Origin of the sequence: Haloferax sp. S2CR25, assembly GCF_031624535.1 — an archaeon.
GTDB lineage: Archaea > Halobacteriota > Halobacteria > Halobacteriales > Haloferacaceae > Haloferax > Haloferax massiliensis.
Window position 1 is genome coordinate 1 of record NZ_JAMQOO010000012.1, and the last position, 55284, is coordinate 55284.

At 68.3% G+C, this 55284-nt stretch carries 55 protein-coding genes (1 of these 55 only partly in view); 26 read left to right on the forward strand and 29 right to left on the reverse strand.

All coding sequences use genetic code 11. The features are described 5' to 3' along the window. Nucleotides 1-418 precede the first annotated feature (418 nt). Complete coding sequence (locus NDI65_RS19205; RefSeq protein WP_089777048.1) at nt 419-733, reverse strand: non-histone chromosomal MC1 family protein; 315 nt, start codon at nt 731-733, stop codon at nt 419-421. 237 nt (nt 734-970) lie between these two features. Here NDI65_RS19205 and NDI65_RS19210 point away from each other — a divergent pair, with 237 nt between their 5' ends. The 3 genes from NDI65_RS19210 (at nt 971) to NDI65_RS19220 (ending at nt 3729) form a co-directional block, all read left to right on the forward strand. Next, a complete protein-coding gene (locus tag NDI65_RS19210; RefSeq protein WP_004044784.1) occupies nt 971-1168 on the forward strand; it encodes a hypothetical protein in 198 nt (65 codons plus the stop codon). Nucleotides 1169-1228: 60 nt separating this feature from the next. Then, nucleotides 1229-2284, forward strand: coding sequence for a quinone-dependent dihydroorotate dehydrogenase (locus NDI65_RS19215; RefSeq protein WP_089777049.1), 1056 nt, complete (start codon nt 1229-1231; stop codon nt 2282-2284). A gap of 98 nt (nt 2285-2382) precedes the next feature. Next, complete coding sequence (locus NDI65_RS19220; RefSeq protein WP_226908683.1) at nt 2383-3729, forward strand: DUF6498-containing protein; 1347 nt, start codon at nt 2383-2385, stop codon at nt 3727-3729. 66 nt (nt 3730-3795) lie between these two features. Here NDI65_RS19220 and NDI65_RS19225 read toward each other — a convergent pair whose 3' ends face one another. The 4 genes from NDI65_RS19225 to NDI65_RS19240 all read right to left on the reverse strand — a co-directional run bounded on the left by NDI65_RS19225 (nt 3796) and on the right by NDI65_RS19240 (nt 11371). Then, complete coding sequence (locus tag NDI65_RS19225) at nt 3796-6408, reverse strand: valine--tRNA ligase (RefSeq protein ID WP_089777050.1); 2613 nt, start codon at nt 6406-6408, stop codon at nt 3796-3798. 90 nt (nt 6409-6498) lie between these two features. Then, the gene (locus tag NDI65_RS19230; RefSeq protein ID WP_089777051.1) at nt 6499-7704 is read right to left on the reverse strand and encodes a PLP-dependent aspartate aminotransferase family protein; all 1206 of its coding nucleotides are present in this window, start codon (nt 7702-7704) and stop codon (nt 6499-6501) included. A gap of 455 nt (nt 7705-8159) precedes the next feature. Further along, entirely contained in the window at nt 8160-9872 is a 1713-nt protein-coding gene (pheT, locus tag NDI65_RS19235) for a phenylalanine--tRNA ligase subunit beta (protein WP_089777052.1), read from the reverse strand. Beyond that, entirely contained in the window at nt 9872-11371 is a 1500-nt protein-coding gene (locus NDI65_RS19240) for a phenylalanine--tRNA ligase subunit alpha (RefSeq protein WP_310894117.1), read from the reverse strand. The genes pheT and NDI65_RS19240 overlap by 1 nt, the downstream gene beginning before the upstream one ends. A 319-nt stretch (nt 11372-11690) precedes the next feature. Between NDI65_RS19240 and NDI65_RS19245 the strand changes: the two genes are divergently transcribed. Beyond that, nucleotides 11691-11981: a hypothetical protein gene (locus NDI65_RS19245; protein ID WP_089777053.1), complete on the forward strand. Its 291-nt coding sequence runs from the start codon at nt 11691-11693 to the stop codon at nt 11979-11981. Nucleotides 11982-11998: 17 nt separating this feature from the next. Here NDI65_RS19245 and NDI65_RS19250 read toward each other — a convergent pair whose 3' ends face one another. Further along, nucleotides 11999-13207, reverse strand: coding sequence for an FAD-dependent oxidoreductase (locus NDI65_RS19250; protein WP_310894118.1), 1209 nt, complete (start codon nt 13205-13207; stop codon nt 11999-12001). A gap of 91 nt (nt 13208-13298) precedes the next feature. Here NDI65_RS19250 and NDI65_RS19255 point away from each other — a divergent pair, with 91 nt between their 5' ends. After that, a complete protein-coding gene (locus NDI65_RS19255; protein WP_310894119.1) occupies nt 13299-14327 on the forward strand; it encodes an ornithine cyclodeaminase family protein in 1029 nt (342 codons plus the stop codon). Nucleotides 14328-14363: 36 nt separating this feature from the next. On the opposite strand, the gene NDI65_RS19260 is transcribed toward NDI65_RS19255, so the two are convergent. The 3 genes from NDI65_RS19260 to NDI65_RS19270 form a co-directional block, all read right to left on the reverse strand. Continuing rightward, nucleotides 14364-15953 (reverse strand): tryptophan--tRNA ligase, encoded by a 1590-nt coding sequence (locus NDI65_RS19260; RefSeq protein WP_089777056.1) that lies wholly within the window; start codon nt 15951-15953, stop codon nt 14364-14366. Further along, complete coding sequence (gene endA / locus NDI65_RS19265; RefSeq protein WP_310894120.1) at nt 15950-16969, reverse strand: tRNA-intron lyase; 1020 nt, start codon at nt 16967-16969, stop codon at nt 15950-15952. The genes NDI65_RS19260 and endA overlap by 4 nt, the downstream gene beginning before the upstream one ends. Before the next feature lie 173 nt (nt 16970-17142). Then, on the reverse strand, nt 17143-17874 hold the full coding sequence (locus NDI65_RS19270) for an Sjogren's syndrome/scleroderma autoantigen 1 family protein (RefSeq protein ID WP_089777058.1): 732 nt from the start codon (nt 17872-17874) through the stop codon (nt 17143-17145). A 115-nt stretch (nt 17875-17989) separates the two neighbouring features. On the opposite strand from NDI65_RS19270, the gene NDI65_RS19275 reads away from it, so the two are divergent. Next, a complete protein-coding gene (locus NDI65_RS19275) occupies nt 17990-18640 on the forward strand; it encodes an HAD family phosphatase (RefSeq protein WP_089777059.1) in 651 nt (216 codons plus the stop codon). 50 nt (nt 18641-18690) lie between these two features. Here the strand turns inward: NDI65_RS19275 and NDI65_RS19280 are convergent, their stop codons facing one another. After that, the gene (locus tag NDI65_RS19280) at nt 18691-21030 is read right to left on the reverse strand and encodes a DEAD/DEAH box helicase (protein ID WP_089777060.1); all 2340 of its coding nucleotides are present in this window, start codon (nt 21028-21030) and stop codon (nt 18691-18693) included. Between the two features lie 651 nt (nt 21031-21681). Between NDI65_RS19280 and lipA the strand changes: the two genes are divergently transcribed. From lipA to lpdA, 5 genes are all read left to right on the forward strand, one after another. Further along, nucleotides 21682-22617, forward strand: coding sequence for a lipoyl synthase (gene lipA, locus NDI65_RS19285; RefSeq protein WP_089777061.1), 936 nt, complete (start codon nt 21682-21684; stop codon nt 22615-22617). Between the two features lie 319 nt (nt 22618-22936). Continuing rightward, complete coding sequence (gene pdhA, locus NDI65_RS19290; RefSeq protein ID WP_089777062.1) at nt 22937-24043, forward strand: pyruvate dehydrogenase (acetyl-transferring) E1 component subunit alpha; 1107 nt, start codon at nt 22937-22939, stop codon at nt 24041-24043. Further along, a complete protein-coding gene (locus tag NDI65_RS19295) occupies nt 24040-25023 on the forward strand; it encodes an alpha-ketoacid dehydrogenase subunit beta (RefSeq protein ID WP_089777063.1) in 984 nt (327 codons plus the stop codon). Before pdhA ends, NDI65_RS19295 begins: the two co-directional genes overlap by 4 nt. A gap of 3 nt (nt 25024-25026) precedes the next feature. After that, the gene (locus tag NDI65_RS19300; protein ID WP_089777064.1) at nt 25027-26616 is read left to right on the forward strand and encodes a dihydrolipoamide acetyltransferase family protein; all 1590 of its coding nucleotides are present in this window, start codon (nt 25027-25029) and stop codon (nt 26614-26616) included. Then, nucleotides 26616-28043 carry a dihydrolipoyl dehydrogenase gene (gene lpdA, locus NDI65_RS19305; RefSeq protein ID WP_089777065.1) on the forward strand — a complete coding sequence of 476 codons (1428 nt, stop codon included), beginning with the start codon at nt 26616-26618 and terminating at the stop codon, nt 28041-28043. The genes NDI65_RS19300 and lpdA overlap by 1 nt, the downstream gene beginning before the upstream one ends. A 32-nt stretch (nt 28044-28075) precedes the next feature. On the opposite strand, the gene NDI65_RS19310 is transcribed toward lpdA, so the two are convergent. The 4 genes from NDI65_RS19310 to serB all read right to left on the reverse strand — a co-directional run bounded on the left by NDI65_RS19310 (nt 28076) and on the right by serB (nt 29789). Then, the gene (locus tag NDI65_RS19310) at nt 28076-28288 is read right to left on the reverse strand and encodes a helix-turn-helix transcriptional regulator (RefSeq protein WP_089777066.1); all 213 of its coding nucleotides are present in this window, start codon (nt 28286-28288) and stop codon (nt 28076-28078) included. Continuing rightward, nucleotides 28285-28701 (reverse strand): DUF2178 domain-containing protein, encoded by a 417-nt coding sequence (locus NDI65_RS19315; RefSeq protein WP_089777067.1) that lies wholly within the window; start codon nt 28699-28701, stop codon nt 28285-28287. Before NDI65_RS19315 ends, NDI65_RS19310 begins: the two co-directional genes overlap by 4 nt. A gap of 197 nt (nt 28702-28898) precedes the next feature. After that, entirely contained in the window at nt 28899-29090 is a 192-nt protein-coding gene (locus NDI65_RS19320) for a hypothetical protein (protein ID WP_089777068.1), read from the reverse strand. 51 nt (nt 29091-29141) lie between these two features. Beyond that, entirely contained in the window at nt 29142-29789 is a 648-nt protein-coding gene (gene serB / locus NDI65_RS19325) for a phosphoserine phosphatase SerB (protein ID WP_089777069.1), read from the reverse strand. 144 nt (nt 29790-29933) lie between these two features. Here serB and NDI65_RS19330 point away from each other — a divergent pair, with 144 nt between their 5' ends. Further along, nucleotides 29934-30371: a hypothetical protein gene (locus tag NDI65_RS19330; protein WP_089777070.1), complete on the forward strand. Its 438-nt coding sequence runs from the start codon at nt 29934-29936 to the stop codon at nt 30369-30371. 33 nt (nt 30372-30404) lie between these two features. On the opposite strand, the gene NDI65_RS19335 is transcribed toward NDI65_RS19330, so the two are convergent. Then, nucleotides 30405-31070, reverse strand: coding sequence for a hypothetical protein (locus NDI65_RS19335; RefSeq protein WP_089777071.1), 666 nt, complete (start codon nt 31068-31070; stop codon nt 30405-30407). 139 nt (nt 31071-31209) lie between these two features. On the opposite strand from NDI65_RS19335, the gene serA reads away from it, so the two are divergent. Then, a complete protein-coding gene (gene serA, locus NDI65_RS19340; RefSeq protein WP_089777072.1) occupies nt 31210-32787 on the forward strand; it encodes a phosphoglycerate dehydrogenase in 1578 nt (525 codons plus the stop codon). Between the two features lie 50 nt (nt 32788-32837). Here serA and NDI65_RS19345 read toward each other — a convergent pair whose 3' ends face one another. From NDI65_RS19345 to NDI65_RS19370, 6 genes are all read right to left on the reverse strand, one after another. Beyond that, nucleotides 32838-33440, reverse strand: coding sequence for a hypothetical protein (locus tag NDI65_RS19345; RefSeq protein WP_310894121.1), 603 nt, complete (start codon nt 33438-33440; stop codon nt 32838-32840). A gap of 111 nt (nt 33441-33551) precedes the next feature. Beyond that, nucleotides 33552-34811, reverse strand: a complete 1260-nt coding sequence (thrC, locus tag NDI65_RS19350; RefSeq protein WP_089777074.1) for a threonine synthase — start codon at nt 34809-34811, stop codon at nt 33552-33554. A gap of 96 nt (nt 34812-34907) precedes the next feature. Beyond that, the gene (locus NDI65_RS19355; protein ID WP_004044838.1) at nt 34908-35279 is read right to left on the reverse strand and encodes a helix-turn-helix domain-containing protein; all 372 of its coding nucleotides are present in this window, start codon (nt 35277-35279) and stop codon (nt 34908-34910) included. 79 nt (nt 35280-35358) lie between these two features. Then, nucleotides 35359-35598 (reverse strand): hypothetical protein, encoded by a 240-nt coding sequence (locus tag NDI65_RS19360; RefSeq protein ID WP_089777075.1) that lies wholly within the window; start codon nt 35596-35598, stop codon nt 35359-35361. A 106-nt stretch (nt 35599-35704) separates the two neighbouring features. Further along, nucleotides 35705-36397, reverse strand: a complete 693-nt coding sequence (locus NDI65_RS19365; RefSeq protein ID WP_089777076.1) for a DUF5828 family protein — start codon at nt 36395-36397, stop codon at nt 35705-35707. 73 nt (nt 36398-36470) lie between these two features. Continuing rightward, nucleotides 36471-36680, reverse strand: a complete 210-nt coding sequence (locus NDI65_RS19370; protein WP_089777077.1) for a hypothetical protein — start codon at nt 36678-36680, stop codon at nt 36471-36473. A gap of 88 nt (nt 36681-36768) precedes the next feature. Between NDI65_RS19370 and NDI65_RS19375 the strand changes: the two genes are divergently transcribed. After that, nucleotides 36769-37149 carry a cupin domain-containing protein gene (locus tag NDI65_RS19375; protein ID WP_089777078.1) on the forward strand — a complete coding sequence of 127 codons (381 nt, stop codon included), beginning with the start codon at nt 36769-36771 and terminating at the stop codon, nt 37147-37149. Next, complete coding sequence (locus NDI65_RS19380) at nt 37146-37799, forward strand: hypothetical protein (protein ID WP_089777079.1); 654 nt, start codon at nt 37146-37148, stop codon at nt 37797-37799. The genes NDI65_RS19375 and NDI65_RS19380 overlap by 4 nt, the downstream gene beginning before the upstream one ends. A 56-nt stretch (nt 37800-37855) precedes the next feature. Here NDI65_RS19380 and NDI65_RS19385 read toward each other — a convergent pair whose 3' ends face one another. The 3 genes from NDI65_RS19385 to NDI65_RS19395 all read right to left on the reverse strand — a co-directional run bounded on the left by NDI65_RS19385 (nt 37856) and on the right by NDI65_RS19395 (nt 41078). Beyond that, nucleotides 37856-39679 carry a carbon starvation protein A gene (locus NDI65_RS19385; RefSeq protein ID WP_089777080.1) on the reverse strand — a complete coding sequence of 608 codons (1824 nt, stop codon included), beginning with the start codon at nt 39677-39679 and terminating at the stop codon, nt 37856-37858. A 135-nt stretch (nt 39680-39814) separates the two neighbouring features. Further along, nucleotides 39815-40780, reverse strand: coding sequence for a TRC40/GET3/ArsA family transport-energizing ATPase (locus NDI65_RS19390; RefSeq protein ID WP_310894122.1), 966 nt, complete (start codon nt 40778-40780; stop codon nt 39815-39817). 1 nt (nt 40781) lies between these two features. Further along, nucleotides 40782-41078: a hypothetical protein gene (locus tag NDI65_RS19395; RefSeq protein WP_004968702.1), complete on the reverse strand. Its 297-nt coding sequence runs from the start codon at nt 41076-41078 to the stop codon at nt 40782-40784. 101 nt (nt 41079-41179) lie between these two features. On the opposite strand from NDI65_RS19395, the gene NDI65_RS19400 reads away from it, so the two are divergent. The 7 genes from NDI65_RS19400 to NDI65_RS19430 all read left to right on the forward strand — a co-directional run bounded on the left by NDI65_RS19400 (nt 41180) and on the right by NDI65_RS19430 (nt 48760). Further along, nucleotides 41180-42487: a GTP-binding protein gene (locus tag NDI65_RS19400; protein WP_089777082.1), complete on the forward strand. Its 1308-nt coding sequence runs from the start codon at nt 41180-41182 to the stop codon at nt 42485-42487. Further along, nucleotides 42484-42714: a hypothetical protein gene (locus tag NDI65_RS19405; RefSeq protein ID WP_089777083.1), complete on the forward strand. Its 231-nt coding sequence runs from the start codon at nt 42484-42486 to the stop codon at nt 42712-42714. Before NDI65_RS19400 ends, NDI65_RS19405 begins: the two co-directional genes overlap by 4 nt. 108 nt (nt 42715-42822) lie before the next feature. Beyond that, nucleotides 42823-43503, forward strand: coding sequence for a uracil phosphoribosyltransferase (gene upp, locus NDI65_RS19410; protein WP_089777084.1), 681 nt, complete (start codon nt 42823-42825; stop codon nt 43501-43503). 149 nt (nt 43504-43652) lie between these two features. After that, the gene (locus NDI65_RS19415) at nt 43653-43856 is read left to right on the forward strand and encodes a hypothetical protein (protein ID WP_089777085.1); all 204 of its coding nucleotides are present in this window, start codon (nt 43653-43655) and stop codon (nt 43854-43856) included. 446 nt (nt 43857-44302) lie between these two features. Further along, the gene (locus NDI65_RS19420; protein WP_089777086.1) at nt 44303-45337 is read left to right on the forward strand and encodes a TAXI family TRAP transporter solute-binding subunit; all 1035 of its coding nucleotides are present in this window, start codon (nt 44303-44305) and stop codon (nt 45335-45337) included. A gap of 51 nt (nt 45338-45388) precedes the next feature. Next, complete coding sequence (locus tag NDI65_RS19425; RefSeq protein ID WP_089777087.1) at nt 45389-45874, forward strand: DUF1850 domain-containing protein; 486 nt, start codon at nt 45389-45391, stop codon at nt 45872-45874. 6 nt (nt 45875-45880) lie between these two features. Further along, complete coding sequence (locus NDI65_RS19430) at nt 45881-48760, forward strand: TRAP transporter fused permease subunit (protein WP_089777088.1); 2880 nt, start codon at nt 45881-45883, stop codon at nt 48758-48760. Nucleotides 48761-48820: 60 nt separating this feature from the next. On the opposite strand, the gene NDI65_RS19435 is transcribed toward NDI65_RS19430, so the two are convergent. The 3 genes from NDI65_RS19435 to NDI65_RS19445 all read right to left on the reverse strand — a co-directional run bounded on the left by NDI65_RS19435 (nt 48821) and on the right by NDI65_RS19445 (nt 51559). Next, nucleotides 48821-49957, reverse strand: coding sequence for an FAD-dependent oxidoreductase (locus NDI65_RS19435; RefSeq protein ID WP_089777089.1), 1137 nt, complete (start codon nt 49955-49957; stop codon nt 48821-48823). A 162-nt stretch (nt 49958-50119) separates the two neighbouring features. Continuing rightward, nucleotides 50120-50752, reverse strand: a complete 633-nt coding sequence (locus NDI65_RS19440; protein WP_089777090.1) for a YigZ family protein — start codon at nt 50750-50752, stop codon at nt 50120-50122. Between the two features lie 303 nt (nt 50753-51055). Beyond that, nucleotides 51056-51559: an ACT domain-containing protein gene (locus NDI65_RS19445; RefSeq protein ID WP_089777091.1), complete on the reverse strand. Its 504-nt coding sequence runs from the start codon at nt 51557-51559 to the stop codon at nt 51056-51058. 191 nt (nt 51560-51750) lie between these two features. Here NDI65_RS19445 and NDI65_RS19450 point away from each other — a divergent pair, with 191 nt between their 5' ends. Further along, complete coding sequence (locus tag NDI65_RS19450; protein WP_089777092.1) at nt 51751-52449, forward strand: hypothetical protein; 699 nt, start codon at nt 51751-51753, stop codon at nt 52447-52449. Nucleotides 52450-52488: 39 nt separating this feature from the next. Here the strand turns inward: NDI65_RS19450 and hisB are convergent, their stop codons facing one another. Continuing rightward, entirely contained in the window at nt 52489-53082 is a 594-nt protein-coding gene (gene hisB / locus NDI65_RS19455; protein ID WP_089777093.1) for an imidazoleglycerol-phosphate dehydratase HisB, read from the reverse strand. A gap of 121 nt (nt 53083-53203) precedes the next feature. On the opposite strand from hisB, the gene NDI65_RS19460 reads away from it, so the two are divergent. Both NDI65_RS19460 and NDI65_RS19465 read left to right on the forward strand, forming a co-directional pair. Further along, on the forward strand, nt 53204-53350 hold the full coding sequence (locus NDI65_RS19460) for a hypothetical protein (RefSeq protein ID WP_167344093.1): 147 nt from the start codon (nt 53204-53206) through the stop codon (nt 53348-53350). A 57-nt stretch (nt 53351-53407) separates the two neighbouring features. Next, on the forward strand, nt 53408-53596 hold the full coding sequence (locus NDI65_RS19465; protein ID WP_089777095.1) for a hypothetical protein: 189 nt from the start codon (nt 53408-53410) through the stop codon (nt 53594-53596). A gap of 48 nt (nt 53597-53644) precedes the next feature. On the opposite strand, the gene hisA is transcribed toward NDI65_RS19465, so the two are convergent. Continuing rightward, complete coding sequence (gene hisA, locus NDI65_RS19470) at nt 53645-54361, reverse strand: 1-(5-phosphoribosyl)-5-[(5-phosphoribosylamino)methylideneamino]imidazole-4-carboxamide isomerase (protein WP_310894123.1); 717 nt, start codon at nt 54359-54361, stop codon at nt 53645-53647. Between the two features lie 189 nt (nt 54362-54550). Here hisA and glmM point away from each other — a divergent pair, with 189 nt between their 5' ends. Next, nucleotides 54551-55284: the 5' portion of a phosphoglucosamine mutase gene (gene glmM, locus NDI65_RS19475; protein ID WP_089777096.1), read on the forward strand. The gene runs 631 nt beyond the window's last position; 734 of the gene's 1365 nt are visible here — the first part of the coding sequence; its start codon is at nt 54551-54553; its stop codon lies off the right edge, out of view.

Genomic DNA, 55284 nt, shown 5'->3' on the forward strand with positions numbered 1-55284 from the left:
TCGTATCGTGGCGACCCCCGGGAAGGTGTGTCATCCCGGTGAGCGCCTGACGACCTTGGGGCCGGGGCGTTCGGTGGAAGCCGTCGGGGGGAGTGCCCCCGTGCGCTTCTTCGCATTAGTCCGAATGGCACGGTTACATAAAAGGCCGTCGAACCGGCGGCGCTTCGTCATGCGGTTTCATGCCGCGATTGCTCATAAGATGATGACAGACTGTCGGCGGGAACGATGACTCTCGAAGGAACAGATATCGCGCGACTGGAGGCCGGTCGGTCATCCCCCGCGTCGTACGTTCGGTCTGACCGGGTGTCGGTCGCGCAAGCAGACGCTGGCGGCGCTGTCTGAAAGGCGTATCGACTGCTCTCTCGGGTTGTGCTGCTACGCGTGCGTACGCACGGTAAGAATGTGAACGTCGGTCGGATTACTCGTCGAGGTGTTCGATCCCCTTCTTTGAGACGTTACCCTTGGTAATCTTCCCCTCCATCCAGCCGGGCTTGTCCTCGGGGGCGCTGCTGTTCCACGCCCACGCGTCGAAGATGTGGACCTTGTCGGTCCCCTTCTCACGAAGTCGAATCTCGACCGCGTCCGACTTCGCCTCGTCCTCGGACCCGGCGGGGTCGAGTCGTCGGGCCGCCTTGAGCGCCGCTTGTCTCGGCATGCTGCCGGAAAACACACTCGTCTCTGTACCGTCCTCCTCTCGGAGCACGAAGTTCCGCTTACCGTCCTCGCGTACCATGATTTTCCACCTCTATGCCAATGAACCACATGGCACATGATAAATATATCGCCGGATTTCGACCGACGACGCCGTGTTGCTTATAAACCCGGCCGATTTGCCGCGCCGGCGACCCCACCGAGGCGGCGGCGAGTTTCGCTGTGAGACGGTCGGGTTGCGGCGAAAATCACCACTCCACGGGCAGACGGAGACAACACTTATGTATCCCCTGCGGCGAACCAACGGATAGACCCCCAGATGGTCCGGAAAAAGAAGCTCAGTCCGAGTGGCGCCAAAGACGAGAACGGCGAGTACCACAACGTCCACGTCAACCTCCACGAAGACGAACTCGCGGTCGCCGGAATGGAGATCGGAGACGAGGTTTTCGTCCGCGTTCGGGACGGCAAAATCATCATCCAGAAAGCGGACCCAGACCAGGTCGAACACGACTTCTGAGCGCGTGACCCGTATCGTCTCGAACCAAGCCGCCGCCAGCGGAAGGCCCGACAGACAGCAATGAACCCCTACCGACTCGCCAAACCGCTCCTGTTTTCGCTCCCACCCGAGACCGCCCACCGGACCATCCACGGACTGCTCGCGACCGCTCGCGGCACCCCCGTCGAACCGCTGTTGGAGCGGCGCTACCGCGTCGACGACTCCCGGCTCGCCACGCGTGCGTTCGGCCTCGACTTCCCGAACCCGGTTGGCGTCGCGGCGGGCTTCGACAAGAACGCCGAGATACCCACCGTCCTCTCGGCGCTCGGCTTCGGCCACGTCGAGGTCGGCGGCGTCACCGCGGAGCCCCAGCCCGGAAACCCGCGCCCGCGCATGTTCCGCCTCCCCGAAGACGAGGCGCTCATCAACCGCATGGGCCTCAACAACGAGGGCGCGGACGCGGTCGGCGAGCGCCTCGCTGCCGGACCGCATCCCGACATCCCGGTCGGCGTCAACCTCGCGCTCTCGGAGGTGACGCCAACCGAGGAGGCCCCCGGCGACTACCGCTACACCTACGAGCGCGTCGCCGACGGCGCGGACTACTTCGTCGTCAACGTCTCGTGTCCCAACAGCGAGGGGTTCCGCGACCTGCAGAACCGCGACTCCCTCGAAGCGATTCTCGGGGCGCTCGTCGACGCCGGTGCCGACCCGCTCCTCGTGAAACTCTCGCCGGACCTCCCGGACCCCGCCGTGGAGGACGCGCTCGAAGTCGTCGACGACCTCGGTCTCGACGGCGTCATCGCCAGCAACACGACCACCTCGCGGCCCGACACCCTTCGGAACCCCAACCGGGCCGAGCGCGGCGGCCTCTCCGGGAAGCCCATCGAGGCCGAGGCAACGAACATGATTCGCTTCATCGCCGAGCGGACCGACGTGCCCGTCGTGGGCGTCGGCGGCGTCTCGGACGCCGAAAGCGCCTACCGGAAGATTCGCGCCGGGGCCGAGATGGTCCAACTCTACACGGGCATGGTGTACGAGGGCCCGTCTATCGCCCGCGACATCAACCGCGGCCTCCTCGACCTGCTCGACCGCGACGGCTTCGACGACGTGGCCGACGCCGTCGGGTCGGGGCTGTAGCGTCGTCCGCGAGACCGCTCACCGCGAGGTGAGAACCGACCGCCCGCGCATCGGTGTCGAACCGAAGACTAATTTTCGAGCCAGTCGCTTGACAAGACGTGCGCCCGCCCTCCACTCGTGACTCCGGCGTGCTCGCGGTCCTCGTCTCGAACGCCGTCGCGCCGCTCGGCGTCCTGTTCCTCGGTTGGGCACCTGCCGCGCTCTTCGGCGTGTTCGTCGCCGAAATCGCCGCCGTGCTGTGGTGGACGCTGGTGAAGATACCCTTCGCCGCCAAACGCCCCAACAACGGCATCGGCGACGGGGACCGACTGTTCGGCCCGTTGCAGGCCAAGCGAGGGTCGGTTTCGCTCCCCGGCCCCCTCCCGGAGTGCTACCCGCGGAACGTCCCCACGTTCCTCATCGCGGCGTTCCTGCTCGTCCCGCTCGAACTCGCCATCGCCTTCGTCGCCTTCGGCCTGATCGACCCGGTCGTCACCGACGAGGTCGCCGGACAGATTCTCCTCGGCGGCACGAGCGTGTTCGTCGGGCGGGGCGTCGAAACGGTCACCGGCTACTTCGCGGCGGGGGGCTACCGCGACCACTCCGCACGGTCGGTGTTGCTTCCCCCGTTCAAACTCCTGTTCGCCGCCGGACTGCTGATGTTCGTCTTCGGGCCGTTCGCGGTCGAACTCGAAAACGACGTGTTCCTCGTGATCCTCGTCGGCCTGAAACTCCTCTACGACCTCCGCGCGCTCCAACTCGAACGCGACGACGAAAAGCGGGGCGTCTTCTACCGCCTCTACGGGAGCGAGGAGACCGAGATAGAACCGGTTCCGGTCGAGGTGCCGGCGGAAGCGCCGACCTATCGAACCACGCCCGCTCGCGCGGTTGCTCTCACCGATGCGGCCTACCAAAGCCTCCGGTACACGGTCACCAGCGGCGTGCTGTGGTGCTACGGCGTCGCCGCCGCCCTCGTCTTCTTCGGCGCGTGGACGTTCGCGCTCGCCCCGCTCGCCCTCGCCGCCGCGTTCGGGACCCTCCGGGGAGCCTCGCGCTATCTGGCCTCCGGTCCCGTCGAGTTCCGGTGCTACGGCGACGTGCTCGTCGCCCACGACGCGCTGTTGGACGAACCCCAAGCTCGGCTCGAACGCGACGCGGTCACGGATGTCGATATCTCTGCGGACGCCGTCGACCGCCTGTTCGGCACGGAGACGGTGCGGTTCGAGACCGGCGTGGACACGAGTCCGGACGTGGGACTCACCGTTCCCGACCCCGAGGAGGCTCGCACCGACGACGCGAACGCGAACCATCCGATGACGGTTCCCCACGTCGAAGACGCGGCCGCGGTGCTGGACGCCTTCGATGGCGGTGAAACCGAGGCTGAAGCTGAGTCGGAGACGGAGACGGAATCTGAGACCGAGACCGAGGCTGAGACCGAGACACCGGTTCCGAGCCGCGACGACTGATGAGCCGCGGGCTGGGCGACCGAGTACCGAGAAAAGAACGCGAACGAAAACGACCGAGTCGCCGCCTCAGTCGGCGTGCTGGACGATGACGATGGCGTCGCCGGCTTCGAGCATGTCGCCCTCGCCGACGTACTCGCGGGACTCCTCGATGGTGAACATCTCGGGGGCGAGTTCGACGCCCGCGACGTGCATCACGCCGTCTTCGACCTCGTAGTCGTCGCTTTCGAGCGCGGCCTCGATGTCCGGGACCTGCGCGCCGTACTCGGGGCCGACGAGCGAGTAGTCGAGGTCGACGCCGGTCACGACCGACTCGATTTCGGGCTCCTCGTCGAGCAGTTCGAGCTCCTCGATGTGCATGACGCCGCTCACGTCTTCTTCGAAGCCGTGGATGTCGCCGTACACTTCGACGAGGTCGACGGAGGCGTTCATCGAGAGCTGGTTGTCGCTTTTGTACTTGCGGAGCGCGCCGACGACGGCCATCGCCGTCTCGCCGGCCGCGACGTCGGCGTCGAGGCCGAGCGGTTCGGGCCACGGCTGGTCGTGGACGCTCGCCTCGTCGTACATGTCGCGCCACAGCTCCTCCGTGACGTGCGCGAGGATGGGCGCGAAGCAGGTCAGGAACCGCTTGTGGGCGGTCTGGAGCGTGTAGGCCGCCGAGGGGTCGTCGCCCTCGCGGACGCGCTGTTTGGCGATTTCGAGGTAGTCGTCGCAGAACGTGTGCCAGAAGAAACTCCGCAGGCGGTCGCGCGCCTTCGAGAACTCGCGGTTCTCCAGTTTCTCCGTGACGAACCCGAGTTCGCGGTCGAGCGACGCCAGAAGCCAGCGGTCGATGGCCTTCAGGTCGTCGTGGTCGAACTCGGCGGGCGCGTCCTCGGTGAGGCTCTCGACGAGCTTCGAGGCGTTCCAGAGCTTCCGCATGAGCTTTTCGCCCGCGACGAGGCCCTTTTCCTGATACGGCAGGTCGTCGCCGACGGCGCTCCCGGCGGCCCAGTAGCGGGCGGCGTCGACCGGGAACTTCTCTAAGACCTCGTCGGGGGAGACGACGTTTCCGACGGACTTCGACATCTTCTCGCGGTTCTCGTCGAGGACCATCCCGTTTATCATGACGCTGTCGAACGGGACCTCGCCGGTGTGCTCGTAGCACTTGACGACCGTGTGGAACAGCCAAAAGGAGATGATGTCGTGGCCCTGCGGGCGCATGTCGAACGGGTAGAGTTCGGGCCGTTCGAGTTCCATCGCCTCCGTCTCGGGGTTCCAGTCCCAGCCGCCGTTGATGAGGGGCGTGAGCGACGAGGTCGCCCACGTGTCGAACACGTCGTCCTCGGCGGCGAACTCGTCGTGGCCGCACTCGGGACAGGCGTCGACCGGCGGGTCGTCCGAGAGCGGGTCGACCGGCAGGTCCTCGCGGTCGGCGACGACGACGTGCTCGCAGTCCTCGCAGTACCAGACGGGGAACGGAATCCCCGAGGAGCGCTGTCGGGAGATGGCCCAGTCCCACTGGAGGCCTTCTATCCAGTTTTTGTACCGCGTGAACATCTTCTCGGGGTACCAGTCCATCTGCTCGCCGGCTTCGAGGTACTCCTCGCGCTTGTCGAGCAGTTTGATGTACCACTGGTCTTTGACGAGGAACTCGACGCTCGTGCCGCACCGCTCGTGGACGTTGACCGTGTGCGTGATGGCGCGCTTGTCGAGGAGCGCCCCGGCGTCGTCGAGGTCGGAGACGATGGCCTCCCGCGCCTCGTCGGCGGAGAGCCCGGCGTAGTCGTCGGCCTCCTCGGTCATCGTGCCGGACTCGTCGATGGCGACGCGGAGCGGCAGGTCGTGGGCCTGATACCACTCGATGTCCGTCTGGTCGCCGAAGGTACAGCACATGACGAGACCCGTGCCGGTCTCCAGGTCGACGCGCTCGTCTTCGAGGATGGGAACCCGCTGTCCGAACAGCGGAACCTCCGCTTCCTGCCCGACGAGGTGCTCGTTGTCGTCGTCGTCCGGGTGGACGAAGACGGCGACGCAGGCGGGGAGCAGTTCGGGTCGCGTCGTGGAGATGACGAACGACTCCTCGGACTCGGCCACGCCGAACTCGATGTCGTGGAAGTGCGAGCCCTGCTCGTCGTCTTCGGTCTCGACCTGCGAGATTGCGGTCTCGCACTCGGGACACCAGATGGCGGGGGCGCGCTGGCGGTACTGCCGACCCTTGTCGTAGAGGTCGACGAAAGAGAGCTGGGAGACGCGCTGGACCTCGGGCGAAATCGTCTGGTACGTCTGGTCCCAGTCGATGGAGATGCCGAGGTTCTGCATCTTCTCCGTGAACTCCCCTTCGTACTCCGCGGTGACCTCGCGGCAGAGCTTCTGGAACTCGCGTCGCTCGTAGTCCTGGTGTTTGATTCCGAGTTCGTCCTCGGTCAGGAGCTCCGACGCGATGCCGTTGTCGTCGTAGCCGAACGGGAAGTACACCTCGTCGCCGCGCATCCGGTTGAACCGAGCGACGAAGTCCTGGAGGGTGAAGCCGTAGACGTGGCCCCAGTGGAGGCTCCCGGACACCGTCGGCGGCGGTGAGTCGATAGAGAAGACGGTGTCGGGGTCTACCGCACGCTCCGGGTACGCGTACAGGTCTTCGTCGACCCACCTCTCTTGCCACTTCGCCTCGACGGTTTCCGGATCGTATTCTCCGCTCGGCATTGCGTTGGCGTACCTACAGCCGGGCGGACTGTTAAACGCCTCGGTTAAGTGCCCGAGGGGACGGAATTCGGCCGCGCGAGCCGTGACTACCTACAGCACAGAAAGCGCTGACGCGAGGTCAGAGCGCAGGTCGTCGACGTGCTCGACGCCCACCGACAGCCGCAACAGCGAGTCCGAGATGCCGAGCGCGTCGCGTTCGGTCTGCGAGAGCGGCGAGTGGGTCATCGTCGCCGGGTGCTCGATGAGGCTCTCGACGCCGCCGAGGCTGACCGCCAGCGGGAACTCCCGGAGTTCGCCGAGGAACTCGGCGGTTCCGTCGAGGTCGGTGTCGAGTTCGAACGACAGCACGCCGCCGAAACCCGACTGCTGACGGGCCGCGAGGTCGTGTTGCGGATGGGACTCCAACCCCGGATACAGCACCCGCGTCACGGCCTCGTGGGAGTCGAGGAACTCGGCGATTTCCATCGCGTTGGCCTCGTGCTGGCGCATCCGTAGCGGGAGCGTCTTGATGCCCCGAAGCGTCAGATAGGAGTCGAACGGCGAGAGCATCGACCCCATCCCGACGCGCTGGAGGAAGGTAATCTCCTCCAGTACGTCCTCGCGGTCGGTGACGACCGCGCCGCCGATGGAGTCGGAGTGGCCGTTGAGATACTTCGTGGTGCTGTGGACGACCACGTCGGCTCCGAGCGACAGCGGGTTCTGGAACTGCGGGCTGAGGAAGGTGTTGTCCACGCCGAAGACCGCGTCGCCCTCGTCGGCGACGGCCGCGATGGCCTCGATGTCGCAGAGGTGCATGAGCGGGTTCGTCGGCGTCTCCATCCAGACGAGCGCCGTCTCCTCGCGCATCGCGGCCGCGACGTTCTCGGGGTCGGTGGCGTCGACGAACGACACGTCCACGTTCAGCCGGTCGGCGAACAGCCGGTTGAGCATCGTCTTCGTCCCGCCGTAGAGGTCCTCGAACGCGACGATGTGGTCGCCCGGCCGGACCACCGCGGTCATCGTCGCGGCGATGGCCGCCGTGCCGGAGACGAACGCCAGCGCGTGGTCCGCGCCTTCGAGCGCCGCGAGCCGGTGTTCCAGCGCGTTCCGCGTCGGGTTCGACAGCCGCGAGTAGAGGTACTCGCCCGCGTCGGGGTCGAGCGTCTCCAAGTCCGCGTCGGGGTCGATGCTCGGCACCGCGTAGGTCGACGAGAGGTGGACCGGAACGACGACGTCCTCGACGCCCGGAGCCGGGGCCTGCCCGCGCTCGCCGTGGGTCACCGCCAGCGTCTCGCGATGTACGTCATAATCATTCATACAAGAAAACCGACGACTCGCGTCCTAAAGGTTTCTATCGGGTTCTGACCAAATGCACGAAAAGAATTACTGTCGGTGTATAATTACCACAGATAATCAGAGGTCGAGTTACAGACCGTCAAAAAATCTGCCGGGAGCCTACGCCAGCGCCGACAGGTCGATGCTCCCACCGTTTTCCGTGACTTGCGCCGCTCGCCCGAGAGAATCTGTGTGGTGACTGACGATGGACGGCGTCCCCCCGCGGCAACGGCCCCACAATGAACTGCGGTTCCCCGATTCTTTTTATACGAAGTTGGCACACCCGGTAAGTGGAGGCGTTGCCTCCGAAGGCACCGACCGATGCTTGGGTAATCAGCCATAAATGCTCATTCGCTTCCGGGTGCCTTCTTCAGTCAACGACACACTGAGCCGCGACGTTGCGCACAGGTTCTACTCAAAAACGAGCGACTCAGTCCCTACGCCAGCGCCGACAGGTCGAATTCGAACGCCGCGACCGGCAGTTCGAGGTCGTGGTCGACGATGACCTTCGGGTGGAGTTCGCCGACGACGCCGACTTCCTCGCCGTCGATGACGACCGCGGCGGTGCGGCCGTCGATGAACGACGGGTGCTCGGTCGCGGGCGTTTCGAGGTCCGCGTCGAAGTCGCGGCAGAGCGCCGCGAGTCGGGCCTTCGCGTCCTCGTAGGTCGCGTCGTGGCGCGCGAGGACGGCCGCGACGTGGCGGGCCTCGGCGACGCGGGTGTTCTCGTCGTCGTCGCGGTGGGCCACGTGGCCGATTTCCGCGAGGTCCTGCGGGTACGCCCGGTGGGTGTTGTTCTCCAGCACCATCGTCAGCGAGGGCAGCACCCACGTCCGGAGCATGGTGTAGTCCTCGCTGTACGGCTCGGTGATGGAGGCGGGTTCGCCGCCGCCGAGGTAGTCTGAACCGACCTCGACGTCCATGCGCTCGTAGTTCTCTTCCTCCGAAATCATGTGGAAGTTGAGCAGGTCCTCGAAGCCGAGGCCGACGAGCGAGGTGCGGACGGCGTCTTCGAGTCGGGAGCGCTCGTGGCGCTGGCCGACCGTCCCCACGTCGGGGTAGCGCGGTTCGAGTTCGTTGAAGCCGTAGGCGCGGCCCACGTCGTCGACGAGGTCGAGCGGGTGGAGCACGTCGACGCGGTACGGCGGAATCGAGACCTCGTAGACGGTCTCCTCACCCAACTCGGCGTCCGCGTCGAGGCCGGAGCGCTCGAACAGGTCGATGACCTCGTCCAGCTCCAACTCGACGCCGAGGACCATCTCGATGCGGTCGTGAGAGACGTGTTTCGTCTCGACTTCGAAGTCGGGCTTCGTGACGGTGCCCGTCTCGTACTGGACCTCGACGTCCTCGATGGTCGCCCCGCGGGCGGCCAGCGCGTAGCAGATGATGTTGCACATCCGGTCGATGGTCCACTGGTCGGTGCCGGTGAGTTCGACGAGCAGGTCGCGGGAGTCCGTCGAGACCTCGGTCCGGCGGCCGTTGATGACCGGCGGGAACGAGAACAGGCCGATTTCGTCGTAGATGGCCGGATAGCGGTCGTACTCGCTCACGAGGTCGGCGTACTTCCGGCCCGTCGCGTGCTGTTCGAGCACCTCGGCGGGCGTGAGTTCGTCGTTGGAGTCGAGCGCGACGAACGTGTCGCCGTCGGGTTCGATGCCCGTGTACGTGATGGAGTTGCCGGAGGCGTTCTCCGAGAGCACGTCGCCTTTCAGCATCGTCAGGTCGTGGATGCCGATGGCTCCCTTGGCGCGCTTGCGGCCCATCGTCGCGTGGAGTTTCTCCTGCAACTGGATGAGCGAGTCGAGCGCCGCGTCGTCCAAGTCGACCCCGCGGACGACCGCGCCCGTGACGTAGGGGCGCTCGTCGGGCACGTCGTCGTCGACGACGAAGGTCCAGTCGGGGTCGTTCGTGTTCGGCACGGAGACGCCGCGGGCGTCGCCGTACTGGTAGCGAAGCGAGCGGGCGACGCCCTCGACCGACAGGCGGTCGAGGCGGTCGGGACCGAACTCCAGTTGGAACGCCCCGTCGTCGGTGACGCCCTCGAACTCCAGTCCGAGCGCGAACAGGTCGTCTTTGAACTCCTCGTTGGACTTGTCTTCGTGGCCGGTCAGGCGGCGCAGTTCGTCGGGTTGAACGTCGACTACGGGCATTACTTGAGCACCTCCGTCTCGCGGAGCAGGTCGAGGTCGCACAGCGTTCCGTGCACGTCGCGGATGTCGTCGAAGCCGTACATGAGCATCAAGAGGCGCTCTAAGGCGAGGCCCCACGCCATCACGTCGCACTCGACGCCGAGCGGGCGAAGCACCTCCTCGCGGAACATGCCGGAGTTACCGATTTCGATGAGTTCGCCCGTCTCGGGGTGTCGGCCGAACAGCTCGAACGACGGCTCCGTGTAGGGGTTGTAGTGCGGCTTGAACTGGATGTCCGTGATGCCGAAGTGGGAGTAGAACTCCTCGAAGGTGCCCATCAGGTCGCGCACCGAGAGGTCCTCGGCCATCACCCAGCCCTCGATCTGGTAGAACTCCAAGAGGTGCGTCGGGTCGAGCGTGTCGTTGCGGTACACCTTCTCGACCGAGAAGTACCGCTGTGGCGGCTCTAACTCACCGACCTCGTGGCCCGAGAGGTAGCGCATCGACAGCGACGTGGTGTGGCCGCGGAGCGCGATGGCCCGCGCGAAGTCCTCGGACCACGGCGAGTGGTAGCCGTCGCCGTCCTCGCCGACGCCGTTGAGATGGGCGTCGCGGACGTTGTCGATGAGGTCCTCGGGGATGTCCTCCATCGGCGGCACGTCGAGGGCGAAGCGGTCCCAGTGGGTGCGCGCCGGGTGGTCCTGCGGCATGAACAGACAGTCGTTAATCCAGAAGTCCGCGTCGGCGTGCGGGCCTTCCATCTCGGCGAAGCCCATGCCGGTGAGCACGTCCTTCACGCGGTCGGCGGTCTGCCGGAGGATGTGCTTTTTGCCGCCGCGGGCCTCGGGCGCGTCGGCCTCGACGTTGTACTCGGTGAACTCCACGTCCTCCCACTCGCCGGAGGTGAGCATCTCGGGGGTGAGGCGGTCGACCGTCTCGGCCGCCTCGACGCCCTCCATCAGCGCCGTGACGCCCTCGTCGGTGAGGGTGACGGCGCGGATGGTGCGCTCGTGGCGGACCACGAGGTTCCGCGATTCGAGCTGGTCGAGCACGTCGGCGGCGACGGACTCGCCCGCGGCGAGGGCCGCGAGCGCGGCGGCCTCCTCGTCGGCGTCGGGGTCGGCGTCCGCGTCGGGCGCGAGTTCGCCCGAGTCGATGGTCCCGTAGCCCTTGCGCGCGAAGTTCGACAGCGCGATGTCGACCTGCGGGCCGCCGAGGGAGGACGCGCCGATGACCTGCCCCATCGGGACCGCGTCGCCGTCGCCCGCGTCGAGCGCGGCGCGGTAGAGCCGGACCTCGGGGAGGCCCTCGTCGGCGTACTCGACGCCCTCGTCTGTCAGTTCGACGGACTCCTCCGTGGTCTCGGTGACCGAGACGAGTCCCTCGTCGCGGAGGTCGAAGACCGCGCCCGTCACCGTCTCGGGCTTCTGGTCCGTCGCCTCCGCGAGCTGTGCAATCGTTCGTTCGTCCGTGGCGCTCGCGGCGTTCAACACCGCGACCTGTGATTCCGGAAGTCGCATCTGGTTCGTTGTGGCGTTAGCCGTCTGGTGGTCGGTTAGCAGTTTCGAAGCCTCGCCGCGGTGGCGGGGCTGACCGGCGGGGTCGGTTTCGTCCGGCGGGCGCGGTGACGCCCGGCCGGAGTCCGCCGACCTCAGGCGGTCAGAAAGAAAAATCCGAACCCGTCGGTGGTCGGTTCGCTCGCTCGCGCCCCGCGTTTGGGTTCGGATGCCATGTGCGACCGATTGTGAGTGCCGACTAAAAGCGTTGCGCGTCCACTCCGAGTCAATCCGAGCGCAGATACGTTCTTGGTATCGGCCGACCGAGAGACGGCGAAGACGAATGCGAGACCTAGACGCGACTCTCTCCGCGATTCGCCTCGGCCACGAGGCGTCGCTCATCGTCAAACCCCCGCACCGCCCGGACGACAGAGACGACGTCGAGGCCGTCCTCGTCCGGGCCGCGCCGCCCTACGAGTTCGACGACGGGGAACTGACCTACCGCGTGGTCGAAGACGAAGGCGACGGAGAGCGCGCGGGCGCGACCGGCTTTCGCGTCCTCGCGTCGCGCGACGTCGCCGACCCCGTCCGCGAACTCGGCGAACTCCGCGCCGTGGTCGACATGAGCGCGTAACGCGGCGGCGGATTCTCTCAGGCCACGTTCCGCTCGCGGAGCGTCTCGCCCGACTCGAACCGGTCGAGCGACAGCGCCGACACGTCCACCTCGCAGGCGTCCTCGCCGAGGCACAGGTCGGCGACCGCCTCGCCGGTCGCGGGCGCGTGCTGGAAGCCGTGGCCCGAGAAGCCCGCGGCGACGACGAGGCCGGGTTCGGCCTCGTCCAGAATCGCGTGGTGGTCGGGCGTCACGGCGTACAGCCCGGCCCAGCCGTTTCGAATCCGCGTCTCCGGGCCGAAGTAGGCCGCGGCGTCGTCGGCCCGCTCGGTCGCCTCGACCGCCCACTCGACGTCCATCGATTCGTCGAACCGGTCGGGGTCCACGTCGGGGTCCGAGTCGGCGAAGTGCCCGCCGACGATAGCGGTCCCCTCCCGCTCCGGGCGGAAGTACGCCCCCGTGTCGAGGTCGATGGTGAGCGGGGCGTCCGCGGGGAGGTCGCCCTCGGGTTCGACGACGGCTATCTGTCGGCGGCGCGGCGCGATTGGGAGGTCGACGCCGGCGAGCGCCGCGACCCGGTCCGACCACGCGCCCGCCGCGACGACCACGGCGTCGGCGGCGAGGGGACCGTCCGGCGTCTCGGCGCGCCAGCCGCCGGTATCGGAAGCGGTCGCGGCCGCGGCCGCAGTATCGGCCGAACCGTCGTCGGAACCGCCGTCGCCGACGCGAGCGAGGTCGGTCACCGGCGTCTTCGTCCGGATATCGACGCCGGCGGCGCGGACCGCGTCCGCGTAGCCCTGTACCGCCGAGTGCGGGTCGGCGACGCCGTCCGCGGCCGAGAACGTCGCCGCGACGAACGACTCGGTTCGGAGTTCCGGGAGGTACTCGGCGGCCTCCGCGGGCGAGAGGACGCGACTCGGCGCACCGGCCTCGGTCTGCATGGCGACGTTTTCTCTGAACGCCGCGGCGGTCTCCTCGGTCCGGGCGAGAAAGAGGTAGCCCGACCGCCGGTAGTCGATGTCGACGCCGAAGTCGTCCGCGAAGGACTCCCAGACGGGGACGCTGGCGAGCGAGAGTTCGACGTTCACGCGGGTCGAGAACTGCGTCCGGATGCCGCCCGCCGCGCGACCCGTACTGCCGCCGCCGAGCGTCCCCGCCTCGCAGACGGTGACCTCGGCCCCGCGGCCGGCCAGCGCGTGGGCGCACGCGAGTCCGACGACCCCGCCGCCGACGATGAGGACGTGCATGGTCCCGTCTGATTCGCCACCGACATGAGTGTGTCTGTCACATACTGTCGAGGAACAATGTTTTCACGCGGCCGCGGAGAGTAGTCAGGGTATGGTCCGTATCCTCTCCGCCGACGCCGTCGGCGAGTTACTGTCGCTCGCAGAGCTGTTTCCGGTCGTCGAGGAGGCGTTCGTCAAGCAGGGTCGCGGCGAGGTCGAACGCCCCCCGCGACCGCACTTTCCGGTCGGTATCGACATCGACAGAGTTCGGGACGGAAACGGGAACGGCGTCGTTGGGGCGGGCTCGAAGCCGACAGGGCGGGACAGCCCGCTCGGCACCGGCCTCACCATGCCGGCGTACATCCACGGCCGCGAGGTGTACGCGACGAAACTCGCCGCCGTCCACCCGGAGAACGCCGCCCGCGGCCTCCCGACGGTGAACGCGCAGGTCGTCCTCACCGACGCGACGACCGGCCTCCCGCTCGCGCTCCTCGACGGGACCACGGTCACGAGCGCCCGCACGGGCTGTATCGGCGGCCTCGCCGCGGAGTACCTCGCGGCCGACCCGATTCGGCTCGGCGTCCTCGGCGCGGGCACGCAGGCTCGCTGGCAGAGCCGCGCCATCGCCGTCGGCTCCGCGGTCGAGTCGGTCGCGGTCTACTCCCCCAGCGACTCCCGCGAGGCGTGCGCCGCCGACCTCCGCGAGGACGGCCTCCCCGCCGAGGCCGTCGACTCGCCCGAGGCGGCCGTCTCCGGCGCGAACGTCGTCGTCACCGCGACGACCAGCGAGACGCCGGTGTTCGACGGCTCGTGGCTCGACCCCGGAACGCTCGTCGTCGCCGTCGGGGCCTACACGCCCGAGACGCGGGAACTCGACGCCGAGACGTTCGAGCGGGCCGCGCGGGTGTTCGCCGACGTGCCCGAGGAGGTTGCCGAGATTGGCGACGTGCGCGGGGCCGGCCTCGGCGAGTCCGACCTGATTCCGCTCTCGGCCGTCTTCGAGGGCGACGCCGGCCGCGACGACGCCGACGAGATTCTGGTCGTCGAGAGCGTCGGTTCGGCGGTGCTCGACGCCGCGACCGCCGAGTACCTCTACGAGAAGTCGATCGCGCGAAGCGTCGGAGAAGAAGTGGGGTTGTGAGCGACCTTGTGGGCGATGGGGAGCGTTTCCGTCCCGCTAGTGCTCGGCGGCGACCCCCCGCCGTTCGGTCTCTAAGTCGATGTCCAGCGAGTCGAGGACTTCCTCGGCCTCCTCGCGCTTTTCGTGGTGGTCTTCGAGGAACTCGCGCATCATCGTCGCCGCCTGCTCCTTGCAGCCGCCGCAGAGGCGCTCGCCGCCGACGCACTCGTCGTAGACCTCCTTGGCGAGTTCGTCGTCGTCGCCCGTCAGCAGGTAGGCGTACAGCTCGTACACCGGACACTTGTCGGCCTCGCCGCCGAGTTCGCGCTGTTCTTCGGCCGTGTCGCGGCCGCCGGTCGTCGCCGACTTCACCTTGTCGTAGCCCTCCTCGGGCGCGTCGAGAAGCGAGATGTGGCTCGCCGGAATCGACGACGACATCTTGCCGCCGGTGAGGCCGGTCATGAAGCGGTGGTAGATGGACGACGGCGGGATGAAGCCGTAGCCGCCGTGGTGGGCCTCGACCTCGCGGGCGAGTTCCTCGGCCTCGTCGACCCCCACGTCGAACGCGTCGATGTGCTGGTCGTACCGGCGCTTTTCGCCCTCGATATCCTCGATGAGTGCCTCGAACGCCTCGTCGGTCGCCTGCCGGGCGAAGAACCGAATCCGCGGGCGGAGCGGTTCCATCCCGGCGTTTTCGAGCTTCTCGACCGCCGACTCGCGGACCGACTCGGCGACGAGCACGCCGGCCGCGTCGAGGTCGGCGTCGGCGAGCCAGTCGGCCGCCTCGCCGCACCGCGGCACGTCGGGGTCCTCGGCGTACTCCTCGCGGGCATCGTGGGCGGCCGCGACCAGCGGGCGCTCGGCGTCCGCGAGTTCGAAGCTCGCGAACGCCTCGGTCACCTTGAAGAATCGCATCCGGGTGGCGAGGTCGCGGGCGAACCGGACGTGCGGGTCCTGGTCCGGGCCGACCGGGATGACCGTCGGCTTGGGGTCGTCCAACTGCGGGTAGAGGATGTCGGCCATCTGCGTGACGACCGACTGCATGTGCGAGACGTTGGTCTCGCCGTCGAAGCCGTAGATGGACTGGAACTCAGAGAAGTTGGCCTTCCCGCCGAGTTCGAACGCGAGCCGCTGGAGGCGGTCGTTGTCCGACTGTCGGTAGAGTTCGCCCTCCTCGGGGTCGAACCCGAGCGCGATGAGCGACAGCAGGTAGTCGCGGCTGTGCTCGTTGATTTCGTCCCACGGGATGCCGCGGGCGGAGTGGGCCTCCATGTCGGCGATGAGGCCGTAGGCGTCGCCGCCCTGCTGTTGATGCCAGATTATCTCGTCGAAGACGAGTTTGTGGCCGATGTGGGGGTCGCCCGTCGGCATGAACCCCGAGAGGACGGCGAAGTCGTCGCCGTTTCGCATGGCGTCGAGGACCGGCCGGTAGTCGCGGTGGCCGAAGATGACCCCGCGGCGCATCAGGTAGTGCGGGTTCGGCACCTCGTCGAGCACCTCGTCGAACTCCTCGATGCCGAACTCCTCGAACAGCTTCCGGTAGTCGGAGACGGTCGACGAGCCCCACGGGTCGAGGGCGACGTCATCTGCTCCCTCTGCTGTGCCTCCATCGGTGCGGATTCGCTCCGCGGGTTCGTCGTCTGTCATGGCGTGAGCCGACTGACCGAAAGCCAGTCTATCTCTCCGTTGTCGTCGGTCAGCGCAAAAACCATTCGCTTGCGGACCCCGCCGGCGAGGCGCACGTCGAGCGAGAGGTCCCGCGGGACGAACGTGTGGTCGGGCGCGACCACGCGCACGAGGAACTCGGAGTGCGAGAGGTCCGACACCGACTCGAACTCCGTGTAGACGCGGAAGTCCGAGCCGAACTTGAAGCCGCTCTTGGGGACCGTCTTGGCCCCCCGGAGCGCGGCGTAGACCGCGAGCCGACGGTCGAACCGGTCGCCCTCCACGTCGCGGCCGCGGGAGACCACGTCGGCCTCGTCGATGGCGAGCGCGTCGGCGCGGGCGAGGTAGGCGGCTTCGAGGAGCGACAGTTGGAGCGGGCCGCTGTCGGCGTTTCTGCCGTACAGGCGCTGGCCGAAGAAGCCGCGCTGGTAGAGGCGGTCGACGCCGTCCCAGACGAGCGCGCGGTCCGAGAGGAGTTCCGCGTCGAGGTCGGCGGGGAGGTCCTCCGCGGCCGTGCCCTCGGGGGCGTAGCCCTCGGTGTCGAAGTAGGTCAGGTCGCCGTCCTCGTCGACGATGGCGAGCACCACCTCCCCGAGCGACGAGACGGGGATGCTCTCGCGCTCGCCGACGACGCGGACGCGGTGTTCGACCTCGCCGTCCCACGGGCCTTTCCCGCGGGGGTAGACGAGGAAGTCAGCGCCCGCGGCGTCGGTGACGCCGGGCCAGCCCTCGCGAGCCGGCGAGAGGTAGAACCCGCGGTCGCGGAGGTCTTTGTAGACGACGAAGTCGAGGGTGGTCCCGGTGCGCGCGAGGAGTTCGCGCAGGCCCATCCCGTCCACGCCGTCGATGTCGTCCCGCGAGAGCAGGTGGGCGGCTTCGACGGGCGCGACCTCCAAGTCGTCGCCGCCGGTGGGCCTCCCGTAGCCGCGGGAGTCGTGGAACCGCTGTCGAGCGTCGCCCGGGAGGTGGACGACGCCGTCTTCGAGGCGTCCTTGCATACCCGAATCGCGGCGCGGCGACGACAAAGGGTCTGCGATGCCGGCGGCGCGATTCGACGGCGCGTCGGGACGGCCGCCAGCGTCGACCCGTCGCGGCCGCGGTTCCGGACGCGCTCCGCGTGGCCGGCCGTGTCGCCAGCGACGGGGCCACGCCCGTCGCCCCTCGTCTCGGCTCATCGGCCCTCGCAGGTCGAGTCGAGACACCGCCGACCGCGACTCGTCTCGAATATCGGCAGGCCGCAGTCGCAGTCGTCGACGACGACGCCCGCGGGGAGCGAAAACGCCGTCTCGCACTCGGGATAGGCGTCACAGCCGGCGAGCAGGCGGCCGCTCCGCCGGATGGTTCGGAGCGGCGACCCGCAGTCCGGACACGACCACTCGCCGTCGAAGCGGTCTTTCACGCGGTCGTCCAGCGGGTCGCACCGGCGGTCGATACAGACCTCGAACGGCGCGCCGCGCTCGACGCGCATCAGCGGCAGGCCGCAGTCGTCGCACGTCTCGTCGAGGACGGTCGCGCCCGCCGGCAGGCGGTACTCGGTCCCCGAGTCGAGGGCGACGACGGAGCCGTTAGTCCTGACGAGCGGGTCGCCGGTGTCGGGATGCGAGCCGACCGGGACGCCCGCGTCGCTCGCGGGGTACTCGGCGCGGCCGGTCACGTCGTTCGACTCGACGGTGAGGGTCTGGTCGCCGGCGCGGGCCACGAGGCCGAACGACCCCGGCCCGGACTCGACGGTCAGCGAGTCGGCGCGGGTCAGCCACGCGACGGGCTGGTAGCCTCCGGCGTCGTGGACGAGGACGGTTCGGTCGGGCTTGGCAACGACGACGACCCGGCCGCGCTGGGTGCGGTCGCGGGAGCCTTCGAAATTGACGGTGCAGTCGCCGGCGAAGACGCGTATCGAATCCATGCGCCGGGGTGGCTCCGGGTTCGGGTTTGAACCTTTGCGCGAAGGTTCACCGGCCATGCCGCTCAGCCATGCCGCGGCACGAAGCTCTTTGGTCGGCCGCGGCCGAGGGCGAACCATGGACGCGAACGTCGTGCTGTTCGACATGGACGGAGTGTTGGTCGATTCCGAGCAGTACTGGCACGCCTTCGAGGACGAGTGGGTGTTCGCCGACGCCATCGAGTCCGGCGACCCCGACCACGAGGAGATAACGGGGATGAACTTCCGCGAGATATACGACTACCTCGACGCGGAGTACGGGACGACCGTCACGAAAGACGAGTTCATCGCGGCGTACCACGAGAACTCAGAGAGCGTCTACGGCGAGCACGTCGTCCTGATGGACGGCGCCGAGGAGCTGTTTTCGGACCTCCGCGCGGCGGGCAAGAAGGTGGCAATCGTCTCGTCGGCCCCGCGGGACTGGATTTCGACCGTCCGCGAGCGGTTCGGCCTCGACCCCCTCGACCTCGTGCTCTCGGCCGACGACATCGACGACCCCGGTAAGCCCGAACCCCACATCTACGAGCACGCCGCCGCCGAGTTCGGCGTCGCCCCCGAGGACTGCGTCGTCGTCGAGGACTCGATAAACGGCATCGAGGCGGCCGTCCGGTCCGGCGCGTACACCATCGCCTACCGCGGCGGGCAGAACGCCGACCTCGACCTCTCGCGGGCGGACGAAATCGTGACTGGACCGGCGGAGTTGCGGGCGGCGCTGTTGGGCGAGGAGTAAGGGAAACGCGACCAAAAACGACCGAAAAGCGGCTGACTCCGCGGTTTCTGCTATTCGACCCGAACCGTCCGCGACTCCCGAATCGGGAGCAGCGGCAGGTCGGGGAACGTGACCTCCACGACGAACTCCAGTTCGTCGTCCGTCGCGCCGAAGACGCCGACGGGGACGGTCACCTCGTCCGAGAGGTAGCACGTCTTCGCCGACATCTCCACGTCGTTGACGGTGACGCGGATGCCGACCGAGCCGCCGCCGCCGTCGTTCCGCACGCGGATGTCGTGCATGTCGCTCTCGCCGCGGGCGACCGACTCGGGGAAGTCGCCCCAGTCGATTTCGGGCGCGGGGAGGTCCTTCGCGCTCTCGATGACGCGCTCGGCGACGCCCTGCGAGAGGCCCGCGCGGGTGAGTTCCTTCACGCCGGCGTCGACCACGTCGGCCGGGGTCGAGAGGCCGCCGGTGGCGAGCTTTCGCGCGCGGCCGGGGCCGATGCCGTCGACGGCCGTGAGCGCCGCGGCGTCGCTGCTGACGCCGTTGTCGACGCGGGCCTCGACGCGCCTCGCGAGGTTGGCCGCGCGGGCGTCCGCGAAGGTGTCGAGGAACTCGCGGAGCGCGGAGAGCAGTCGGAGCGCGTTCTGCTTGATGACCCACGCGTCGCTCCGGAGTTCGCTCGGCGTCGAGTTCGCCATGCTGGCGTGGAGGATGGCGAGCACCTTCTTCGGACCGTCTTCGAGCGTGGTCGAGACGCCCGTCAGCACCGAGTCGACGGCGTCCACCTCGGACTGGCGCGCCGACACCTGTCGGAAGTCGGCCGCGCCCGCGACGGTTTCGAGGATGTCGTCGGCGGAGATGCGGTCGCGTTCCGCGAGGTCGGCGAAGCGGGAGGCGGTCCCGAGCCGGAGGTAGTACTTCGAGGTGAGTCGCCCGAGCGGGGTCGCGTCGATGGAGAGGTCGTCGTCCATCTCGACGAAGCCGCGAGAGACGAGGCGGTCGAGCACGTCGCGGACGCGCGAGCGGAGGTCCTCGAAGTCGTAGGCCGCGGGGTTCGACTGCGCCCGCCGGTAGTAGAACGTCGTCTCCAGCCACGACATGACGTCGTCGAGGTCGCGGATGGTCCCCATGGCGATTTCGGCGTTGAGGTGCGAGTCGAGGTCTTCTGCGAGGCGCGACTCGATTTCCTTGCCCTCGCGGAGCAGGCGGCGGTACTTGTTCTGGTCCGAGCGGTCGCAGACGACCCAGCCGTAGCCCACGTCGTCGTAGCCGGGGCGGCCGGCGCGGCCGAGCATCTGGAGGATGTCGAGCGGCGAGATGTCCACCTCGCCTTCGAGCGGGTCGTGGTGTTTCGTGTCGCGGATGACGACGCAGCGGGCGGGGAGGTTCACGCCCCACGCGAGCGTCGAGGTCGAAAACAGGAGCTGAATCTTGCCCTCCTTGAACCACTCCTCGACCGCCTCGCGGTCGTCGCGGGCGAGGCCGGCGTGGTGGAAGCCCACGCCGTCCAAGACGCCCTTTGCGAGCGAGTCGTTGCTCAGCTCCTTGGCCTCGTTGTGGAAGTCGTAGTCGCCGCGCGCGCCGATTGGCACGTCGCGCTTTGCGAGTTCGTCGCGGGCCTTGGCGGCCGCGCGGACGGCGTCCTGCCGCGAGGAGACGAACACGAGCGACTGGCCGCCGTCGCGGATGTGCGGCTCGGCGAGGTCGAACGCCCGGTACAGCCGGCGGTACTTGTCGGCGAAGGAGTTCTCGCCGTGGGTGTAGGTCTTGACGCCCGCGTGGAGGTCGACGGGGCGGTAGTCGTCGCCGAACTCGAAGGTCGTCTCGGCGGGCGCGTCGAGCCACGCCGCCACGTCGTCGATGTTGGGCATGGTCGCCGACAGCGCGACGATGCGGGGGTCGCAGATGCGGCGCATCCGCGAGACGGTGACTTCGAGGACGCCGCCGCGGGTCTCCGAATCCAGCAGGTGGACCTCGTCGATGACGACGCAGTCCACGTCCTCGATGAAGGAGTAGCGCGCCGAGTCGTGCTTGCGGGTCGCGGAGTCGGTCTTCTCGGGCGTCATCACGAGGATGTCGGCGCGGGCGGCCCGTCGGGGGTTCAGGTCGCGCTCGCCGGTGACGACGTACACCGAGTAGCCGAGGTCCTCGAAGCGCTCCCACTCGGTCTCCTTTTCGGTGGTGAGCGCGCGGAGCGGGGCGATGAAAAGCGCCGTACCCTCGTCGCGGAGCGTGCGGCAGATGGCGAGTTCGGCGAGCGCCGTCTTCCCGCTGGCCGTCGGCGCGGAGGCGACGACGTTGTGGTCGGTGTCGAGGATGGCGGGGAGCGCCTCGCGCTGCATCCGGTTGAACTCCTCGAACCCGAAGGCGTCTGCGAACTCGGGGACCGCCTCGGCGACTTTCACTGGGCGCACCTCCGGGTGCGCGCTGGCGTCGGGGACGAGACGAAGACGAGCGTCATACACGAAGCCGAGTCGTCCGTGGGGAAAGGCGTTTCTCCATCCGGCGCGGCGGCTCGCGGATGTCGAACGGCCGGGAAAACGGAGGGACTGAGGTTGGTGGGTGGTGGGGCGTTCCGGCGGAACGCGGCGGAGTGTGGTGGTGGGTGGGAGGGTTGGGGAGGCGGAGTCGGAGACCGAAGCGCCGGCCCGCTTACGCGGCGCCGGCGAGCGCGGCGATGAACGACCAGTTCGTCCCCGCGGTCGCCTCGTGCTTCTTCGATTCGGCCTTCGTCATGTCGCGGCGGTGTTTCCAGTTCATACTCGATAGAAGTCTTTACTCGGATATAAGTTTTTCAGTTATGTGATACATCTAGCACGGTTGTACATGCTGTTTGATGGAAAGTCGTGATATATCCGGACCGGACGTTTCGAATTTCGTGATATAACTGCGTGTTTGAACGATTCTGAACAAGGCGTGATAGCACGGGGCGCACATGCGATGGCTAACGTCTCGGGGACGCGGTTTCGGTTGACTCGGCGGGCGATTCCATCGGCAACCCGACAGACGGCGGACCAATCCTCACGTTTTTGCCCGTCGCCTCGCAAGAACTGCCTATGCGCACGCGGCGGAAGCCAGACTGGTTGAAGATGCGACCGCCATCGGGCCGGCGTTTCACCGATATCAAATCGACGCTCCGGGACCGGAACCTCAACACCGTCTGCGAGGAGGCGAACTGCCCGAACCTCGGAGAGTGTTGGAGCGGCCGCGACGGCCCCGGCACGGCCACGTTCATGCTCATGGGCGACCGGTGCTCGCGCGGGTGTAACTTCTGCGACGTGACGACCGGCGGGATGGAACCGCTGGACCCCGACGAACCGGCGAACGTCGCCGACGCGGTGACCGAAATCGGCCTCGACTACGTCGTGTTGACCTCCGTGGACCGCGACGACCTGCCGGACCAGGGCGCGGCCCACTTCGCCGAGACCATCCGCGAAATCAAGCGCCGCGACCCCGAGGTGCTCGTCGAGGTGCTGATTCCCGACTTCCAGGGCGACCCCGAGCACGTCCGGCAGATAATCGACGCCGGCCCCGACGTCATCGCCCACAACATCGAGACCGTCGAGCGCCTCCAGTGGCCGATTCGGGACCGCCGCGCCGGCTACGAGCAGTCGCTTTCGGTGCTCCAGCAGGTGACAGACGAGTCCGACATCCACACGAAGACCTCCGTCATGCTCGGCCTCGGCGAGCACGCCCACGAGGTCTACCAGACCCTCTCGGACCTCCGCGAGGCCGACGTGGACATCGTCACGTTCGGTCAGTACCTCCAGCCCTCGCGGAGCCACCTCGACGTGTTCGAGTACGTCCACCCCGACGCCTTCGAGACGTGGCGGCGCGTCGCGGAGGACGAACTGGGCTTTCTCTACTGCGCGTCCGGCCCGATGGTCCGGTCGTCGTACAAGGCCGGCGAACTGTTCGTGGACGCGCTCCTCCGCGAGGGGTCGAGCGTCGAGGAGGCGCGGCAGGCCGCCCGCGCGGCCGCCGGACAGTAGGTCGCGGCCGCCGCGCCGACCGACTGCGTCGGCCGCTCCACCCCGTCCGCGCGACCCGGCAGACCGGGTCCGACCCCGCGCCCGCCGCGGACCCGATCTGCAACGCTGTCGATATTTCCGATTATTTCTCGGCGATGTGTGGGTTCACACTAATGAACGTCAGGAAGAATCGTTTAGAAGCGAAGATGTCCAATTTTTACCCCGCGTGAGTTTACATAGCACGATGTGAGGCGCAATATTCCGAGCCAAAGTAAACTATATACGAAAACAATATAACGCCGGCGGGTGTCGATTTTGGCATGAACAGGAGGGTTCTCCCGTGAGCGTGCTTCAACGCGACCCGCAGGACCAGGTACGGGTGCTCGACGAAGACGGGACCGTCGTCGGCGAGGTCCCCGACGTCGACGACGAGACGCTCGTCGAGATGTACCGATACATGCGTCTCGCCCGACACTTCGACACGCGGGCGGTGAGTCTCCAGCGCCAGGGGCGGATGGGGACGTATCCACCGCTGTCCGGACAGGAGGGCGCACAGATCGGGAGCGCAATCGCGCTCGACGAACAGGACTGGATGGTTCCGAGCTATCGCGAACACGGCGCGTCGCTGCTCCGGGGCCTCCCGCTGAAGCAGACGCTTCTGTACTGGATGGGCCACGAGAAGGGCAACGAGATGCCCGAGGGCGTGAACCTCTTTCCGCCCGCGGTCCCCATCGCCTCGCAGATTCCGCACGCGACCGGCGCGGCGTGGGCGAAGAAACTCCGCGGCGAGGAGGACACGGCCGTCATCTGCTACTTCGGCGACGGCGCGACCTCCGAGGGCGACTTCCACGAGGGGCTGAACTTCGCGGGCGTCTTCGACACCCCGAACGTCTTCTTCTGTAACAACAACCAGTGGGCCATCTCGGTGCCGCGGGAGCGACAGACCGCCGCCGAGACGCTCGCCCAGAAGGCGACCGCCTACGGCATCGACGGCGTGCAGGTCGACGGGATGGACCCGCTCGCGGTCTATTCGGTGACGAAGGCGGCGCTCGACAAGGCGAAGAACCCCGGCGAGGGCGAGGGCCGCCCGACGCTCATTGAGGCGGTCCAGTACCGCTTCGGCGCGCACACGACCGCCGACGACCCGACCGTCTACCGCGACGACGAGGAAGTCGAGAAGTGGAAGGCGAAAGACCCGATTCCGCGGCTGGAGTCGTTCCTCCGCGAGACGGGCCGCATCGACGACGAGACCGTCGAGACCATCGAGGAAGACGTGAAACAGCGGGTCGCCGACGCCATCGAGGCGGCCGAGTCCGACCCGCGTCCGGACCCGAGCGAGATGTTCAACTACGCCTACGCCGAGCGGACCCCGGAGATTCAGGCACAGTACGAGGAGTTCGAGGCGCTCCGCGAGAAGTTCGGCGACGAAGGATTCCTCAGAGAATGAGCAGTCAGAACCTCACCATCGTGCAGGCGGTACGGGACGGTCTCTACACCGAGATGAACCTCGACGACGAGGTGCTCGTCATGGGCGAGGACGTCGGCAAGAACGGCGGCGTCTTCCGGGCCACGGAGGGCCTCTGGGACGAGTTCGGCGACGACCGCGTCATCGACACGCCGCTGGCCGAATCGGGAATCGTCGGCACGGCCATCGGCATGGCCGCGATGGGGCTGAAACCGGTCCCGGAGATACAGTTCTCCGGCTTCATGTACCCCGGTTTCGACCAAATCGTGAGCCACATGGGTCGGTTCCGCAACCGCAGCCGCGGCCGCTACACGCTCCCCATGGTGCTCCGCGCGCCCTACGGCGGCGGCATCCGCGCCCCCGAGTCGCACTCGGAGTCCAAGGAGATGTTCTACGCGCACGAGGCCGGCCTGAAGGTCGTCATCCCCTCGACGCCGTACGACACGAAGGGACTGCTCATCTCCGCCATCCGCGACCCCGACCCGGTCATCTTCATGGAGCCGAAGCTCATCTACCGGGCGTTCCGCGGGGAGGTCCCCGAGGAGGACTACACGGTCCCCATCGGCGAGGCCGCGGTCCGCCGCGAGGGGACGGACGTGTCCGTGTTCACCTTCGGCGCGATGACGCGCCCGACGCTCGAAGCCGTCGAGAACCTCGAAGAGGAGGGCATCGACGCAGAGGTCGTGGACATCCGCACCATCTCGCCGCTCGACCGCGAGACCATCGTGGAGTCGTTCAAGAAGACCGGCCGCGCGGTGGTCGTCCACGAGGCTCCGAAGAACGGCGGCCTCGGGGCCGAAATCACGGCGACGGTTCAGGAGGAGGCGCTGCTCTATCAGGAAGCGCCGGTCAAGCGCGTCGCGGGCTACGACGTGCCGTACCCGCTGTACGCGCTGGAGGACTACTACCTCCCCTCGGTCGCCCGCGTCGAAGAAGGTATTCGTGAGGCGGTGAACTTCTGAACGATGGCGCTCAAGGAATTCAAACTCCCCGACGTCGGCGAAGGCGTCGCGGAAGGCGAACTCGTAACGTGGCACGTCGCGCCGGGCGACGAGGTAACCGAAGACCAGGTGCTCGCGGAGGTCGAGACCGACAAGGCGCTCGTCGACGTGCCCTCGCCGTTCAACGGGACGGTCGAGGAACTCCTCGCCGAGGAGGGCGAGGTCGTCCCCGTCGGGGACGTCATCATCACCATCCGGGTCGGTGGCGACGAGGAGGAGGCCGCCGATGCCGCCGGTTCGGACGCCGAGGCCGCCGACGTGGACGCCGAACCGACCGATTCCGAGACGGCCGAGAGCGACGACGCCGGCGCAGGCGAGGACGACGGTTCCAGTTCCGGCGGGCGCGTGTTCGCCCCGCCGAGCGTCCGACGGCTCGCCCGCGAACTCGGCGTCAGTCTCGAATCCGTCGACGGCAGCGGCCCGAGCGGCCGCGTGACCGAGGGCGACGTTCGCGCCGCCGCGGAAGACGCCGGCGACGAGGGCGGCGACGAACCCAGCGGCCCGCGGACCGTCCAGACCAACGGGAAGTCCGCGACCGCGAAGCGCGACGAGGGAACGTCCGGGTCGGCGACCGCGTCGGCCGAGAGCGCCGACCGCGGGCAGACGCTCGCCGCGCCCGCGACCCGCGCGCTGGCCAAGGAGGAGGGCGTGGACATCGACGCCGTCCCCGCGACCGAGATGCGCGACGGCGAGGCGTTCGTCTCGCCCGAGGCCGTCAAAGAGTACGCGCAGGCCCAGCGCGAGGCGCAGGCCGCGGACGCCGAGGCGGTGGCCGCCGAGGCCGACGCCGTCCCCGCGACCGCCGAGGCGACGGGCGAAGCGACGAGTGAATCCGCACCGCCCGAGGCCGGCCCCGGTGCCGGCGAGCGCGTCCCCTACAAGGGCGTCCGCAAGGCCATCGGCGACCAGATGCAGCGGTCGAAGTACACCGCGCCGCACGTCACCCACCACGACGAGGTGGACGTGACGGAGCTCGTCGAACTGCGCGAACAGCTCAAGCCCGTCGCCGAGGAGCGAGGGTCGCGGCTGACCTACATGCCGTTCGTGATGAAGGCCGTCGTCGCGGCGCTGAAGGACTTCCCGTACCTCAACTCGCAACTCGACGAGGAGAACGAGGAAATCGTTCTGCGCGACGAGTACAACATCGGCGTCGCGGCCGCGACCGACGCCGGCCTGCTCGTTCCCGTCGTCCGCGACGCGGACCGCAAGGGCATGCTCGAACTCGCCGACGAGATGAACGAGAAGGTCGAGAAGGCCCGCAACCGCAAAATCGCGCCCGAAGAGATGCGCGGCGGCACCTTCACCATCACCAATATCGGCGGCATCGGCGGCGAGTACGCGACGCCCATCGTCAACTACCCCGAGGTGGCGATTCTCGCGCTCGGAGCCATCAAAGACAAGCCCCGGGTCGTCGACGGTGAGGTCGTGCCGCGTAAAGTCCTCACCCTCTCGCTGTCGTTCGACCACCGCATCGTCGACGGCGCGCAGGGCGCTCGATTCACGAACCGCGTCAAGGAACTGCTCGAAGACCCCAAGCTGCTGGTGTTAGAATAATGGTCGTCGGAGACATCGCAACCGGAACCGAACTGCTCGTCATCGGCGCGGGGCCGGGCGGCTACGTCGCCGCCATCCGCGCCGCACAGAACGGCATCGACACGACGCTCGTCGAGAAGGACGCCTACGGGGGCACCTGCCTCAACTACGGCTGTATCCCCTCGAAGGCGCTCATCACGGGCGCGAACCTCGCCCACGAGGCGGGCAACGCCGAGGAGATGGGCATCCACGCCGACCCCGTCGTCGACATGTCGCAACTGCGCGACTGGAAGAGCGGCGTCGTCGACCAACTCACCGGCGGCGTCGAGAAGCTCTGTAAGGCAAACGGCGTCAATCTCGTCGAGGGGACCGCCCGCTTCAAAGACGAGAACGCCGTCCGCATCGCCCACGGCGGCGAAGGGCAGGGCTCGGAGACCGTCGAGTTCGAACACTGCATCATCGCCACCGGCTCGCGCGTCATCCAGATTCCCGGCTTCGACTTCGGCGACGAGCCGGTGTGGTCGTCGCGGGACGCCCTCGAAGCCGACACCGTCCCGGAGCGACTGGTCGTCGTGGGCGGCGGCTACATCGGGATGGAGCTGTCGACGACGTTCGCCAAGCTCGGCGCGGACGTGACCGTCGTGGAGATGCTCGACGACATCCTGCCGGGCTACGAGTCCGACGTGGCCCGCGTCGTCCGCAAGCGCGCCGAGGACCTCGGCATCGACATGCACTTCGGCGAGGGGGCCAGCGGCTGGCGCGACGAGGACGACGGTATCATGGTGACCACCGAGACCGAAGACGGCGAGGAAAACGAGTACCGCGCCGACAAGGTGCTCGTCGCCGTCGGGCGCTCGCCCGTCACCGACACGATGGACATCGAGAGCGCCGGCCTCGAAGCCGACGACCGCGGGTTCCTCTCGGTCGACGAGTGCCGCCGCACCGACGTCGAGCACATCTACGCCGTCGGCGACGTGGTCGAGGACACGCCGATGCTCGCGCACGTCGCCTCGAAAGAGGGCATCGTCGCCGCCGAGCACGTCGCCGGCGAGCCGGTCGCCTTCGACAGTCAGGCCGTCCCCGCCGCCGTCTTCACCGACCCCGAAATCGGCACGGTCGGCATGACGGAAGCCGACGCCGAGGAAGCCGGCTTTTCGCCCGTCGTCGGGCAGATGCCGTTCCGGGCGTCCGGCCGCGCGCTGACGACGAACCACGCCGACGGCTTCGTCCGCGTCGTCGCCGACGAGGAGTCCGGATTCGTCCTCGGGGCGCAAATCGTCGGCCCCGAGGCCTCGGAGCTAATCGCGGAACTCGCGTTCGCCATCGAGATGGGCGCGACGCTCGAAGACGTGGCGTCGACCATCCACACCCACCCGACGCTCGCGGAAGCGGTCATGGAGGCCGCCGAGAACGCGCTCGGACAGGCGATTCACACGCTGAATCGGTGAGGTGAGGAGCGTCGAAAAGCGGGAGGACTTTTTTACGCGGTCAGGTCGCCGTCGAGCTCCGGGTCGAAGACGTCCTCGACGCGACAGTCGAAGTACGCCGCCAGCTTGAACGCCAGTTCGAGCGAGGGGTCGTACCGCTCGCGCTCGATGGCGTTGATTGTCTGTCGGGTGACGCCGACCGCTTCGGCGAGTTCGCCCTGACTGAGGTCTGCGGCCTCGCGGCGCGTGCGGACCCCGTTTTTCATGTCCGAGCGCGGACCCAGAGGTAGCACAGGGCGAAGAGACCGAACAGTCCGACGAAGCCGTACAGCGCGCCCGAGACGAACGGCGAGACCTCGAACAGCCCGAGCGTCGCGCCGAGTCGGGCGGCGGACGCGCCGAGGACGAGGATTACCGCGGCGACGGTCATGGTGAGCTGACTCGCCCGTCGTTCGAGCGACCGGTCGCGCTCGTCGAACAGCGCGACGTCGGTGCCGCGCCAGACGGCGAGCGCGGCGACGATGCCGAGCCAGTAGACGGCTTCGCCGACCACGGGGTAGTCGAGAAACCGGAGGACGAGGGAGGCGAGCACGCCGACCCCGATGGAGCCGAACAGCAGGCGTCGATACCGCCGTCGTCTGGAGAGCCGAGGCGTCGGTGAGCGTTGGACCTGTGTCATAGTTCTGTGTAAAGCGCCGGGTCGGAGACCGGGTGGAAAGTTCGCTTTACAGTAAAGCATACTTTACACACCGACTTAATCGTTGTCCCGGTTCGGTCGCGTCGCTCCGAGGTTCGCGCGGCCGCAGAGAAGGGCGTCAGCGTCGGTTCAGTTCGAGTCGGGCGGGTTCAGTCCGGGTCGGGTCGGTTCATGGTCGCTCACCCGTCGTCGAACCACCACAGCACCAGCATCGTCCCCACGACCGCCGCGGCCGCGGGAATCGACTCGTCGACGCCGAGCGTGCGGACGTCGAGGAGGACGACGCCCTCGAACAGGGCGGCGAGCGCGAGGGCCACGAAGACGAAGCCCGCCACCCATAGCTCGGGCGTGTTGACGTCGCTGATTGGCATACGCGGGGCTACGGCCCCATATGTGATAAGTGTTAGCAGACCACAAACAGTCTACTCGTCGGCGTCGAGAATCCCGTGGCTCTCGAAGAGCTTTCCGAGTCGGTCCATGGAGGCGACGACGGCGTCGCAGGCCGGGCGGACCGCGTCCTTGGGGACGAAGCCGACCGAGAGGCCGGCGACTTCGAGCATCGGGAGGTCGTTCGCGCCGTCGCCGACCGCGACGGTTCGGTCCATCGGGACCTCGTGTTCGGCGGCGTGATTCTCCAGCGCCGTGTCCTTCGTGCCCTCGATGAGCGACCCCTCCACGTCGCCGGTGAGTCGGCCGCCCTTCACGGGCAGGCGGTTCGAGACGATGTCGTCGACCTCGACGCCCTCCTTTTCGAGCGCGCGCTCGACGCCGCGTTCGAACCCCCCGGTGAAGATGGCGACGTGGTGGCCGTAGTCGCGGAGACGCCGGATGAGGTCGGCCGCGCCGGGGCGGAGTTCGACCTCGCTGTAGGCCTCCTCGGCGAGTTCCTCTTCGAGGCCTTCGAGGAGGCGGGCGCGCGAGCGCAGGCTCTCCGCGTAGCTCATCTCGTCGTTCATGGCCCGCTCGGTGATGTCGGCCATCTCGTCGGCCGTGCCGTTCTTCTTGCCGAGGAGGACCGTCATCTCGGAGTCCGAGAGCGTGCCGTCGAAGTCGAAGGCGATGATGCGCATATCTGCCCGTCGTCGCCGCGGGGTTTCAAAGCTTCCGCGTCGGCAGTTATGCGGCGGGGGAGGGGCGCTGGCGAGCCGCCCCCGGCGGGAAACGGGGGGCGGCCGCGCACAGCTATTTACCCGTCGTCTCCCTGACAAGCACGTATGGACGACCCCCACGACGCCGAACACGAGACGCTCAGCGACGTCGAAGCCGACCTGGCCGACGATTTCGGCGACGAGGGCGACAGCCCGCTCCGACAGTTCGTCCGAAGCCTCCGCGACCTCGACGACGCCGACGTGCGCGCGGTCGGTCAGTACGACGGCGAGGCGTTCGAACTCCTCTACCTCCGCGACGACATCGACGACGCCCTCGACGCCGACGCCCGAACAGAGCGCGTGAAGGCGCTCGTGATGAAGGCGCTCAGCGAACCCGTCAACGAACCCGGACTCGACGACTACGGCCAGTTGAACGCAGTCGTCAGGTGGTTCGACGAAGTCGTCGTCGCCATCTACCCCAACGACGAGTGGTCGGGAGCCATCGCGACGTTCGACCGGGCGAACTCGCCGCTTGTCGACCCCGCGGTGAAACACCTCTCGTGAGGCCGGCCGAGAGACGACGGCCGCGACGCCCGCTCAGATTCGAACCGGCGTCCACGACCGCGGGCCGTCGTCGAGTCCGCGAACCCGGAACTCCGGGTCGCCGTCGGTGTCGCGCGTCTCGACGAAGCCGTCGAACGGCTGTTTGAGGAGCGCGAGTTCGCGCTCGTCGACGAAGCCGGTGTCGAGCGTGAAGACGCCGGTAAACCCCGCCGCGGAGATGCGGCCCGTGATGACGTGCAGGAACTGGAACAGCCGCTTGAGGTCGGTGTACATCACGAGCGTCGAGAGGACGTGCAGGCCGACGCGGGCCGACCGGTTCGCCTCGTGGTGCTCCCGGAGCGACTGAGTCAGGTGGATGCCGATGCCGGTCAGGTCGCCGGGGCTGGAGACGTACCGGAGGTTGCCCGCGTCGGAGCGGTCGCCGAGGAGGTCGGCGACGCTCGTCGTGTCGATGACCTCGAACTGCTCCGGGGGCGACCCACTGATGTACGATAGCTCCTGTGCGATGCTCGGGGCGGGCTTCTTCGTCGTCACGACGACCGTCCCCGCGTCGTCGCGCTCGCCGGGCGCGAGCATCGAGAGCATGAGCCGACGCTTCCGCGTCATCGTCGGGCCGGCGATGAGCACGGACCCGGTGTCCGGAAGCGACACCTCGGGCGACCGCGTCGCCGGCGAAGCGTTCTCGGGACGGAAGACCATCTACCGAATCTACCGGAGTCGTGCAGATAATACTAGTGGGGCGAACGACCGCGCCGCCCGAACCGTGCGAGACAGTCTCAATGTCACGATATCGGCCGTTGTGACAACCCTTAACCCGAATGGGTCTGACGCTACGCGCATGAAGGTACTCGTCACGGACCCGATCGCCGACGCGGGTCTGGATCGGCTACGCGAGGCCGGTTACGAGGTAGAGACCGCGTACGACGTCGAAGGTGACGCCCTGCTCGAAGCCGTCTCCGACGCGAACGGGCTCATCGTCCGCTCCGGAACGCAGGTGACCGCCGAGGTATTCGAGGCGGCTCCCGACCTCGTCATCGTCGGACGCGCCGGCATCGGCGTCGACAACATCGACATCGACGCCGCGACCCAACACGGCGTCATCGTCGCCAACGCGCCCGAGGGGAACGTCCGCGCCGCCGCCGAGCACACCGTCGCGATGGGCTTCGCCGCCGCGCGCTCGATTCCGCAGGCCCACGCCCGCCTCAAGGACGGCGAGTGGGCCAAGTCCGACTACCTCGGCAACGAGGTCAACGGCAAGACCCTCGGCGTCGTCGGCCTCGGCCGCGTCGGCCAGGAGGTCGCGAAGAAGTTCTCGTCGCTCGGGATGGACATCGTCGCCTACGACCCCTACATCGGCGAGGAGCGCGCCGACCAGCTCGGTGCCGAACTCGTCGAGTTCGACGCCTGTCTCGCCCGCGCCGACTTCCTCACCGTCCACACGCCGCTGACCCCCGAGACGGAGGGGCTCATCTCCACCGACGAACTCGAAACGATGGGGAGCGGCTACCTCATCAACTGCGCCCGCGGCGGCGTCGTCGACGAGGCCGCCCTCGCCGAGGCCGTCGACGCCGGCGTCATCGACGGGGCCGCGGTCGACGTGTTCGCCGACGAACCCGTCTCGCCCGACAACCCGCTTCTCTCCGTCGACGACGTGGTCGTCACGCCGCACCTCGGCGCGTCCACCTCGGCCGCACAGGAGAACGTCGCCGTCTCGACGGCCGACCAAATCGTCGCCGCGTTCCGCGACGAACCCGTCATCAACGCGCTCAACGCGCCGTCGGTCGACGAGAGCGCCTTCCCGCGCATCCAGCCGTACATCGGTCTCGCCGAGACCGCCGGGAAAATCGCCGCTCAACTGCTCGACGGTCGCCTCGGCGAAGTCGAGGTCACCTACACCGGCGACATCGCCGCCGAGGACATCGAACTCGTCACGGCCTCCGCGCTGAAGGGCGTCTTCGCGCCGCTCGAATGGCAGGTCAACGCCGTCAACGCCCCGCAGGTCGCCAAGGAGCGCGGCATCGAGGTCGTCGAGTCGAAGTCCCGCCAGTCGGACGACTTCCAGAGCCTCGTGACCGTCACCGTCCGCAACGGCGACGAGGAGATGACCGTCTCCGGGACGCTTTTCACCGGCGAGGACCCGCGCATCGTCCGCATCAACGGCTACCGGCTGGACGCCATCCCGTACGGCCAGATGCTCGTCGCCCGCAACTACGACAAGCCGGGCGTCATCGGCTTCATCGGGACCGTCCTCGGCGAGAACGACGTGAACATCGCCGGGATGTTCAACGCCCGCCGCGCGAAGGCCGGCGGCGAGGCGCTGACCGTCTACAACCTCGACGACGACGTGCCGGACGACGTTCGGGAGAAACTCCTCGCCGACGACCGCATCATCGACGTGGACCTCATCACGCTCTGAAGCGGGCGGCCCGCGCCTCTTTCTGAGAAACGACTACGACCGAAACGACGCTACCGCCGGCCGAGCGCCGACGCGACTCTCTCGACCACGCGCCCGACGGCGGCTTGCACCGCGGCGGCCGCGTCCGACTCGTCGCCCGAGCGACGAGACAGGTCGTTCGACCGGCCCGAGCGGTCGGGCGTCCGCTGACGGCCGCGGCCGCGGCCGCGACTCTCGGCCAGCAACTGTTCGTAGTGGTCGATTATCTCCTGTTGGTCCGCATCGGCGTTCTCAAGACGCTCGCTGAGTCGAGCGTTCGCGCGGCGAAGCGCCTCGTTCTCGCGCTGGAGCGACTCTCGGCTCCGTGCGTCGGTGGCCGACGACGGGCGGCGGCCGCGCGACTGCTGACGACCGCGCGACTGCGAGGCCGTGGACGCCTGTGCTGACGCGGTGGTTGCGCGTGAGGGGGAGGATGCTGACGCGGTGGTTGCGCGTGAGGACGAGGGCGCTGACGAGGCCGTGGATGCGCGGGTGGACGCGGCCGAAGACGCGGGGGCTGAGGCGGCCGAAGACGCGGTTTCGGACGGCCCGTTCTCGATTCCGTCCGGCGGGTACGTTCTCGAACCGGCCCCGTCCCGACTGACGGTCCCGGTCGGCATGCTGCTGAGCGACATCGTGTGGCACAACGTACCACAGAATGAAAAGGATGCGTCAGACGCGCACCCGACGCGCGTCATCGTGCCCGGGGTGACCGCTCCGTCGGTCGCCGAGGGCGGACGGCGCGCCTACTCGGCGAGGTGTTCGAGCACCGCTTCGGTGTCGTTCGGGACGGGTTCGGGGTCGTCGCCCGCCTCGAACGCCGCGTCGGGGTCCTTCAGCAGGTGGCCCGTCGTGAGACAGACGACCTGTTCGTCCGCGTCGACGACGCCCTCGGCGCGGAGCTTTCGGAGGCCGGCGACGGAGGCGGCGGAGGCGGGTTCGACGCCGACGCCCTCGGCCGCGAGGTCGCGCTGTGCCTCGGTGATTTCCTCGTCGGAGACGGCGACGGCCGTGCCGTCCGTCTCGCGGATGCCGGGGAGCGCCTTCGGCGCGTTGACCGGGTTGCCGATGCGGATGGCGGTCGCGCGCGTCTCGACGTCCTCCCAGCGGCGGGTCTCGTCCCAGCCGTTCTCGACGGCCTCGACCATCGGGGCCGCGCCCTCGGCCTGTACGCCGGTCAGCTTCGGCACGTCCTCGACGTCGAGCGCGCCCGACTGAACGAGTTCGCGGAACGCCTTGTAGAGCGCCGAGGTGTTGCCCGCGTTACCGACGGGGAGGACGATGCGGTCCGGATAGCCGCCGTAGTCCTCGTGGAACTCTTCGAGGATTTCGAGGCCGATGGTCTTCTGGCCCTCAAGCCGGAAGGGGTTCAGCGAGTTGAGGAGGTACGCCTCGCCGCGGGCGGCGAGGTCCTGGACGATGTCGAGACAGGAGTCGAAGTTGCCGTCGACTTCGAGGATTCGGGCGTCGTGAAGCGACGCCTGCGCGATTTTCCCGGCGGCGACCTTGCCGGCGGGGAGGAGCACGAGCGTCTCCATCCCGCCGCGCGCGCCGTAGGCGGCGAGCGCGGCCGAGGTGTTCCCGGTCGAGGCACAGGCGAGGCGGCCGACGCCGAGTTCCTTCGCCACGCGGACGCCGACGGTCATGCCGCGGTCCTTGAACGAGCCGGTGGGGTTCATCCCCTCGTGTTTGACGCGGAGCGTCTCGACGCCCACGTCGGCTTCGAGGCGCGGGACCTCGTGGAGGGGCGTCGCGCCCTCGGGGAGCGAAACGCCCTCCTCGAAGGGGAGCGCGGCGTTGTAGCGCCAGACGCCGCGGCCCTCGAAGTCGTCCCACGTCGGCGGGGAGGCGTAGCGGACTTCGAGGAGGCCGTCGCAGTCGTCGCAGGTGTACCGAACGTCCTCGAACGGCGCGAACTGCGCGCCGCACGCGATACATTCGAGCCAGGTGCCGTCGTCGGCGACGGATGGCTCCTCGGGGGCGGGTGCCGTGAGTTCGAGGCTCATTGCTCGGGCGGTGGCACCAGAGGGACAAAAGCGGGCGGGTTTGGGCGGCACCTGCCGGGCGACGGACTCGCCGGGAGCGCGGTCGACCGGGGAGAGCTACGACTCGCCGAAGGCGTCGATGCGGGCGTGTACGTCCTCTGCCCACTCGTCGAGCGCGGCGTGCATCATCTCTTTGGCCTCGGGGAGCGGCGTCGCCGTGTACTGGTAGACGTAACCGCCGGGGTCGAGCAGGCGGCGCTTGCGCTCGGTGAGGCCCTTGTCGAGGAGCGTCGTCAGCGAGCGGTTGACGTTGCTCCGGTCGCGGTCGAGCACCTCCGCGAGTTCGGCGACGGTGCTCCCGGGGTTGTCGAGTAGTGCGAGATACGTCCGGCTCTCGTGGCTCTGGATGCCGAAGACGCACGCGAGGACCTGTCCGAAGTTCGGGTCCTCGGTCTCCATCAGTTCGCCCATGTCCGGTGCGTCGGCCATGCACACCTGTTCGCCGTGCGCCGGATTAAACCCTCACCTACAGGCGAGCGAGCGGTCGGGGCCGGACGGGACGCCGCGGCTACTCCGCCTTCGCGTAGCCCATCTTCAGCACGCACGCCCGCATCCCGTCTTCGTCTTCGTGTTTGTGGAGCGTCGTCGGCGTGTCGCAGTAAAAGACCGTGCCGTCGTGGCGGAGCGTCACCTCGTGGACGCCGCCGAGCAGCTCCGCTCGGACGACGACCCGGCGGCCCTCGCGGAGCGCGTCGAGGATTTCGTCTGCGGTCAGTTCGCCGGACTCGACTCGGAGCGGCTCGGGCATACCGGAGGGTCGCGGGCGAGCGCTATCAGTATTGTCGATGGCGGCGAGTGCCGACAGGAACGCGTGCCGACAGCGGGCGGCGAGTCGAGCCGAAACCGGACCCGACTCAGTTCGTCGTCCAGTTGGACCGGTGTTCCTCGTCCGTCGTCGGCACCTCCACGCCCTCGACGGCCTCCGCGACTTCGGTCTCCTTCGGCGTGTCGATGTGCCAGCGGTCGATTTCGTCCTCGAAGCCCCGCAGCGTCTCCGACACCTTCGACTTCAGCTCGTCGTCGTTGACGTTCACCTCGAAGACGAACCGCTCGTCGCCGGAGCCGCGGCCGACCCGCTGGATGTTCGCGCTCACGAGTTCGTTGTCGAAGTAGTACGGGGCCAACTGGGTCATCACGTTGCGGTAGACCGTGTCCTCGACCTTCCGCAGCGCCTTCCGCCCGGCGGAGTCGGCCGCGCGAGCGACGTAGTTGATGGAGTCCTGCCACGACTCGACGGCCCCCTCGTTGTCGCCCTCTTCGACCCGCTCGTAGGACCGAGAGAGCTTCTCTCCCGCCGTTTTGAGGTCGTCGTTGGGCGTCTTGCCCGCCTTCTCGCCCTCGCCCTCGCCGACGCTGGCCTGCTGGGCAGTCTTCTCGTTTACGTCCTCGCCGAGTCGCTCGTGGGACTTGGGTCGCCACTCGTCCCAGTCGTCGAAGGCGTCGCCGTCGACGTCGGCGTCGCGGAGCGCGCGGGTGATTCGCTCCCCGTGTTCGACGACCTCGTCCCAGGTGCCACGGCGTTTGAACCCGGAGATGCTCTCTTCCATTGTCGTTGACGGGACTACGTGCCAGACGGTATAAACTCTACGAGGAGACAGGTTCGCACACGGGTGAGAACGTCTAGCGGTCGCCGTAGACGAACCGCTCTGCGGCCGCGTCGAGGCGGGCCGACACCCGACCGAGCCACGCCGTCGGCGACGCGGCCCGGAGCGCCGACTCGTCGAGTTCGATTCGGTCGTCGCCGAACGGGTCGCGGTCCCCGCTCGCGGCGGCGTCCACGACGGTGGTCATCGAACACCGGCCGCACGCCTCTCGGGTCGAGTCTCCCATGCGCCGGGGTTCGGAACCTTCACGAATAAACCTTGGTTTCCGGGCGGGTCGCGACGGGCTTATACGGTCGAACGTGTTGCTCCGTCTCATGGGATATCGCGTCGTGGACGCAACCGCCGTCGAGCCCGCCGACGACCGCCCGTGCGAACTCCGCCGCATCGGCGGCGAGGGCGGCTTAGAGACCGTCGCGCTCAACCGCTTCCGGGCCGCCCCCGGCGAGCAGGTGCCGCTTTCGTACCACTACCACACCGAACAGGAGGAGGCCTTCTACGTCCTCTCGGGCACGCTGTTCGTCGAGACGCCGGACGAGACGTTCGAAGTCGGCGCCGACGGCCTGTTCGTCGCCGACCCGGAGAGCCCGCACCGGGCGTACAACCCCGAGGACGCCGACGAGCCGGTCGAACTGCTCGCGCTCGGCTCGCCGGCCGTGTCGGGCGACGCCGTTCCCTACGACCCCGACGAGGAATGAGGAGCGTCGAACCCGAGGACGCCGAGGGAGCCGGAACGCAGGACGAGCCGAGCGGGGCGGACGCGTCGGTTTCGGGGCCGGCCCTCGACCGCCCCGAGTGGGACGACGAGTACCTCGACCGAGTCGCCGAGCGACTCATGTACAACTACGACTTGGAGCGGGAGTACGCCGTCCGCGGCGAGCGGTTCGACCTGTTCGGCTCGATGCGGATGGAGAGCCAAAAGCAGTTCCTCCACCGGTCTATCAACTACGCCAACCACCACGCGATGGAGTACATGTTCGCGCGGCGGGTCGAGTCGGCGACGGTCGCCGAACTCGAACGGCTCGTCGAACTGGGTCACGCGCTCGCCGACGAGTGGATAGAACCCGACGAGGAGCACTACGGGACGGACTTCACGTTCGTGCTCGTCGCCGACGCGGTGCCGGAGGAAGTCCGGACGTTCGTGTCCGAGTTCGCCGACCGGACGCTCCTGAAGTTCGGCTACTACGGCCACTACGAGGTGAACGTCGCCGTCGTCGCGCCGGCAGACGAGGACGCCGTCGCCAGCCGCAACGCCGACTCGGTCGCCGCGTTCACGCTCTGGACCGACGGCTCGCCGGCGGTCTCAGACGGGCTGTTAGGCCGGGTCCTCGGGAAGTTGCGTCGGTAAGAAAAAACGGAGTCGAAGGGTCGGCGGTCAGAGGCCGAGCGGCGAACGACCGCGCGTCAGTCGTCGCCCGGTTGCGGGCGACCGCCGCTACCGCCACCGCCGCCCGAACTCCGGGCGTCTTTGATGTTGTCGTAGCCGATTTTCGCCAGCGACAGCGCCAGATAGACGAGCACCAGCGCGAGGACGATTTGGACGACCGCCGACACCATCGCGAAGGTGCCCGCCGAGGCCATCCACTCGGGGTTCAGGAACTTCGCGTAGAGGTTGTCGTGGAACGCGAGCCACAGCAGGCCGAGCGACGTGATGGTCGTCATGAGCGCCATCGGCAGGCCCGTGCTGAGAAGCTGTTTGGAGTCGTCCCAGTTGGCCAGCCAGACGGTCGCGGTCAGGAGCGCCAGCGCGGCGAGAAGCTGGTTCGCGCCGCCGAACAACTGCCAGAGCGTCAGCCACGAGCCGCTGGTGATGAGGATGTACGCCGGCAGCGACTGCACGAACGCGTTGCCGTAGCGGTTGGTCGCGAACTCCTCGACCGGCGTCTCGGGCGTCCCGACGATTTCCTCCATCATGTAGCGACCGAGGCGAACCGCCGTGTCGGTCGACGTGAGGAGGAAACTGACCAGCACGAGGGCCATGAACGGCCCGCCGAAGGAGGTCGGGATGCCGAAGCTCGACAGGATGACGCCGCCGCCCGCGGCGAACGTCGGGAGCGCGAGGCCGATACCGCCGCCCACGTCGGGCGCGATGATGGCGACCGTCGCCAGCGCGACGGTTGCGAGGAGGCCCTCGCCGAGCATGCCGCCGTAGCCGATGACGCGCGCGTCGGACTCCTTGTTCAGTTGCTTCGAGGTCGTGCCCGACGAGACGAGCGAGTGGAACCCGCTGATGGTCCCGCAGGCGATGGTGATGAACAGAAGCGGGAACAGCGGCGCGCCGGAGCGGCCGATGAACCCGTAGTACGGTTCGAGGTTCGTCACGAGCGGCTGGGTCGGAGTCGTGAAGAACGTGCCCGCGACGATGGCGACGAGCGCGCCGCCGACGCCCGCGTACAGCAGGAACGACGAGAGGTAGTCGCGCGGTTGCAAAAGCACCCAGACCGGGAGGGCGCTCGCAATCGCCCCGTAGACGAGGATGAGCGGCACCCACGCCGCGGTGTTCCCGTTGAACGAACTCGCGCCGGGGAGCCACGACCCGGAGCCGGAGAACAGGACGAACGTCTCGGCGGGCGCGCGGGCCGCGGGTTCGAACAGCGCAACCGGGTACTGAATCCCCGCGTAGACGCCGACGAACATCGCCACGACGAACACGAACGTCCCGAGCAGGAACGGGAGGTTCAGCTGGTAGAGGTAGATGCCGAACAGCACCGCGAGGACGATGTACACCAGACTCGCCGTGGCCGCCTCCGGATAGGCGTTGAACACGATGGCCACCACGAGGGCGAACACCGCGACGACGAGGACGATGGTGAGAAACGCGAACCACAACAGCATGTTCTTGCCGCGCTCGCCGACGTACTCGCCGATGATGTAGCCGATGGACTTCCCGTCGTGTCGCAGGCTGCTCGACAGCGACACGAAGTCGTGGACGCTCCCGAGAAGCGGGTTGCCGATGGCGATCCACGCGAGCGCGGGAACCCAGCCCCACACAACGCCCGCCGTAATCGGTCCGACAATCGGCGCGCCGCCCGCGATGCTCGAATAGTGATGCCCCAGTAACACCGGCTTTTTCGCCGGAACGTATTCTTGACCGTCTTCGTACTTGTGCGCTGGCGTCTCACGACTGTCGTCGAGTTCGACGAACTGCGCGAGATATCGGGAGTAACCGAGATACCCGACGGTAAACAACGCGAGTACCGTGACGACCAACCAAATGACTTGTACCATGGTACGCTGCCCCACTCGGTGACACGAAAATGCCCACCTTAACATTAACGATAGATAGGAATGTATCGTGTTCGAACGACAGGTTCAATCGGCGAGGGACGCCGAAAATTATCACCGCGGGGTCGGTTTACCCACCTACTGAACGTCGGGCGAGGTGTCGATGTCGAGTTCGGCCGCCACCTCGCCCAAGAAGTCACCCTTGACCTCGGCGACCCGCGTCTCGACGGCGGCGACGAGCGGCGGCGAAAAATTCTCGCGGAGTTCGGCGAGTCGCTCCCGTTCTGTCTTGACTCTGTCGCGCAAGAACGTCGCGCCCCGTCCCGACTCGTCGGGGTCGGGTTCGGGCGTGAGGCGGTTGACCGCGAGGCCGCGCACGTCGAGGCCGTAGGAGTCGAGTTGGTCGATGGCGCGCTCGGTCTCGCGCAGCGACAGTTCGTCGGGGTTCACGACGAGGAAGAACGCGGCGTCGTCCTGCAGCGTCTCCTTGGCGAACGAGAAGTCGTCGCGGCGCTGTTCGAGGCGGGCGATGATGGGGTCGCCGTCCATCATCCGCCGCGGTTCGTTGTTGCCGATGGCGGCGCGTTCGAACAGTTTGACCGACTCCTTGCGCTTGTGGAGGAGCCGCTGAATCCAGCCGTCGAGGTACTCCGGCAGCGAGAGCAGTCGGAGCGTCCCGCCGGTCGGCGAGGTGTCGAAGACGACGCGGTCGTACTCGTCGGCGGAGCGCATCACGTCGATGAAGCGGTCGAACAGCGCAGACTCGTACGCGCCGGGCGTCTGGTGGGCCATCTCTATCTGCCGGTCAATCTCGTTGACCATCGCCGGGCTGACCTGGTCGCCCATCGCCCGCTTCGTCTCCATGAGGTGTTCGCGCACCTCGGTCTCGGGGTCGATCTCCATCGCGTCGAGGTTCGGTTCGTCGGCGACGGCCGCCGGCTCGTCGGTAAAGGACTGGTCGAACACGTCGCTCGTGCTGTGGGCCGGGTCGGTCGACACGAGGAGCGTCCGGACGTCGTCGCGGGCGCACTTGACCGCGTAGGCGCTGGACATCGTGGTCTTGCCCACGCCGCCTTTGCCGCCGAAGAAGACGAATTTGCGCATGTTAGAAGTGATACTGGTGACCCTTGCGTTCGAGGAGCGAGCCGCGGTCCCACATCCGCCGCTCCCACGCCTCGAACTCGTCTTCGAGATAGGGGAGCAGTTCGGCGGTGTAGTACGAGATGGGCGAGGGGATGCCGAAGGCGTCGGGGAAGCACGCGAGCATGAACGCGTCCTCGTCGTCCTCGGCCTGTTTTTCGATCTTCTCGTAGGCGGGGTGCGAAATCATCCCGTGGTAGAGGCCGCGGAGCCACTCCTCGACGAGTTCGCGGAAGGATTCGATGCGCGCGGCGAGCGTCATCAGTTTACACACTCACCGGTTCCCGGGCAAAAGGGTATCGTTCACGAACGTCCGCGCTGGTTACCTGCGATTTCATATGTGCGGCCCCGGTAGGCCCGCTCATGAACGCGGGGGAGACGATTCCGGTGACGGTGCTCGGCGGGAGTCTCGGGGCGGGCAAGACGACGCTTCTCAACCACCTGTTGACGAACGCCGGCGACCGCGACATCGCCGTCCTCGTCAACGACATGGGCTCCGTGAACGTCGACGCCGAACTGGTCGCCGAGGAGTCCGACCTCGCGGTCGGCGACGGCGTGACCGAACTCTCGAACGGCTGTATCTGCTGTGAGCTTCAGGACGACCTCGAAACCGCGGTCGTCCGCCTCGCGCGCGAGCGGTCGTTCGACCACCTCGTCGTGGAGGCCTCGGGCGTCTCGGAGCCCGGCCCGGTCGCCCGGCTGTTCGTCACCTCCCGGGCGGCCGCCCGCTACGACGTGGCCGGCCTCGCCACCGTCGTCGACTCGCGGCTGTTCGCCGACACCTTCGGCGACGGCGACCCCGACCGCACCGTCGCCGAGGAGGGAGACGGCTCGGTGCGCCCGCTTTCGGACCTCCTCGTCGAGCAGGTCGAGAGCGCGGACCTCGTCGTCCTCAACAAGCGCGACCTCGTCTCCGACGCGGAACTCGCGGCGGTCCGCGACGCGGTCGAGGCGCTCCGCCCCGGCGCGACCGTCGTGGAGACGACCCACGGCGACGTGGACGTGGATTTGCTCCTCTCGGACCTCCACGACCCCGACGCGCCCGTCGGCTGGCGGGCGGCGCTGGAGGGTGACGCGGAAGGGAACGAGGGCGACCGAGACGGCCACGGCCACGGCGACCACGGCGATGCAGACCACGGCGACCACGACCACGACCACAGCCGCGACGACACCCCCCACGCCGAGGCGACCTACGGCGTCACCTCGTTCGTCTACCGTCGCCGGGCACCGCTCGACCCCGACGGCGCGGCCGAGGTTCTCGGGGACCTCCCGGATTCGGTCGTCCGCGCCAAGGGCTCGCTGTGGGTCGCCGGGGCCGAGGACGTACACTTCACCTACAGTCAGGCCGGCCCGTCGGCGTACGTCGCCGCCGCCGGCCCGTGGGTCGCCTCGCGCCCCGAGTTCGAACAGGACACCTACCGCCGCAACCACCCCGAACTCGACTGGCACGACGACCACGGCGACAGGCGGACCGAACTGGTGTTCATCGGCCGCGGGATGGACGAAGACGCGCTCTCGGCCGCGCTCGACGCCCACCTGCTCGACCCCGGCGCGTCCGCCGACGCCGGCGACTACCCGACCGACCCCGGCGAGGAGGTCGCGCTCGCGGAACCGACTCGGGAGCGCGAGTCGACCCCGACCGCCGACGCGGCCCCGGAGGGCGGCCGATGAGCGGCGAGTCGGAGCGAGCCGGCGACGACGAGGAGCGCGGAGAGGAGATAGAGTGGGGCGAGGGCGACCCGCGGGTGCTGTTCGTCATGAACCTCGTCCTCTCGACGGCGTTCGCGGCGGTCGTCGTCTACGGCCTGTCGTACATCGACCTCGCGGCCTTCTCGGCCGTTAACGTCGCGTCGGCGGCGCTCGTGCTCACGGCGGTCACGTACCTCGTGACGAACTGAAACCGCCGGATGCGTCGCCGACCCATTCTACGCGTGAACTACCCGCAGGGCACCGCTGGCGGCCGATAGCCGCATTTATGTCCTTCGGGGAACCGCCTTCTCAGTAAGATGCCCATCGAAGACCGAGACGACGCGTACCTCATCACGCACGCGCTGGCGAAGGACACGCTCTCGCGCCTCCGGGACGTGGAGACGACGCAGGTCGCCTTCCGGAAAGGCCTCGTCAAACTCGGCCGCATCTGTGGCTACGAGATAATCGACGGCGCGATGGAGACCGAGTACGTCACCATCCAGACCCCGCTGGCCGAGACGACCGGCGAGCGCGTGAAGGGACTCGACAACGTCGTCATCATCAACGTGCTCCGCGCCGCGACGCCGTTCGTGGAGGGACTGCTCAAGGCGTTCCCGCGGGCGAAACAGGGCGTCATCTCCGCCGGCCGCGACGAGGAGGCGGGGATGGACGACGACGGCGGCTTCCCCATCACCATCGACTACGTGAAGCTCCCCGAAATCACGGAGAAAGACACCGTCATCGTGGCCGACCCGATGCTCGCCACCGGCTCGACGATGTGCTCGGTCCTCGACCACATCCTCGACAACGCCGGCGTCGACCCCGAGAAGCTGTTCGTCCTCTCGGCGGTCTCCGCGCCCGACGGCCTGCTCCGCGTCGACAACGAGTTCCCCGAGGTCGACCTGCTGACGGTCGCCATCGACGACTACCTCGACGACGACGGCTACATCGTCCCCGGACTGGGCGACGCCGGCGACCGCGCGTTCCGCACGACGTAACTCGGTCACGTCCCGTCGCGCCTCGCTTCGACGCGCGGGAGTCGCGGACGGCCGCCTCGGCCGCCGACCCGGATTCGGGTAACGACTAAGTTACCGCCCGCGCACCTCCGACGCATGGACGAACCTCGCGCCACCGGAGGGAGCAGACGATGAGCGACCCGTGCGATGGCTGTGGGCGGGCGGTCGAAGACGCCCTCGCCCGCGCGGTCCAGTTGCAGGTCGACGGCTCGACCGTCGACGACCAGCGACTCTGCCCGACCTGCTTCGCCGACTGGATAACCCGATACGAAGAACAGATGTCGCCCAAGCAGTCGTCGGACGACTCCGCGGACTCCGAGATAATCGTCGACTGACGGCATCGGGCCGGTGGCCGCGTTCCCGACGCCCGCCGTCCGAACCCCTTCTCTTCGGGTCGAAAACGAGCCTCCGGCGGTCGGTCTTCGTTCGAGTCGAACGTCCCGAACCGGACCCCCGTAGACTACTGTGAGATGCGTTCTCATGGGGTTCCCCGGGGACGGGACCCGACTCGCCGAACCCCTTCGTTTCGAGTCGAAGTCCCGCGAACGCACGGGACGAATTCGAAGGCGAACGCGGAGAGGCCGGCGCGTCGAGACTCGACGAATCGAACCGACAGCCCGAGACTGAAGTCCTCTTCCGACCGGCCAGTCCAGGGATGCGACTCGTTATCGAATTACTATTCAAAATTCGGTAATTATGTGGCAGTATCGGCGGGAAAATCGCGATTAGCTGGTCATTGACATGAACAACCATAAATACGCATCGCGTCGAATAGGACTGTATGACTCGGAAGCTTGACCGCCGACAGTTTATCGCAGCGACAGGTGCCGCTGGCCTCGCCGGACTCGCCGGCTGTTCCGGCGGCGGCGGCGAAGAGACGACCACGACGACGACCGAATCCGGCGGCGAAGAGACCACTACCGCCGACGAGGAGACGACGACCGAATCCGGCGGTAACGGTGGTACGGAGAGCCGACTCTCGTGGCACGCCGGCGGGACGGGCGGCACGTACTACCCCCTCTCGAACGAGTTCAAGTCGGTCGTCGAGTCGCAGACCGACTTCACGCTTCAGGTGCAGTCCACCGGCGCGTCCGTCGAGAACGTCGGTAGTCTCGCCCGCGGCGACGCGGACTTCGCGCTGATTCAGAACGACGTCGCCTACTTCGCCCGCAACGGCGAGGGCATCGAGGCGTTCCAGGGCAGCCCCGTCGAGAACCTCCGCGGCGTCGCCACGCTCTACCCCGAGACGATTCACATCGTCACGCTCGCGGACACGGGCATCGAGACGCCCTCTGACCTCTCCGGTGCGACCATCAACACCGGCGACCTCGGTTCGGGCACGCAGGTCAACGCGACCCAGATTCTCGAAGCCCTCGGCATCTCCGACTACAGCGAGCAGAACACCGGCTTCTCGCAGGCCTCCGACCAGCTGAAGAACGGCGACATCGACGCCGCGTTCGTCGTCGGCGGCTGGCCGGTCGGTGCCATCGAGGAGCTCGCCGCGACCGAGGACGTCCGCATCGTCCCCATCGAGGGCGACAACCGCACGGCCGTCAAGGACGCCGCGCCGTTCTACGCCGACGACGAGGTCCCGTCGGGCACCTACGGGCTGGAGAACCCCGCCCCGACCGTCTCGGTTCAGGCCATGATCGCGACCAACGCCGAACAGCCCGAGGCGACCGTCGAAGCGGTCACCGACGCCATCTTCGACAACGTCGACCAGCTCACCATCAAGACGGAGTTCATCTCCAAGGAGAGCGCACAGGACGGTATGTCCATCGAGCTCCACCCCGGCGCGCAGGCCTACTTCGGCTAACGCGGGACGCTTCGATTCACTTTCGAACAGCGGTTTCCTACCCACCTTTCGATGCTTGATTCGACTCCCACACGTCTCCTCGTCGTAGTCGCGGTGCTGGCGCTCGCTGTCGGCGGAAGCGCCGCCGTCCCGGCCGGACAGGTGCTCGTCGTCGAAGACGCCGAGACCGGCGAGCGACTACAGACGATGCCGGTCGAAGAGAACACGACCGTCGCGCTCGAATACACCCACAGCGTCGAGAAGACGCGCGTCCTCGACGCCTACGCGGTTCGGAACGGCGAGCTCGTCATGACCAAAATGGAGTTCAAATCCTACGGCGCGGGACTCCCCGCTCGGGCGAACGTGACGACCGAGAACGGTTCGTTCGTCTTCGACCCCGAGGGGAGCTACGAGGATCTGTACGTCAAACCCGGTCGCATCGCCGGCCACAAACTACACGTCGGTGACCGGACCTACGACCTCGTAGCGCTCTCCGACGCGCGCTCGGTCCGCCTGTACGTCACGCACCGCTCCGTCCTCGACGCCGCCCTCCACTGACCAACGATGAACCGAACACACGACGAGGGCCGAACCGACGGCCCCGACGACCAACGCGACTCCCGGCCCGACCCGGAGACCGACGCGGCACCGGCCGACCCGCCGGTTCGAACCGACGGCGGCGAGTCGCCCGCGGACGACGACCGCGAGGCCGGGAGTACCGACGAAGAACTATCCGAAGAAGAGGCACAGGAGATGCTGGAGGGCATCGACCGGAAGCGGACGCTCTCGGGGTGGGCGGCGATTCTCACGTCGCTCGTCGCAATCTCGTTTTCCGTCTTCCAGTCGTGGCTGGCCGCCCGCGGCTTCGAGTTCGCCGCGACGCTGCCGCTCGTCGGCGAGGTGTCGCTGGGGGCGCTCCAACTCCTGCAGGTGAACTCGATTCACGTCGCCTTCGCGCTCGTGTTGGCGTTCGTCCTCTTCCCGCCGACGACCGGCCACGGCAGGTTCGCCACGGCGCTCGGCCGCGTGGTCCCGAGCCTCGCGTCGAGCCTCGGCGAGGACCACCCGCTCACCCGCGGTGCGGCGGGCCTCCGCCGGTTCGTCCGGTGGCTCGCGGTCGACCCCGAACGCGAGCGCGTGACGCCGCTCGACGTGTTCTGCATCGTACTCGCCGTCGCCACGGCGGCCTACATGGTGTTCGAGTGGTCCGAGATACAGCAACTTCGCGTGTTCGGACTCGAAGCCGGTCGGACGGTCGCCGAGTACCTCGGCGCACCGTTCGTCTCGCTGTCCGAGACGCTCGGCCCGCTGGGCTTCCTCGCCGACGCGGTCGTCGCGGTCATCGGCGTGCTCCCCTTCGCGGACGTGTCCTACCCGTTCTTCCTCGGCGCGGTCGGCGTCCTCCTCGTCCTGGAGGCGACCCGCCGCTCGCTCGGGTTCTACCTGATGGTCATCGTCGCCTCGTTCATCGTCTACGCGAAGTTCGGCTACCTCATCTCGCCGTCGATGCCGCTGGTCGGCGTGCTGTCCATCCCCGAGGGGTCGTGGGCGAACATCGTCCAGAACCTCTGGTACAACACCGAAAACGGCGTCTTCGGCATCCCGGTCACCGTCTCCGTGCAGTTCATCTACATCTTCATCCTGTTCGGGGCGTTCCTGGAGATGTCGGGGGCCGGCCAGTGGTTCATCGACCTCGCGTACGCCGCGACCGGGACCCGAAAGGGCGGCCCGGCGAAGGCGTCTATCCTCGCGTCCGGCTTCATGGGAACCATCTCCGGCTCCTCCATCGCTAACACGGTGACGACCGGCGCGTTCACCATCCCGCTGATGAAGCGCTCCGGCTACCGCTCGGAGTTCGCCGGGGCCGTCGAGGCCTCCGCCTCCTCCGGCGGGCAGATTCTCCCGCCGGTGATGGGCGCGGCGGCGTTCCTCATGATTGAGTTCATCGGCGTCCCCTTCTCCGACATCATCATCGCGGCGGCCATCCCCGCCGTGGTGTTCTTCTTCGGCGTGTGGGTGATGGTCCACCTCGAAGCGACCCGGGCGGGCATCGGCGGCCTCGACCGCTCCGAGGTCGTCGACCTCGGCAAGCACCTCTCCCGCGGGTGGTTCTACCTCATCCCGCTCGTGTTGCTCATGTACTACCTGCTCGTCGAGCGCCTGACGGTCGCGCGCTCGGCGTGGTTCACGCTCATCGCCATCATGGCGCTTCTGTCCGTCGTCGCGGCGTACAGCAAGCGGACCCGCGTCCCCCTCTTGGGCGCTATCGCGGCGGCGTTCGTCGCGCAACTCGGCTCGTACGTCGCCACCGGCGTCGGCATCGTCGACGCGGTCACCGGCGGGAGCGGCGAACCGCTGGGCGCGACTGCCGCGCTGTTCGCCGCGGCCGGCGACCTCGGCATCATCGCCATCTTCATCAGCCTCGTCGTGATGCTCGTCCGGCCGGCGCTCGACTCGCCGCTGTTGGAGTTCGACGACGCGGTCGACGAAGCGGCCGACAACGTCGCCAACGCCGTCTCGCGGCCGTCGCTGTCCGACCTGAACGTCTTCCGCTACGTGACGTTCATCGGGAAGTCGATGGACTCCGGCGCGCGCACCTCGACCGAGGTCGTCGTCGCCGTCGCCGCCGCGGGCATCATCCCCGGCGTCGTCAGCGCGACCGGCCTCGGCCCGAACCTGACCGCGCTCATCAAGGCGGTCGCCGGCGGCTCTATCGTCCTCCTGCTGCTTTTCACCGCCATCGCCTCCATCATCCTCGGGATGGGGATGCCGACGACGGTGACGTACATCATCCTCGTCTCGCTGCTCGGGCCGGCTATCGCGCAGTCGTCCGACATTCCACTGCTCGCGGCCCACCTGTTCATCCTCTACTTCGGGGTGATAGCGGACATCACACCGCCGGTGGCGGTCGCGGCGTACGCCGCCTCCGGCATCGCCCGGTCCAACCCGTTCCGGACCGGGACGAAGGCGTTCTCGCTGTCGCTCAACAAGGCCATCGTGCCCTTCGCGTTCGCCCTCACGCCGGGCATCCTGCTCCTCCGCGGACGGGGCGAGGCCGCGGCGGTCATCACGTTCGCCGACGTGGCCGACGTGGGCTACTTCGTCCCCGAGGTGGTCATCCCGGTGGCGGGCGTCTTCGTCGGCGTCGTCGGGCTGGGCGCGACCGTCATCGGCTACCTCTACAGCCGCGTGTCGCAGACCGAACGCGCCCTGTTCGCCCTCTCGGCGTTCCTCCTCATGGCACCGATGCTGCTTCTGAACGCCGTGTACGACCTCGGCGGCTTCCTCGGCCTCGTCGGCGAGGTCCCCAACACGGTCCCCGTCGACCTCGCTATGCGCGCGGCCGGCGGGGCGCTGTTCGGCGCGCTGGCCGTGAAGAACCGCCGCGAGGCGGGCGACAAGGCCGCGCCGACCCCCGCGGAACAGGTAGAGCCGACTGACTGAGCGGGGACGACCGAGTCGGCTCGGGGCGACTCGGTCCCCGCCGAACGAGACGCGATCGACTCAGAACCGCGTGACACCGAAGCGGTCGAGCGCCGGGTCGGCCGCCTCGTCGCGGACGGCGTCCGCGACCAGTTTTCCGCTGTACGGTCCCAACTGGAGACCCGTCGGGCCGTGACCCGTACAGAGCGAGACGCCGGCCACGCCGGGGACCGGCCCGAGGACCGGACGCCCGTCGGGAGTCAGGGGCCGGAGGCCGACCCGCGCGGTCCGAAGCGAGGCGTCCGCGAGGCCGGGCGCGACGCGGAGGACCTCCTCGAACACCTCGTTCAACCCGGCGACGGTCGTCCGCGGGACGTAGCCCGAGCCGGTCTCTCTCGTCGCGCCGGCGGCGACCCGGCCGTCGTCCCACGGCACCATGTAGTGGCCGCGGAAGGGGCTCACGATGGGCCAGCCGTCCGTGTCGGCCTCGACGTCGAGGTGGACGATTTGGCCGCGCTGTGGTTCGACCGGGACGTCGACGCCGAGTTGCGACCCGAACGCCGCGGACCACGCGCCGCCCGCGACGACGACGTGGTCGGCGTCGATTCGCCCGCCGGATTCGAGTTCGACGCTCTCGACGCGGTCGCCGGCGACGACGAGGCGCTCGACGCTAGCCGCCTCCTCGACGAGGCCGTGCGTCCGCGCGGCCCGGCGAAGCGCGCCCTCGAACTCCCGGCCGTCCACGCGGGCGGCGTCCTCGGAGAAGAACGCGCGTTCCACGTCGGCGAGCGGCGGGAACCGCGCGTTCGCCGCCGCGGGGTCGAGTTCGCGGACCGTCCCCGGCTCCGGCACTCCGAATCGCTCCTGTCGGTCGCGGACGCGTTCGAGCGTCTCCTCGAAGGCCGCCACCTCCGCGTCGTCGACGGCGACACCGAGGACGCCGCGCTCGGCGTACCCGTGCGGCCCGTCTTGGTCGCGTTCGAGCGCGGCGACGAGTTCGTCGTAGTAGGCGACGGCTTCGACGGCGTACTCGACCCACATCTCGTCGTCTCGGCTGGTCGTCCCCGGCGAGAGGATGCCCGCGCCCGCGTCTGTCGCGCGGCCCTCGTCGGCCCGGTCGACGAGGAGCGTCTCGACGCCCTCGCGGGCGAGGTGGTAGGCGACGGACGAGCCGACGATGCCGCCGCCGACCACGACCGCCTCGTATCGGTCTGTCATAGCGGTGCCACGGTGAGACCGGGCCTTAGTCTACCGCTCCCGGAAGTCGAGGCCGGCAGGCCGACTGGCCGGCGACGAGAGAGAAGAGCGAAACGAGAGAGACCAGAAGGCGGGGGGACGGTTCGACGAGCGAACCGGCGGGCGAGCGAAAACGCGGCCGCGTTACTCGATGTCCGCGCGGCCGCTGGTCGCGCTTCGGATGCGGTCGCGGAGGTCCGGGCCGTCCTCGACGGGGACGCGGACCGCGAAGGAGACGTCGGCCTCGTAGGCGGCCTCGAACTCGACGCCCGCGCTCTCTAAGAGCCCGCGGACGCTCCCCGAGTCGTCGTACTCGACGGTCGCGGTGAACCGCTCGTGAGGGATCTCCTCGACGACGCCCGCGGCGTCGAGCGCCTCCTTCACGGCCCGGGAGTACGCGCGAGCGAGGCCGCCGACGCCGAGGTTGGTGCCGCCGTAGTAGCGCGTCACGACGGCGGCGACGTTGCGCACGTCTTGCTGAACGAGAACGTTGAGCGCCGGTTTGCCCGACGAGCCGCTCGGCTCGCCGTCGTCGCTCTGGTACTCGCGGAGCATGACGCTCCCCCCGCCGGGCACCGACGACGAGGCCGACCCCGCGGGCACCCGGTAGGCGGGGACGTTGTGGGTGGCGTCGGGGTGGCGCTCCTCGATTTCGGCGACGAACGCCTCCGCCTCCTCGACCGTCTCCGCGGGGGAGACGTAGCCGATGAACTCCGAGCCGTTGACCTCGAAGCGGGCGTCGGCCCGGCCGGCGACGGTTCGATAGGCGTCGGTCATGCCACCGAGTTGGCGGCGCGGCGTGGAAAAGCGTTCGCACCGTGTCGTCGGCGAACCGACGCGGGCGTCGGGGAGGGAGGGCGACGGGGGCGCGGACCGAACGCGACGCGCTACTGACCGCAGGCGTCCGCGTACGACGTACACCCGTTTTGGATGCAGACGCCGCAGAGGTGGCGCGTCTCGGAAATCGGCTCACCACAGCACATGCAACTGCGCATGGAACCCATGCGAAAACCTACCGCGGGAGGTCACAAGAATCTTATTGCAGCGTTGACAGAATATTCGCGGAGCCGACGGACCGGCTCAGGCGATGGTGATTCGGCGGACGAACTCAAGGTTCGACAGGTCGTTGAGCAGGTCGCCGGGAATCGGCTCGTCGGTGATGATGTAGAGCTTCGGGTCGTCGGTGAACTCGGGGTCCTCGCTTATCGTCTGTCGAATCGAGATACCCGCGTCGGCGAGTTTGGAGGTGACGGTGGCGACGATGCCGGGTTCGTCGGCGTCGGCGACCTCGACCGTGAGCACGGAGAGGTCGAGCACCGGCGCGAGGTCCATCAGGCTCGGAATCGACGAGATGTTCTGGAAGATTCGCCGAAGCTCCTCGTCGTCGAGGATGGCGTCTGTCGTCGAGTCGACGACCCGCCGGTCGACGTCGGCCTCGCGGGCGATGCCGGTGTTCGGTATCTCGATGCCGCCCGAGACGACCCGTCCCTGGTCGTTGACGGAGAAGCCCCGTTCCAAGAGGAGCCGAATGACAGCCTGCTGGCTCGGGCTGCCCTCGAACTTCTCCATAATCTCGTCGAACATTCGTTGGTCGGGGGATTTGCGGGCGGGTACATTAAGTGGTCCGTCACCGGCGGCCGCGGGGCGACGGTGCCGCGGGGCCGACACCGCGGACGGGCGACCGACACCACCGGCGGGCGACCGACGCCGCGGGCAGGCCACCGGGGTCGCGGCCGGGGAGTGGGTTTAACCGTCGGCGCGGAGACCCGTCGTGCATGCGCGAACTACGCACCTGCGACTTCTGTGGGACCGACGCCGTCGGCGTGTTCGAGGTACTGCCGCCGGCGTTGACGCCGGCCGACGACCAGCGCCGCGTCGTCCTCTGCGAGCACTGCGAGGAGACGCTCGGCGAGGTCATCGCGCCGCTTCTCTCCCGACTCGGCGTCGACGCCGACGTGGACGTGGCCGACGACGCGCGGGCCGAGACGGGCGCGTCCGCGGCACCGGAACGGACCGCGAGCGAGTCGGTCGGCGAGGCCGCCTCGGTCGACGTGAACGCGGTCGACCCCGCGCCGACGCCGCCGGAACCGGCGAACCACGACTCGCCGGACGAGACCGGCGACTCCGACGAAGCGGAACAGACCGACGAAGCGGAACAGACCGACGAAGCGGAACAGACCGACGAAGCAGAACAGACCGACGAAGCAGAACAGACCGGCGACGAACCCGAGTCGGCCGCCGCCGAGGAGCCACAGACGAGCGCCGAGTCGTCCGGCCGGGACGGGGAGCCGCCGAAGTTCCGGAAGGTCATCCGCATCCTCCAGAACCGGGAGTTCCCCGTCGAGCGGGCGGAGGTCGAGGCGCTGGCGTCCGGCGCGTACGACCTCGACGACGACGAGGTCGCCGACATCTTCGACTACGCTATCGAACGCGGCCTGCTCGTCGACGACGCGGGGACGCTCCGGCGGCCCTGAGCGGTCGAACGCGCGGGCTCAGGGGAGAAAAAGCGGTGACTAGAGCTTCCCTTTCGTGCTCGGCGTGTCGGAGCGCCGCGGGTCCACGCGAGTCGCGTCGTCGAGCGACCGCGCCAGCGCCTTGAACAGCGCCTCGACCTCGTGGTGGGCGTTGTCGCCCTCGACGCCCGCGTGGAGCGTGAGGCCGGCGTTCATCGCGAGCGACATGGCGAAGTGCTCGGCCATGTGGCTGGTGAACTCGCCGATAGAGGGCTGGGAGAACTCGCCCGAGAACTCGAAGAAGGGGCGCCCCGACACGTCCACGACGACGGAGGCGACGGCCTCGTCGAGCGGGACCTTGCGGTCGGCGTAGCGGACGATGCCGCGCTTGTCGCCGAGCGCCTCGGTGAACGCCTCGCCGAGGACGATAGCCACGTCCTCGACGGTGTGGTGGTCGTCGATGTGGAGGTCGCCGTCACATTGGACGGTCAGGTCGAACAGGCCGTGTTTGGCGAAGGCCTCCAGCATGTGGTCGAAGAATCCGATACCGGTGTCGACGACCGCGTCGCCGTCGCCGTCGATGGCCAGCGTCACGTCGATGGTCGTCTCGGCCGTCTCGCGGGAGACGGCCGCGCGTCGGTCGGCGTCGCTCATGTCGCGTTCGAGGCGGGCCGCGCATATAGGGATTCTCGTCGCCGAGCGGGTGATTCACGCCACCGACGCGTCAGACGCGCGTCTGACGGACGTTCATGGTTTCGGACGCGTACGGTGGGGTATGCAGCGAAAGGGAGCGCTGGTGGTGGGGTACACCATCTGCGTCGGGGGACTTCTGCTCACCGCGCGGTCCGGGGTCGCCGTCGCGTTCGGCGTCGCGCTGGTGACGCTCGCGGTCGGCGCGGCGGTGCTCGGCGGGGGCGTCTGAAATGGCAGGGGGCGGCCCGACACGGCGGGAATCGAGTCGTTCGGAGGCGACCGGTTGATGCGGCGCGGAGCGACCGGCAGCCCGAAACGGGACGTCGTGACGGTCAGCATGCTCGTCCTCGCCGGGCCGTTCCTCGCGACCTCGCGCCCCGAGACCGTGATAATCGGCGCGCTGTTCGTCGCCGTCGGCGTGTACGGAACCGTCGAGAGCCTCGTCGCGGCGGTCGGCGCGTATCTCGACGCGTAGCGCCGCGCGGCGCTTCGGCGCTGGGCGCGTGGGACGTGAGCGACGCGGCTACGCCTCCATCGCCTCTTCGAGCGTGAACCGGCCCTCGTAGAGCGCGGTGCCGACGACGGTCGCCGCCGCGCCCGCCTCGCGGAGCGCGCGGACGTCGTCGAGCGAGGCGACGCCGCCGGAGGCGACGACCGGGATGTCGACCGCGTCGACGACCGCCGAGGTCGTTTCGAGGTGGACGCCTTCGAGTCGCCCCTCCACGTCAACGTCGGTAAAGAGGATGGCCGCCGCGCCGAGGTCCTCGTACCGGGCGGCCGCCTCGGCGGGGTCGAGACCGGTGCCTTCGGTCCACCCGGAGACGACGACCTCCCCGTCTTTCGCGTCGAGGCTGACCATCACGCCGTCGGGGTAGTCGTCGGCGAGTTCGGCGACGATGTCGGGGTTCTCGACGGCCGCGGTGCCGAGGATGACGCGGTCGACGCCGCGGTCCAGGAGGTCGCGGGCGTCGTCGGCGGTGCGGATGCCCCCGCCGAGTTGGAGCGGCACGTCGACCGCGTCGAGGACGGCGTCGACCGCCGGGGCGTTCTTCCGCTCGCCCTCGAACGCGCCGTCGAGGTCGACGAGGTGGAGCGTCTCCGCGCCGGCGTCGACCCAGCGGCGGGCGGCCTCGACCGGGTCGCCGTAGGTCTTCTCGGTGCCGCGTTCGCCCTGCACGAGCTGGACGACCTCGCCGTCTTGCATGTCGACCGCGGGGACGACTTCGAACTCCGGGAACATACGCCACCGTGCGCGAGCGACGTGCGTAAACGCACCGGATACGGCGACTCGGGGTTGGTGCGGATACGGCGACTCGGAGTCGATGCGAATACGGCGACCGGGAGTCGGTGACCGAGACGCGGCGGGGAACGTCTCAGCGGAGCCACCAGTTCGGAACGGCTTTGTCGCGCCGGGGTTCACACACACTCAATGAAACTCTTCGGTTCCAGCGGCACCCGCGGCGTGGTAGGTGAGAGCCTCACCCCGGAGTTCGTCCTCCGCGTCGCCAAGGCCGCCGGCACGGTCTGGAACGCGGACCGGGTCGCCATCGCACGGGACACCCGGACGACGGGTGAGATGTTCGTCAACGCCGCCGAGTCCGGGCTGGCGAGCGTCGGCGTCGACGTGGACGACCTCGGCGTCGTCCCCACTCCCGCCGCGGTCCGCTACTGCGAGACCGAGGCCGTTCCGGGCGTCGTCATCACGGCCTCGCACAACCCGCCGGAGTTCAACGGCGTCAAACTCGTCGGCGACGACGGCGTCGAACTCGCCGTCGAGGAGTTAGAGCGCATCGAAGACCACATCCTCGCCGAGGAGTTCGACGTGGCCGAGTGGGACGGCGTCGGACGCGTCCGGTCGGTCGGGACCGCGAACGACGGCTACCGCGAAGACCTCCTCGCCAACGTCGACCGCGAGAAAATCGCCGCCGCGAACCTCACCGTCGCGCTCGACCCCGGCCACGGGGCCGGGTCGCTCGTCACGCCCGACTTCCTCCGCGAACTCGGCTGCGAGGTCCGCACCGTCAACGCCCAACCCGACGGCCATTTCCCCGGCCGCCAGTCCGAACCGGTCCCCGAGAACCTCCGCGACCTCGAACGCCTCGTCCGCGCGACCGACGCCGACGTGGGAATCGCCCACGACGGCGACGCCGACCGGGCCGTCTT

Coding starts and splice junctions, on each gene's coding strand:
- NDI65_RS19205 (WP_089777048.1), bottom strand. CDS start 733: ATGGTACGCGAGGACGGTAAGCGGAACTTCGTGCTCCGAGAGGAGGAC.
- NDI65_RS19210 (WP_004044784.1), top strand. CDS start 971: ATGGTCCGGAAAAAGAAGCTCAGTCCGAGTGGCGCCAAAGACGAGAAC.
- NDI65_RS19215 (WP_089777049.1), top strand. CDS start 1,229: ATGAACCCCTACCGACTCGCCAAACCGCTCCTGTTTTCGCTCCCACCC.
- NDI65_RS19225 (WP_089777050.1), bottom strand. CDS start 6,408: ATGCCGAGCGGAGAATACGATCCGGAAACCGTCGAGGCGAAGTGGCAA.
- NDI65_RS19230 (WP_089777051.1), bottom strand. CDS start 7,704: ATGAATGATTATGACGTACATCGCGAGACGCTGGCGGTGACCCACGGC.
- pheT (WP_089777052.1), bottom strand. CDS start 9,872: ATGCCCGTAGTCGACGTTCAACCCGACGAACTGCGCCGCCTGACCGGC.
- NDI65_RS19240 (WP_310894117.1), bottom strand. CDS start 11,371: ATGCGACTTCCGGAATCACAGGTCGCGGTGTTGAACGCCGCGAGCGCC.
- NDI65_RS19245 (WP_089777053.1), top strand. CDS start 11,691: ATGCGAGACCTAGACGCGACTCTCTCCGCGATTCGCCTCGGCCACGAG.
- NDI65_RS19250 (WP_310894118.1), bottom strand. CDS start 13,207: ATGCACGTCCTCATCGTCGGCGGCGGGGTCGTCGGACTCGCGTGCGCC.
- NDI65_RS19255 (WP_310894119.1), top strand. CDS start 13,299: ATGGTCCGTATCCTCTCCGCCGACGCCGTCGGCGAGTTACTGTCGCTC.
- NDI65_RS19260 (WP_089777056.1), bottom strand. CDS start 15,953: ATGACAGACGACGAACCCGCGGAGCGAATCCGCACCGATGGAGGCACA.
- endA (WP_310894120.1), bottom strand. CDS start 16,969: ATGCAAGGACGCCTCGAAGACGGCGTCGTCCACCTCCCGGGCGACGCT.
- NDI65_RS19270 (WP_089777058.1), bottom strand. CDS start 17,874: ATGGATTCGATACGCGTCTTCGCCGGCGACTGCACCGTCAATTTCGAA.
- NDI65_RS19275 (WP_089777059.1), top strand. CDS start 17,990: ATGGACGCGAACGTCGTGCTGTTCGACATGGACGGAGTGTTGGTCGAT.
- lipA (WP_089777061.1), top strand. CDS start 21,682: ATGCGCACGCGGCGGAAGCCAGACTGGTTGAAGATGCGACCGCCATCG.
- NDI65_RS19295 (WP_089777063.1), top strand. CDS start 24,040: ATGAGCAGTCAGAACCTCACCATCGTGCAGGCGGTACGGGACGGTCTC.
- NDI65_RS19300 (WP_089777064.1), top strand. CDS start 25,027: ATGGCGCTCAAGGAATTCAAACTCCCCGACGTCGGCGAAGGCGTCGCG.
- lpdA (WP_089777065.1), top strand. CDS start 26,616: ATGGTCGTCGGAGACATCGCAACCGGAACCGAACTGCTCGTCATCGGC.
- NDI65_RS19310 (WP_089777066.1), bottom strand. CDS start 28,288: ATGAAAAACGGGGTCCGCACGCGCCGCGAGGCCGCAGACCTCAGTCAG.
- NDI65_RS19315 (WP_089777067.1), bottom strand. CDS start 28,701: ATGACACAGGTCCAACGCTCACCGACGCCTCGGCTCTCCAGACGACGG.
- NDI65_RS19320 (WP_089777068.1), bottom strand. CDS start 29,090: ATGCCAATCAGCGACGTCAACACGCCCGAGCTATGGGTGGCGGGCTTC.
- serB (WP_089777069.1), bottom strand. CDS start 29,789: ATGCGCATCATCGCCTTCGACTTCGACGGCACGCTCTCGGACTCCGAG.
- NDI65_RS19330 (WP_089777070.1), top strand. CDS start 29,934: ATGGACGACCCCCACGACGCCGAACACGAGACGCTCAGCGACGTCGAA.
- NDI65_RS19335 (WP_089777071.1), bottom strand. CDS start 31,070: ATGGTCTTCCGTCCCGAGAACGCTTCGCCGGCGACGCGGTCGCCCGAG.
- serA (WP_089777072.1), top strand. CDS start 31,210: ATGAAGGTACTCGTCACGGACCCGATCGCCGACGCGGGTCTGGATCGG.
- NDI65_RS19345 (WP_310894121.1), bottom strand. CDS start 33,440: ATGTCGCTCAGCAGCATGCCGACCGGGACCGTCAGTCGGGACGGGGCC.
- thrC (WP_089777074.1), bottom strand. CDS start 34,811: ATGAGCCTCGAACTCACGGCACCCGCCCCCGAGGAGCCATCCGTCGCC.
- NDI65_RS19355 (WP_004044838.1), bottom strand. CDS start 35,279: ATGGCCGACGCACCGGACATGGGCGAACTGATGGAGACCGAGGACCCG.
- NDI65_RS19360 (WP_089777075.1), bottom strand. CDS start 35,598: ATGCCCGAGCCGCTCCGAGTCGAGTCCGGCGAACTGACCGCAGACGAA.
- NDI65_RS19365 (WP_089777076.1), bottom strand. CDS start 36,397: ATGGAAGAGAGCATCTCCGGGTTCAAACGCCGTGGCACCTGGGACGAG.
- NDI65_RS19370 (WP_089777077.1), bottom strand. CDS start 36,680: ATGGGAGACTCGACCCGAGAGGCGTGCGGCCGGTGTTCGATGACCACC.
- NDI65_RS19375 (WP_089777078.1), top strand. CDS start 36,769: ATGGGATATCGCGTCGTGGACGCAACCGCCGTCGAGCCCGCCGACGAC.
- NDI65_RS19380 (WP_089777079.1), top strand. CDS start 37,146: ATGAGGAGCGTCGAACCCGAGGACGCCGAGGGAGCCGGAACGCAGGAC.
- NDI65_RS19385 (WP_089777080.1), bottom strand. CDS start 39,679: ATGGTACAAGTCATTTGGTTGGTCGTCACGGTACTCGCGTTGTTTACC.
- NDI65_RS19390 (WP_310894122.1), bottom strand. CDS start 40,780: ATGCGCAAATTCGTCTTCTTCGGCGGCAAAGGCGGCGTGGGCAAGACC.
- NDI65_RS19395 (WP_004968702.1), bottom strand. CDS start 41,078: ATGACGCTCGCCGCGCGCATCGAATCCTTCCGCGAACTCGTCGAGGAG.
- NDI65_RS19400 (WP_089777082.1), top strand. CDS start 41,180: ATGAACGCGGGGGAGACGATTCCGGTGACGGTGCTCGGCGGGAGTCTC.
- NDI65_RS19405 (WP_089777083.1), top strand. CDS start 42,484: ATGAGCGGCGAGTCGGAGCGAGCCGGCGACGACGAGGAGCGCGGAGAG.
- upp (WP_089777084.1), top strand. CDS start 42,823: ATGCCCATCGAAGACCGAGACGACGCGTACCTCATCACGCACGCGCTG.
- NDI65_RS19415 (WP_089777085.1), top strand. CDS start 43,653: ATGAGCGACCCGTGCGATGGCTGTGGGCGGGCGGTCGAAGACGCCCTC.
- NDI65_RS19420 (WP_089777086.1), top strand. CDS start 44,303: ATGACTCGGAAGCTTGACCGCCGACAGTTTATCGCAGCGACAGGTGCC.
- NDI65_RS19425 (WP_089777087.1), top strand. CDS start 45,389: ATGCTTGATTCGACTCCCACACGTCTCCTCGTCGTAGTCGCGGTGCTG.
- NDI65_RS19430 (WP_089777088.1), top strand. CDS start 45,881: ATGAACCGAACACACGACGAGGGCCGAACCGACGGCCCCGACGACCAA.
- NDI65_RS19435 (WP_089777089.1), bottom strand. CDS start 49,957: ATGACAGACCGATACGAGGCGGTCGTGGTCGGCGGCGGCATCGTCGGC.
- NDI65_RS19440 (WP_089777090.1), bottom strand. CDS start 50,752: ATGACCGACGCCTATCGAACCGTCGCCGGCCGGGCCGACGCCCGCTTC.
- NDI65_RS19445 (WP_089777091.1), bottom strand. CDS start 51,559: ATGTTCGACGAGATTATGGAGAAGTTCGAGGGCAGCCCGAGCCAGCAG.
- NDI65_RS19450 (WP_089777092.1), top strand. CDS start 51,751: ATGCGCGAACTACGCACCTGCGACTTCTGTGGGACCGACGCCGTCGGC.
- hisB (WP_089777093.1), bottom strand. CDS start 53,082: ATGAGCGACGCCGACCGACGCGCGGCCGTCTCCCGCGAGACGGCCGAG.
- NDI65_RS19460 (WP_167344093.1), top strand. CDS start 53,204: ATGCAGCGAAAGGGAGCGCTGGTGGTGGGGTACACCATCTGCGTCGGG.
- NDI65_RS19465 (WP_089777095.1), top strand. CDS start 53,408: ATGCGGCGCGGAGCGACCGGCAGCCCGAAACGGGACGTCGTGACGGTC.
- hisA (WP_310894123.1), bottom strand. CDS start 54,361: ATGTTCCCGGAGTTCGAAGTCGTCCCCGCGGTCGACATGCAAGACGGC.